The sequence below is a fragment of the Haemophilus sp. HMSC061E01 genome, from assembly GCF_001810345.1.
Lineage (GTDB): Bacteria > Pseudomonadota > Gammaproteobacteria > Enterobacterales > Pasteurellaceae > Haemophilus_D.
Map to the genome: position 1 here is coordinate 257,390 of NZ_KV801005.1, position 57,671 is coordinate 315,060.

Consider the following 57,671-nt stretch of genomic DNA (forward strand, 5'->3'; position numbering starts at 1 on the left):
AAACGCGTACGTACTTTTACATTCGGATCTAATTCAAAAGGAGGATCAATTTTCATTTTCTTAATAACCTATTCATTTACAAAAATTACCTTTATTTTACTACGACTTGCGTGAGTTCTAAATAAAAAATCTGATTTTATGCCTATTTTTGCAACAACTAGACGCTTTTTCATAAAAATATATTGACTGAAATCTCATTATACTTATAATGCCAATCCACAACATTAAGGGCGATTAGCTCAGTTGGGAGAGCACCTCCCTTACAAGGAGGGGGTCACTGGTTCGAGACCGGTATCGCCCACCACTTTTCTAAAGTGTTCTTTCCGCTCAAACTTTCCCATTATTTAAACGCTTTTCTTATGTGGGCGATTAGCTCAGTTGGGAGAGCACCTCCCTTACAAGGAGGGGGTCACTGGTTCGAGACCGGTATCGCCCACCACTTTTCTTAAAACCCTTTTTTAAATCAGTCAAATTAGCATTAGTTCTGTTTTATCTTATAAATAAAAACGGCCACAAAACGTTTCATTTTATGACCGCACTTTCATTAAATTTTTAGATTAAATCGGCTCTAAACCTAACACTTTGCGTCCATTGATACTGGCAATATCAACCATTGCATCAAGATGAGGGAAACGACAGCCCGCAGCCAGCAAGCTTAGTTCTTGCCATAAATCCCCTTCACAAAGTGGCACCATATAATCACAGATATTATCCGTACCTAACGCGACTGTAATTCCTTCCGGAATCATTTCATCTGCCGGTGTCAACGCATTATGGAAGGGCATCAAATCTTCTTTTCGGTTACTATCAATCCAGGCCATTGGGCAAGCAATCATCATCATTTTTGCCTGACGCATTTTTTCATAAAGCTTATAGCGGTATTCTTTGCTATGTGCACCAATGGAAATACCATGGATTGCCACTACTCTCCCTTCCATACCATGTTCAATGGTTTTATCACACAGCTGTTCGGTTTCTTTTTCTTTCGGAGAGTTAAATTGGTCCACGTGTACATGACACATAATGCCGCGAGATTTAGCCGCATCAAGTAAAATATCCATTGCTTCAAGGCCGCGCCCATAATCAAGCTCATCGCGATAAGGCAAGCCTCCAATCATATCCACCATATCCGAACCAATATCAAACCATTTGCGTGCTTCTGGCTCAATCACCCCTTTTAAGGTCTGATTTGCAAATTTCAAAATAATGTCATGTTTATAGACTTCGCGAGCTTTGTGCGCAGCAATGATGGCTCGGTCTTCACAAATCGGGTCAATATCTACAAAAGTACCAAATGCCGTCACCCCTTGGGAAATCATCAGCTCAATCGATTGACAGAAACGGGCGTAATAATCATCAACACTTGATGTACGTTTAACTTCGTCCACTAAATCCCATTTTTGTTGAAGATTACTATTGTGATAAATGCCAATTTTTTCGGGTGTCATTGTAAAAGCACGATCTGCGTGAGCATGGGCATTAACCCAGCCACCTTTTTTAATAATTTCGTCTCGAATAAACGTTTTAAAGCTACGAACGTGATTTCTCATAATAACTCCGCCAAAAAAGAAAGGAAAAGAGAGACGAGAAGTGTATTAATTGAAAAGCAAACCCAATAAGGATCTGATCTATTGTGAATTGTTTGCAATGTTATGAAAAATTCGCAGATTTTAATTAATAACATCTTTTCAGTCTTTCAACTGAATGCAAAGTATAAGATTTTAAGCGCAAAAAAGCTATCTATTTATTGATAAAAGAACGCTCTTGTTTGAAAACTTCCAAGAACAACCCAAGTGGTGGGCGGCTAGAAGATTGCTCCGTATAAGTGCGGTCAAATTTCTTATAGTTTCCTTTGCGATCAATGTGATACTGTGTGCCATCGGGCTGAATAATGACATTCCAACGGAAATTCGATGCCAACACCCAAGGATCGCCATTAAGCTCAAATAAATTACGGCCTTGTGCATAATCTGAAACAGGATTTTTCACTTTAAAGATTGATGACATCAATGCTGGTAATAAATCCGTATGGCTCGTTAATTTAGAGACTTCTTGCACCGGTAAATCTTTCCAGTAAACAATAAACGGCACTTGGATTTCATCACGACCGAAATAGTTTTCTTGTGCTTTTTCATCCAGTTTATTAAACGTTTTACCATGCTCTGCCGTAATAATAACAATCGTATTATCTAAGGAAACTGATGCTAAAGTGTCATCAATTTGTTGATCAATCTCCGCAAGCGATTTGGTGTAATTTTCTTCCGCTTGATCCGCAACATCTAAATCCACATAAGCAAACCAAGGTTTATCCTCTTTTAAGAGAGATAAAACGCTATTTATCGCTTCTTTTGGCGAAGAGGCTTTCACTTTAGGTAATTTCACATTACGGAACAAGGCTTGTTTAAATAAGCTGTCTTTAAATGCCGTAGACGAATAAGCAACAAATTGATATTTCTCGTCTTGTAGCTTTTTAATTAATACCGACGGTGTGTGATTACTCAAAATACTGTCCGTATAATTCGCATTCAGTCCATAGAATAAGCCTACTAAGCCGGCATTGTTCGTATTGCCGCTGCTGTAATGATTCGTAAATTGAGTAGAGCTTGTGGCAAACTCAAACAATTTAGGCATTTTCTCGCTAGTCAGCGCATCATAACGTAAGCCTGAAACGGTAATCACGAGAATATTGGGTTTGTTTTCCACTTGCTCAAACTGCAGGTCTTTTTTCGGATAATCAATTTTTAATGCATCTAAACGCCCTTCTTGCTCTAAGCGCTGAGAGTATGTTTCCGCATTAATAAATCCTTGTTTTTCCAAAAAGGTTCGAGCAGTCATTGGATAAGAAAGTGGGAAATTTGAGCGTTGCATGGTAATCGGACGATATAAAAATGCATCCGCCCAAGCGTAAATTAAATGTGTTGCAACAAAAGTAGATGTCAGCACTAATCCGACTTTCTTCAGCCATTTTTGACGTTCTAAGCTACGTAATTTTTCCCAACTCCAACGGGAGAAAAGCATTTGGATTAGCAAAATAATCGGCATCGGTGCAAAGAAAATTTGCCAATCTCGTGAAAGATCGCCCTTTTCAGGATTCACTAATAAATTCCAAACGATAGAAGAAAGGTGGATATTGAAGCGATTAAACACTTCTGTATCAAACAGCAATAAAGTGGTGCAAATCGTGGCAATAATTACCGTTAGTCCACGGAAAGTGCGGTGATTTTTGATGATAAAGCTCAGCGGAAAAATAACCAGCAAATACAGGGCAAAAACACAAAAACTGAAATGGCCTAATAAGCTAATAAAGAAATAAATTTTGCCGAGTAAGGTGTCTGGCCAGTCAATGAGAAAGGCGTAACGACTACCAATAAGAATGGCGATGATAATGTTAAAAAAAGCAAACCAATGTCCCCACGAAATTTTTCGTGAGGTTTCTTCACGGTATTCACGTCCGTTGAATTTGCTCTTTTTAAACCAAAACATTTTATTTTATTTTTACCGAATTCATTAAAGAGTTGGCAAAGGCTTGAGCTAAAGCTTCACGCTGTGCGGCTGGCACGCTAGTGGTTAATAAATTACTAGCCATATTACCTAAAGCGATAAGAGAAAGATCAACGGGTGCTTTGTGAGTTTCAAGCACGCTAATCATATCGTTAATGATGGCATTAACTTGCCCATCGGAATACTTTGAATGTTGAGCCATTTGGAATGTTTAAGCCTGTTCTAAATACAAAAAAACTTCTCATATCATACCCGATAATTTGTCCAATCTGAATAATTTCTTTTTTCTTGCTTAAAAAGTGCGGTTATAATTTAAGGTAAATTTTACGAAGGAAAAAATTATGAGCATTACGGTTAATCAAATCGTGCTACATCAATTAGTTAAGCACGCTGAAAATGAAACCACTACCATGGAAAGCGTGTTGCGTGATGAACTTCTCACCATTACGCCGGAAGTCGAACAAATGATGTTGCAATTACATCAAGGTTATCAAAATAAAGGCAAAGCATTTGGTGTCTTCCAAGAGAATTCCATTTTTGCACAAGATCTGAATCGTTTATTAGAAAATGAAATCAACTTTTTAAATTTCAGCCAACAATCCACAAAATTATTAGCGCAAGAATTGGGCAAATATAATTTTGCAGACAGTGGTACGCTTATTCTGTGCCAATATAACTTCTTAGCGACGGATTACCTATTCATTGCACTATTAGATAGCCGCATCAGTATGTTAGTTGATGAAAATCTTGAAATTCGCCGTACGGAATATTTAGATATCACACAGTTTGATATTGCGGCACGTATCAACTTAACGGATTTGCAAGTGAATGCAAACTCAAACCGCTATCTCACCTTCATTAAAGGTCGTGTTGGTCGTAAAATTAGTGACTTCTTTATGGATTTCTTAGGTGCAGAAGAAGGTTTAAATCCACAAGTTCAAAACCAATGCCTATTACAAGCAGTCAGTGACTACTGTGAACAAGGTGAATTGAACAAAGAACAAACTCAAGCGGTAAAAAAACAGGTCTTTGAATACTGTAAAGGCCAATTAGCAAGCGGTGATGAAATTGCCTTAACTGAACTTTCAGCGAATTTGCCGACTCTAAACGAGCGTCCTTTTGTCACCTTTACAGAAGAGCAAGATTACGGCTTGGAGGAAACCATTCCACCAGTACGTTCAGCCTTAAAAACATTAACGAAATTTTCGGGTTCTGGTAAAGGTGTGACATTAAGTTTTGATGCGGATTTATTAAATAACCGTATTGAATGGGATCCACTTACAGATACTTTAACAATCAAAGGGATACCACCAAATCTGAAAGATCAACTTCAAAAAGCATTAAAGTGCGATAATTAATTTGGCAAGATCATAAAGTTTCGGTATCATTCGACATAACTTTGCAGTAAAAGGTAAAAAATATGCAATTAAGAACATTTTTAGGTGCAGTTGTTTTAGCATTAAGTTTAACTTCTTGTTCAACGGTGCAAAAAGTTGTTTATCGTATTGATGTTCCACAAGGTAACTACTTAGAAGCAGCGACTGTGGCACAAGTTAAACCAGGCATGACCGCACAACAAGTACAATATTTGCTTGGCACACCAGTTTTAATCGATCCTTATAGTAACCTAACTTGGTATTACGTGTTCTTACAACAACACTCTTACCAAAAACCTGAACAACACACATTTACGGTGAAATTCGATCAGAACGGTTTAGTAAGCAGTGCAGAATTAGATAAGCCATTACCAGAAGTGGCAAAACAAGATGAAAATAATACTATTATCAGCACACCTGAAAATGCAGGTAAGAAAAGCTGGTGGAAATTCTGGTAATCATTAAAAAATAACACCTGCTTGTCATATCAAGCAGGTTCGTTGTATTACAAGGGAATGAAAATGTCAAAAATTCTATTGGTTGATGATGATATTGAACTAACAGATTTACTTGCTGAAGTTTTACGACTGACAGGTTTTGAAGTCGAGGTCGCCAATAATGGCCAAGAAGCGCTAGATAAGCTAAATGAAAGCCATCAGTTAGTGTTATTAGATATCATGATGCCTGTATTAAACGGGATTGAAACACTCAAGAAAATTCGCCAAACATCAAATGTCCCTGTAATGATGCTTACCGCACGTGGTGAAGAAATAGATCGTGTTCTTGGCTTAGAACTTGGTGCCGATGACTATTTACCAAAACCCTTTAACGATCGTGAACTGGTTGCTCGCATTAAAGCCATTTTACGTCGTGCTACGCCAGCAGAAAAAGAAAATACACAAAATTCAACCGCACTTTCATCAGAAGAAAATACATTAGAATTCTGTGGTTTAGTGCTTCATTCTGGTCTTCAACAAGCTTCTTATAACGGTCAAGATCTTGGTCTAACCGGCTCTGAATTTGCTCTACTTCATAAACTGGTACTTCGCCCAGGACAAATTGTCTCTCGCGAAGAATTAAGCATGAATGTACTTGGCAAACACCTTTCTCCTTTTGATCGCTCGATTGATATGCATATGTCAAACTTGCGCAAAAAACTCCCAGAAAGAGACAATGGCTTACCATGGCTGAAAACGCTACGTGGTCGTGGTTACTTGTTGGTTTGTGAATAATGCTTATCAAGAAATTCAGCTTAAATCAGCTCACGATACGCACATTTACTGTTTTTTGGTTGGCATTCTTTGCCATGACCGCACTTTTGGTCGCACTCCCTTATTTTGATAGCCGCTTATATTCTGACTTGAATCAAAACGAAATATCGAGCTATCAAAAGAAACTCGTTGAATCCATTCGTAACAATAGAATCACCGGTATCCTCGCTGGCGTACCAGTGCTTCCAACCGATAAATTTGACTCTGCTCGTCCTGTCATCATGACGCCGGAAAAAGAAATTTTTGGTGCTTTAGGCGAAGAAAGAATGCATATTGCTCAGTTCGCCCAAGAGTCAAGTAACTTTGCCCAACCACAACGTAAAACCTTTAAAGATATTCAAATTGCAGGCCCCTTTAAAGTCTATATTGGTGATTCCGACCAAGCCTCCGAATTATTCTTTGTGTCTAGAGCAAATGGTCAACAAGAAATTTTACGATATATGCTTGACCACCCTTGGGTCTTATTGCTCTTGACCTTAATTATTACAACCCCTTTACTTTGGTGGTTTACTCATACTATCGTCAAACCAATTACCAATTTACAAAAGGCGGCTAATAGCGTGGCGTTAGGAAACTTTAAGGTTGATAATGAATTAGTGAATCATGGTCCAGCAGAATTACGAGAAGTAGGACAAAGCTTTAACAAGATGTCGATTGCGATTGATAATCTGATTTCAAACCAACACAATCTACTTTCATCTATTTCTCATGAATTAAAAACACCGTTGACGCGTTTGCAACTTTCCACTGCTCTGGTTCGTCATCAAACAGGGGATATTGAACCAGTTAAACGCATTGAGAAAGAAATACAACGAATGGATAAAATGATCAGCGAGTTGTTACTCATTTCTCGCCAACAAATGCATTCTCAAATGGAGCATAATTTATTTCCTATTAATCAGCTTTGGGATGATGTGATCAAAGATGCCTTATTTGAAGCTGAGCAGCGCAAGATCGCCTGCGATGTCAATATTTCTATTTTACATCCTGAAAAACATATGATTTACGGCAACCTAAGCTTGCTTACCAGTGCGATTGAAAATATTATTCGAAATGCACTGAAATATACGAAAGATCGTATTTTCTTAACCATTGATTTACATAAAAATGAGCAGGATGATAATTGCCTACAAATTCGAGTAGATGATAATGGCTTAGGCCTACCACCAGAAGAGTTTGATAAAATCTTTAAGCCATTCTATCGAGTCGATGAAACTAGAACTCGAGCCACTGGCGGAACAGGATTAGGTTTAACGATTGTCTATAATGTTGTAAATGAGCACAATGGAAAAGTATGGGCTGAATCCAGCAATTTAGGCGGACTTGCCGTCACGATTCAACTTCCATTATGGAAACAACATTAATTCAAAAATAAAAGGCGATATTTTCATATCGCCTTTTTCTTATTTAATTTTCACTCGTTTTAATCGCAATGCATTGGATAACACAGAAAGCGAACTCATTGCCATGGCTGCCCCTGCCAAAACAGGACTTAAGTAGCCTAATGCCGCAAGTGGAATACCTAGCACATTATAAATCAAGGCAAAGAATAAATTTTGTTTGATATTCTTTAATGTTGCTCGGGAAATCATTAATCCATCAACTAACTGATCGACTGAATGCTGCATAAGTGTCGCCGATGCGGTTTGCTCTGCAACATCAGACCCGGATTTCATCGCAAAGCTTACATTAGCCATCGCTAACGCTGGTGCATCATTTACACCATCACCAACCATTGCTACCACTTTACCTTGCTGACGTAATGTCTCAATGTAGGCAGCTTTGTCACGTGGACTACAATTACCTTTCGCAGTTTTCACACCGACTTGTTGGGCAACATAATCAACGACAGATTGCTGATCGCCACTCATTATCACCACATCAATATTATGTTGATGTAAACGCTGAACCGCTTGCAAACTATCCTCTTTCAGACTGTCTGCTAATGCAAATGCACCGATTGGGTTGCCATCTACAGATACCGCAACAATACTCGCAATTTGCCAAATTTGAGGCATATTATCTGGTAAGGTTAATTCACAATAAGCCGGCTTACCGACTTTAACCAAACCTATTCCATCAATATGAGCAGAAATACCCTGCCCCACTTCGGAATGAACTGAAAGTGCGGTCGGAATTTCAAGTGATTTTTCCTGAGCCGTCAGGACTATTGCTTTAGCTAAAGGATGATTGGCATTTTGCTCAACGGAAGCTGCAATACGATATAAATCTTCCTCAGAATAGACCGCACTTTGTGGCTGCCAAACCTCTGCTATTTTGAGCTCTCCTTGAGTTAACGTTCCTGTTTTGTCTAATACCACCGTATCCACATGCGCCGCCTCTTCCATGGATGCCGCATCTTTAAACCAAATCCCTGCATTGACTGCTTTGCCCATTCCCACCATTATGGCAGCAGGTGTGGCAAGCCCTAACGCACAAGGACAAGCAATAACTAACACAGCAACCGAATGAATTAAGGCAGTAACCCAATCACCTTTTATCCACCAGGTTAATCCAAATGTTATCGCAGAAATTAATAACACGGCAGGTACAAATACTGCAGCGACTTTATCAGCAAAACGAGCAATCGGTGCTTTTGTACCCTGCGCCTCAGAGAGCGCTTTCATCATATCGCCCAATAGAGTTTGCTGACCGAGTTGATTGGCTCGATAAATAAGGCTACCTTGTGTCACCATAGCCCCCGCAAGCACAGGACTTTGAGACATTTTTTCTAATGGTTGAGATTCACCGGTTAAATGACTCTCATCGCACCAACCACTCCCCTGTTCAACTACGCCATCAGCTGCAATACGTTCACCTTGATTAGCCCTTAAAATATCGCCTATTTTTACTTGATCGAGAGGAATCGTTTCCCAACGATTTTCACGTTGAACACTCACTTGTTTTGGTGTGAGTTGTAACAATAGTCCTAAACTATTTAAGCTTTGTTTCTTCGTTCTTTCCTCAAGAAATTTCCCTAGGCTGACAAAACCAATTACCATCACCGATGCTTCAAAATAGACATGAGATGCGCCATCATGTCCCATTGACTGATGATAAAAAAGCATAAAGACCGAATAGAGATAAATCGCCAACGTACCAGTACTCACCAGTACATCCATATTGGCCAAACCACCTCTAATACTACCAATCGCACCTTTATAAAAAGGAATGGCTAACCAAAGTTGCACAATGCTCGCAAGAACAAATTGCCACATTGGTGGCATCATCCAAGAATGATGATTAAACATCATCCCGATCATTCCGATTAAAAAAGGAATGTTAATGAACAAAAGCAACCATAAACGCGGACTAATCTTCGTTTCATTAGGTGCGCTAGGCAGCACATTTTGCTTTAGAATGCCATTAAATCCCGCTTTTTGAATAATTGTCAAAATATCTTGTTCTGAAGCCTGAGATGAATCAAATACTACGTGCGCTTCCTCTGCCGCAAAATTCACACCCGCGTCAGAGACAAAATCATTTCGATTCAATACTTTCTCAATCCGATTAGCACAGGATTGGCAGGTCATCCCCTCGATTTGAATGGCTATTTTTTTATTCTGTTGCATCAAAACCTGCCTCTTCAATTGTTTCAATTAATTGTGCAATACTAACCGCACTTTCATCAAAGGTAATCACCGCTTTACCGTCATCAAGTGTTACAACAGCTTTTTCTACGCCATTAAGCTCTTCCAACACTCTTGTAACGCTTTTCACACAACCACCACAAGTCATCCCTGTTACATGTAATGTAATTGATTTCATATTTACTCCTTAATTATTGATATAGATTGAAATTGAGTTTACTATAAACCTTAACATAAGGTTAAGGTCAAGGATTTTTTATGAACATTAGTGAAGTAGCAAAATTAGTGGGTTTATCAAGTAAACAAATTCGGGATTATGAGAAGTCAGGCCTATTAAAGCCTGCACAGCGAAGCCTTTCTGGTTATCGCCATTATGAAGAAAAGGATTTAGAACGACTACGTTTTATTCGTCACTCTCGAGATGTTGGGTTTTCACTCCAACAAATCCACCAACTTTTGCAATTACAGGATAATCCCAATCGTAGTAGTCGGGAAGTGAAAGCACTCACGACACAACATATAAAAACATTGAATGAGCAAATTCATCACTTGCAAAAAATGGTAGAGGAATTGGAACAATGGCATAACGCTTGTCAGGGCAATGATTGCCCTGAATGCAGTATTTTGGAAGGATTAAAAGGATAAAATTAATATTCCCAGCTTTCAGGATCGATGCCTAAATCACGCATGATTTCTTTGGCATTTTCAGGAATCTCATCATGGCGTTCTTTCATTAAATCCGCATCAGTCGGTAATGGCTGACCAGTAAAAGCATGTAAGAACGCCTCACAAAGCAATTCACTATTTGTTGCATGGCGCAAACTTTTCAGCTGACGACGCGTACGCTCGTTCGTCAAAATTTCCAATACTTTAATTGGAATAGACACTGTAATTTTTTTGACTTGCTCGCTCTTTTTGCCATGCTCTGCATAAGGGCTAATATATTTGCCATCCCAGTTTGCCATAATGCACCTTAAATAACCTGATAATTTATCCGTATTTTAATGAAAAATAAGCAAAATGACAATCTAGACGGCTAAAAGTATAGCATGCTATTTCCCTTACATTCACTTACAAACATTTACAATAATTTGCAGAACTAAAAACCATTACTTTTGACTAAATGCCTGTTGCATTCGCAATACATTATTGTTATTTGAAGATAATGACATGTTTAATATGAGGTCTATTATGTCAAAAAAACTTTTTGCTGAATTCTTCGGCACATTTTGGTTAGTGTTTGGTGGTTGTGGTAGTGCAATCTTTGCCGCTTCTGTCAACCTAGGTATTGGTTATGTGGGCGTTGCATTTGCGTTTGGTTTAACCGTATTAACCATGGCTTATGCTGTAGGTCACATTTCTGGTGGTCACTTTAACCCAGCTGTAACACTTGGTTTAGTGGCAGGCGGTCGTTTCTCTGCGAAAGATGCTCTTCCATACATCGTTTCTCAAGTGGTTGGTGGCTTAGTAGCGGGTGCTGCACTTTATCTTATCGCATCAGGTAAAGCGGGCTTTGACGTGACTTCCGGTTTCGCATCTAATGGCTACGGCGAACACTCTCCTGAAGGTTATTCTTTAGAAGCGGTATTCGTAGCAGAAGTATTATTGACTGCATTCTTCTTATTAATCATCATGGGTTCAACGCATAAAAATGCAGCTGCAGGTTTTGCGCCAATTGCAATTGGTTTAGGCTTAACGTTAATCCACTTAATCAGCATTCCTGTATCAAATACCTCTGTAAACCCGGCTCGTAGTACTGCAGTTGCGGTATTCCAAGGTTCTTGGGCAATCGACCAATTATGGTTATTCTGGGTTGCGCCGATTATCGGTGGTATTTTAGGTGGTATTATCTACCGCACTTTATTAGCGAAAAATAACTAAGATTTCGTTTCATAGAAAAAGAAGAAGGCATCACCACGATGCCTTCTTTTTTATCTTTTATATTGTGTAATCCAAATATATAAATAAAAACCACCTTTCGGTGGTTTCACTCAATTATAAGGTTTTTGCAAGATCTTTTAGGAAAGCTTTAAACTCTTTACCTAATTTATCATGACGAAGACCATATTCTACAAAAGCTTCCATATAGCCAATCTTGTCACCACAGTCAAAGCTTCTGCCTGTCATATGGAATGCTTCAACAGTCTCTTTCTCAATAAGCATATCGATTGCATCCGTTAATTGGATTTCATCGCCCACGCCAACAGGTGTTCTTTCTAATAAATCCCAAATTTCAGCAGAGAACACATAACGGCCAACAACAGCAAGATTTGATGGTGCCTCTTCCACAGATGGTTTTTCAACAATGCTGTTAATTTTAACACTATCACCGCCTTTTAACTCTACGCCACCACAATCCGCGATACCATAGCTACTCACTTCATCCGCGGCAACAGGCGCTACCATAATTTGGCTTGCTTGTGTTTCTTTAAAACGTTTAATCATTGCTGAAAGATTTTCTTTCTTTTGATTTGCCGTAAAATCTGCTAAAAGCACATCAGGTAACACCACTGCAAACGGCTCGTTTCCAACGACAGAACGACCACATAGCACAGCATGACCTAAACCTTTCGCATTGCCTTGACGAACGTGCATGATGGTTACATCTTTAGGACAAATAGAACGAACCTCTTCTAAAAGTTGACGTTTAACACGTTTCTCAAGCATGGTTTCCAACTCAAAAGACGTATCAAAGTGGTTTTCAATCGCATTTTTAGAAGAATGTGTGACTAACACGATTTCTTTGATACCAGCTGCGACACATTCATTCACAACATATTGAATCAGTGGTTTATCCACAAGTGTCAACATTTCTTTTGGAATCGCTTTTGTTGCTGGCAACATACGGGTGCCTAGACCGGCTACGGGAATAATTGCTTTCATTGATTTTCCTTTTTGTTTTAATATGGAATGACCACACTTCTATACTAAAAGTGCGGTCATTATTTATTAAATTTTGATAGATTTAAGTTGGAAAAGTTCCTTCTCTACCTTTATAACTCAAATTTCCGTTATTTTAAAATCTTGCAAACCAATGGGTTTAATTTTTTGAAAAACGTTAATTAAATTATAAATAGAATGTAAAACATTCATAAAACTCGTTGGTCTAAGATGCCCCATCTATATGTTCATCTTTTGACTGCAGAATTCGTTGGTAAATTTCCTCTCGGTGAACGGATACTTCTTTAGGCGCTTGCACACCGAGTTTGACTTGGTTTCCACGTACACTCAAAACCGAGATAGAAATATCGTCTCCAATGAGAACACTTTCGCCAACTTTTCGAGTTAAGATTAACATCTTTTATCTCCTTAGTTTGCATTTATTAGATATCCCTATCAATCAAGTAAAGATCGGCATCCCACCGACCTGCTTGTACTACAGATTATTGCTTAACCAGTTTTGTGCGACAGTTAATGCTAGATTCACATTTTCTGGTTGGGAGCCTCCTGCCATTGCCATATCAGGGCGACCACCGCCTTTCCCACCAACTTGCTGAGCCATTAAATTCACTAGCTCACCAGCCTTCACTTTAGTAGTTAAATCGCTTGTTACGCCAACGACGAGGTTGACTTTATCATCTAAAATAGATGCAAATACAATTACGCCTGAACCAAGTTGATTTTTTAAATCATCAACCATCACACGTAACGATTTAGTTTCAATTCCGTCTAGTTGATGTACGATTACAGAAACATCATTAATTTTAACCGCACTTTTCACTAAATCGGAACCCGCTTGCATTGCGGCTTTTTCTTTTAATCCTTGTAATTCTTTTTCTGCTTTCTTCGCTTTATCTTGAAGTTGCTGAATTTTCTCAACAAGGGTATTAACGTCAGATTTAAACAAATCTGCACTTTGAGTGAGAATACGTTGTTGGTTATGTAACCAATTAATTGCATTTTCACCCGTTACCGCTTCAATACGACGAACACCTGCTGCAACTGCAGTTTCCGCCACAATTTTAAATAAACCGATATCACCGGTACGTTTAGCATGAATGCCACCACAAAGTTCAACGGAGAAATCTCCCATTGTTAAAACGCGTACCACATCAGCATATTTTTCACCGAATAACGCCATTGCACCTTTCGCTTTTGCCGCTTCGATATCCATTATGTCCGTTTGAACTACAAAATTCTCACGCACTTTTTGGTTCACCAACGTTTCAATTTCATTAAGCTGTGCTTTGGTAATCGCTTCCGGATGAGCAAAGTCAAAACGTAATGCGGTATCAGATACTAACGATCCTTTTTGCACTACATGGTGACCTAAAACTTGACGCAATGCGGCATGTAATAAGTGTGTAGCTGAATGGTTAAGTGACGTTTGATGACGTCTTGCTGCATCTACAACCGCATTGACTGTTTGTCCGACTTTTAAAGTACCTTGCTCTAACTCACCAATATGACCAAATACTTGACCATATTTTTGAGTATCTTTTACATTAAACTGAATACCTTGAGAGGTTAAATAACCACTGTCACCAATTTGACCACCTGATTCCGCATAGAATGGAGTGTTTTCTAAAATCACCACGGCACTTTGGCCTGCAGTAATACTCTCTACTGATTTACCATCATGGAAAAGTGCGGTCACTTTGGCTAAAGATTCTGATTCAGTATAGCCTTCAAATTTTGTTTCACCTTCTACACGAATAACACTGTTGTAATCCATGCCGAATTGGCTTGCAGATTGTGCGCGTAAGCGTTGTGCTTCCATTTCACGCTCAAAACCTGCTTCATCAATTGCAATATCACGCTCGCGACATACGTCCGCTGTTAAATCAAGTGGGAAGCCATAAGTATCATAAAGTTTAAAGGCGACTTCACCTGACAACACACCATCTTTCACTTGAGCAAGCGCATCGTCTAATAAGCTTAATCCGCGCTCTAATGTACGAGCAAATTGTTCTTCTTCTAAACGAAGTAATTTTTCGACATTCGCTTGTTTTTCCTTAACTTCTTTGCCGGCTTCCGCCATGACTTCAATTAAGGTTGGCACAAGTTTGTAGAAGAATGCTTCTTTAGCACCTAACAAGTGACCATGACGTACCGCTCGACGGATAATACGACGTAATACATAACCGCGACCTTCGTTTGATGGAATTACGCCATCTGCAATTAAATAGGCACAAGAACGAATGTGGTCTGCAATTACGCGTAATGATTTATTGGTTAAATCTGTTGTTCCGACGATTTCAGCTGTTTTCGCAATTAATTTTTGGAAAATATCGATCTCATAGTTAGAGTTTACGTGCTGTAATACAGCAGAAATACGCTCTAACCCCATCCCAGTATCAACAGATGGACGTGGTAATTTTTCCATTGTGCCGTCTGCTTGACGGTTAAATTGCATGAATACCACGTTCCAAATTTCGATATAACGGTCACCATCTTCTTCAGGTGAACCTGGAGGTCCCCCCCAAATGTGCTCACCGTGATCGTAGAAAATTTCGGTACATGGGCCACAAGGACCGGTATCACCCATTGCCCAGAAGTTATCTGATGCATAAGGCGCACCTTTGTTATCACCGATACGAATAATACGCTCTGCTGGCACACCAACTTCTTTATGCCAAATATCATAAGCTTCATTATCAGTTTCATACACGGTTACCCATAATTTTTCTTTTGGTAACCCGAGCCATTGTGGAGAGGTTAAGAACTCCCACGCAAAATTAATCGCATCATGTTTGAAATAGTCGCCAAAGCTGAAGTTGCCTAGCATTTCAAAGAAAGTATGGTGACGCGCCGTATAACCGACGTTTTCTAAGTCATTATGCTTACCACCTGCGCGTACACAACGTTGTGCTGTTGTCGCACGTGTGTAAGGACGTTTGTCCATACCAAGGAACACGTCTTTAAATTGGTTCATACCGGCATTAGTGAAAAGCAATGTCGGATCATTTTCAGGCACAAGCGAACTACTTGCGACGACCTGATGCCCCTTGCTATGGAAAAAATCAAGGAATGACTGTCTAATTTCTGCTGTTGTTTTCATTGATAAAACCTTGTGTCTCTATCTCGATCACGATTTATAAAAAAGCTCACTATTCTTGCATATTTTGACCTAGAGAAAAAGGCTTTTTCACTGATCTTAAAAAAGAAAACCGCACTCTACTGCATTAATTGAGAAGTGCGGTTAAAATTTACGTTATTTTAATAGGGCTAAAAATAATTTTTGATCACTATTCGTCGCGAAGTGGCACAACCAACATATCAATTTTAATCGTATTCATCACTTGACGTGTTGAAGACATTAATTTACTCCAGAAATCTTGGTGATGACCTGTCACTAATAGATCTACATCATACTGATCAATAGCGTCTGTCAAAACTTGACCTAAATCACCGCTACCGCTCAATTTTTCTTTTATTGGATAACCCGCATGTTCCGCTAAATTAATTAGCGCTTTTTGGGTTTCGCTCGAGATTCTATCTTGCATAGATGACATATTGACATCAATTAAACCAGTATAGAGATCCGAGAAGTTTACATCTACATGGATGATGGAAAGTTGCGCATCATTACGTTTTGCAATTCCCACAGCTTTTTTGAGTAGAAATTCACTTTCATCAGAAAGATCTACCGCAACTAAAACGTGTTTGTACATAATCGACTCCTTACTGATTTGATTGGTCTTTTTTATCTGACAGTATATTAGCAGCTTAACTGGACAAAAAACTTGCACTAGATCACATTTTTGAGAATTCTTCTCAATTTTTCATTAAATTTTCAATGTCATCGATTTCTTTTGGTGCCGCCGCGGTCAGATTTTTATTGCCATATTCTGTCATGAGCAAGTTATCCTCGATACGCACGCCAATGCCTTTATATTGAGCAGGCACATCCGCCTCTTCTGAAATATAAATACCTGGCTCAACTGTGATGATCATCCCTACTTCAAGTGTACGGCTACGTTCATCATCATAACGGCCAACATCGTGCACATCCAAGCCAAGCCAATGGCCTAAACCATGCATATAAAATTGACGATAAGCTTTTTCTTCAATCAGCTTATCGACATCCCCTTTCAGAATGCCTAAATCCACCAAGCCTTGAGTTTTAATACGGATCACTTCATCATTAGCCAGTTTAATTGAATTACCAGGCACTAATAACTCAATCGCGCGTTTTTGTGCTTTTAACACTAATTCATAAATCTCACGTTGAGGCTGAGTAAATTTACCATTCACCGGAAATGTACGTGTGATATCACCTGCATACATAGCAAATTCACAACCAGCATCAATTAACACAAGATCGCCATCTTTCAATGGTTGATCATTTTCAGTGTAGTGCAAAATACAGGCATTATCACCACCAGCAACAATGGAGTTATAAGATGGAAATCTTGCTCCATGACGATTAAATTCATGCAGAATTTCGCTTTCTATTTCATATTCAAAACGATTTGGGCGAGTCACTTGCATCGCTTTAATATGTCCGAACGCAGTAATCTGTCCCGCTTGCTGCATTAAGCGAATTTCGTTTGGAGATTTGATTAAGCGCATTTCACTTAACATCGGCTGCCAATCAAAAACAGCATAAAATTTCACCGCAGTTTCAGCTAATAATTTATCCCCCCAAGGATGACGATCGGCCACATGATAAAGTGCGGTCAATTTTTCCGTTAATTTTGGAAATTCTGTTTTAAAATCATCGATAGAATATGCTTCATCGACATTGAGTTTTTGCGGTGCTCGCTCAACGCCTAATCGGCGACCATTCCAGGTTTCAAGCAAAGGATCTCGCGGACGCAGAAATACAATCGCCTTTTCAGCCTCTTCCGTCTTTATCAATAACAACGCTGCATTTGGCTCATTAAATCCCGTTAAATACCAAAAGTAACTGTCTTGACGGAAAGGAAAATCGCAGTCGTTATTACGACGCTTTTCAATTTCGGAAAATAGCAATAAAGCAGAATTTAGCTGCATTTGTGCGAATACTTTTTGACGACGTTCTGTAAATTCCTCTTGCGGTAATGCCGCCATGTATGCGAGATCCATGTTTCGCTCCTTTTAATGTAATATCGGTTTTATTTCTTGTGCATCATCGTTGAAATGGGTGTAAAACAACATCGCAATGGTGCGAACATATTCAATAATTTCTTCTAATGCTTCAGCAAGCTCTTCTTCATCATCTTCTTCATCATAACCAAGTTGACAAATATCTTGTAAATCATCTACCGCTTCGCCAATTTCGCCTTTTTCTTTACCCAATTCAGTCTGAACAAGCCCTAAACCCAGTAAAAATTGGTTTGCCCAGTCTGATAGACTGTCTGCACGTGCAAACACGCTCTCATCTTCGGTTAAGCCTAATTCAAAATCAAATCCTTCTACATCCCCTAAGGTTTTACCAATCTGTTCATAGATTTCGGTAATCGGCTGAATTAATGCGGTTGGATAGGCGTGGTTATCGTTACTGAATTGATATAAAAGCGGTAACCAGCTTTGATCTTTCAGTCCACCACAAATTAAGCCGCTCAAAAAGCCATGTAATTCAGTTGCATTAATACCAATACCGGCAGATTTGAGTTGTTGATTAAGTTCAGTTTGGGAAATTGTCATTGTTATACCTATAAAATCATCGAAAACCATTAAAGTGTAGCACCACACATATAAAAATGCGATCGCATTTCTATAAAGAAAAACGATCGCACTTTCTTTTGCAAAGGGGAATTACATCATTCCGCCCATGCCTCCCATACCGCCCATGCCGGCAGCACCTAAATCGGCTTTATCATCTTTTGGAAGATCGGTCACCATACATTCTGTGGTAATCATTAAGCCTGCTACAGAAGCCGCGAATTGTAATGCAGAACGAGTGACTTTAGTTGGATCTAGAATACCCATTTCGATCATATCGCCGTACTGTTCGGTACCTGCGTTATAACCAAAGTTTCCTTCACCATTTTTAACCGCACTTGCCACAACAGATGCTTCTTCACCTGCGTTAGTGACGATTTGACGAAGTGGCGCTTCCATTGCACGTAATGCAAGTTTGATACCTACATCTTGTTCTTCGTTATCACCTTTTAAGGTTGCCGCGACTTTGGTTGCAGCACGAACTAATGCAACACCACCACCCGCAACGATACCTTCTTCAACTGCGGCACGAGTTGCGTGTAATGCATCATCCACACGATCTTTTTTCTCTTTCATTTCAACTTCAGTTGCTGCACCTACTTTGATTACAGCCACACCGCCGGCAAGTTTAGCTACGCGTTCTTGAAGTTTTTCTTTGTCATAATCAGACGTTGATTCTTCGATTTGCTGACGAATTTGCGCTACGCGACCTTTGATTTGAGCTTCATCACCCACACCATCGATAATCGTGGTGTTGTCTTTATTGATGACAACACGTTTTGCTTGACCTAAATCTTCTAATGTCGCTTTTTCAAGTTCCATACCGATTTCTTCAGAAATCACGGTACCAGCAGTTAAGATCGCAATATCTTGTAACATTGCTTTACGACGATCACCAAAACCAGGTGCTTTCACTGCAGCTACTTTTACGATACCGCGCATGGTGTTCACTACTAAAGTTGCAAGTGCTTCACCTTCGATATCTTCAGCAATAATTAATAATGGTTTGCCCGCTTTCGCGACACCTTCTAATACTGGAAGTAATTCGCGAATGTTTGATACTTTTTTATCTACTAAAAGAATGTACGGATTATCTAATTCAACAGTCGCCGTTTCTGGTTTGTTGATGAAATAAGGTGATAAGTAACCACGATCGAATTGCATCCCTTCCACAACCGCTAATTCATCATCAAGACCTGTACCATCTTCTACAGTAATCACGCCTTCTTTACCTACTTTTTCCATTGCTTGAGCAATTAATTGACCCACAATGCTGTCAGAGTTTGCAGAAATTGTTCCCACTTGCTCAATTTCTTTAGAGGTTTCGCAAGGTTTAGATAAATTTTTAAGCTCAGAAACAACCGCACTTACCGCTTTATCGATACCACGTTTTAAATCCATTGGATTCATACCCGCAGCCACAGCCTTTAAGCCTTCATTTACGATAGCTTGAGCAAGAACTGTTGCTGTCGTTGTACCGTCACCTGCTGCATCATTGGCTTTAGAGGCAACCTCTTTCACCATTTGTGCACCCATGTTTTCAAATTTATCTTCTAGTTCAATTTCACGTGCGACAGATACACCATCTTTAGTGATGGTTGGTGCGCCAAATGATTTATCTAAAATGACATTACGACCTTTAGGGCCAAGGGTCACTTTTACTGCATCGGCTAATACATTCACGCCTTTAAGCATTTTTACGCGTGCATCGTTACCAAATTTTACGTCTTTTGCTGCCATTTTCTTTTTTCCTTAATTTAAATTATTCAACAATCGCCAAAATGTCGTTTTCAGAAATGATTAACACTTCTTCACCATCGATTTTTTCACTTTTCACGCCATAACCATCATTGAAAATGACTGTATCGCCAACTTTTACATCTAAAGGTTGAACGGTACCATTTTCCAAAATACGACCTTTACCCACTGCCAATACTTTCGCACGGGTTGATTTAGTCGCCGCTGAACCGGTTAATACAATACCGCCAGCTGAACGAGTTTCTACTTCTTCACGTTTAATGATTACACGATCGTGTAAAGGACGAATATTCATGATTAATTTCCTTCTTATTAAAATAAAGTGTTTTAAATGTGGGGATAACTTTTTCGGTTTCAAGGGGATAAATAAAAAAATTTCACCCTAAAAAAATTTATGCGAGAAATGAAAATATCTCTTATACGTCTTATTTGAAATGTGATCCATGTCAAATTTATTTTCTATGTAAATTCCTATAATTACCTCAAATTAATTAACAACCAAAAAAGGTGATTAAAATGACTCAATACAGAAAAGAAGTGGATTTATTAGGTGAACGTGATGTGCCAGCTGATGCATACTGGGGTATCCATACCTTAAGAGCAGTTGAAAACTTCAATATTTCTAATGTAACCATTTCTGATGTACCGGAATTTGTTCGCGGCATGGTAATGGTTAAAAAAGCGACTGCCCTAGCGAATGGTGAATTAGGTGCTATTCCAAGTGATATTGCAAAAGCGATTGTGGCGGCTTGTGATGAAATTCTTACCACGGGGAAATGCTTAGATCAATTCCCATCTGACGTGTATCAAGGTGGTGCCGGTACTTCTGTGAATATGAATACCAACGAAGTAGTTGCTAACCTCGCGCTTGAAAAAATTGGTCATAAAAAAGGTGAATATGATGTTATTAACCCAATGGACCACGTGAACGCTAGCCAATCTACCAACGATGCATATCCTACCGGTTTCCGTATTGCAGTATATAACAGCATTTTGAAACTTATCGACAAAATCCAATACTTACATGATGGTTTCGATAATAAAGCAAAAGAATTTGCTAAAATTTTAAAAATGGGTCGTACCCAATTACAAGATGCGGTACCGATGACAGTTGGTCAAGAGTTTAAAGCGTTTGCCGTATTACTTGAAGAAGAAGTACGTAATTTAAAACGTACCGCTGGATTACTCCTTGAAGTCAACCTTGGTGCAACCGCAATCGGTACTGGTTTAAACACACCACAAGGTTATACAGAATTAGTAGTAAAACACCTTGCCGAGGTAACTGGATTACCTTGCGTACCCGCTGAAAACTTAATCGAAGCAACATCTGACTGTGGTGCTTATGTCATGGTTCATGGTGCATTAAAACGTACCGCAGTAAAACTATCTAAAGTATGTAACGACTTACGTTTACTCTCTTCTGGTCCACGTGCAGGTATTAAAGAAATTAACTTACCTGAATTACAAGCGGGTTCTTCTATCATGCCTGCAAAAGTAAACCCTGTTATTCCAGAAGTGGTAAACCAAGTTTGCTTTAAAGTAATTGGTAACGATACTACCGTTACTTTCGCATCTGAAGCGGGTCAATTACAATTAAACGTAATGGAACCAGTGATTGGGCAAGCAATGTTTGAATCTATCGACATCTTAACCAATGCTTGCGTGAACTTACGCGATAAATGTGTAGACGGTATTACTGTAAACAAAGAAATTTGTGAAAACTACGTATTTAACTCAATCGGTATCGTGACTTACTTAAATCCATTTATCGGTCACCATAATGGCGACTTAGTGGGTAAAATCTGTGCTCAAACCGGTAAAGGCGTACGTGAAGTTGTATTAGAAAAAGGTTTATTAACAGCAGAACAATTAGATGATATCCTTTCTGTAGAAAACTTAATGAACCCAACTTATAAAGCGAAATTAAATAAATAATCTCGCTGAGGTATAAAAAGAGCGGTCAATTTTGACCGCTCTTTTGTTTAATCTAAAACTATTATTCATATCCATAGAGTCGAGCAAAATTATCTACACTAGGATCTTTTTGCCAATGATATTCGGTGTGGTTAGCAATGTCTTGAGCTAAGTCATTGCCGTAATAATCAGCAATAAACCCAAGCACCATATCCATACCAGCAGAAACACCTGATGAAGTGTAAAACTTCCCCTCTTTCACCCATCTTGCAACAGCTTGCCATTTTACAGCTGGGCGACATTGTTTTACCCATTCAAAAGATTTTTTATTAGAAGTCGCTTTTAGGCTATCTAATAGCCCCGTACAAGCTAATAATGCTGAACCTGTACAAACACTGAGACAAATCTCTGACTCATCAATCCATTCACCAAGCTGATTAATAAATTGTTCATCTTTTACTAACTGACGGGTTCCCTGTCCCCCAACAACCAATAACACACTATGAGGTAATAAATGTTTTAGCTTTTCTGTTTCAATATAAAATCCTTGCTTACTTCGAATTAATCCACCAATTTGAGATACATAGTGAAGCTTAACATTAGGGACTCTTGCTAAAAACTCAATAGGCCCCATTAGATCTAACGTTTCATAGTCATCAAAGACAAGGCAATAAATGTCCATTTTATATCCTTCAATCTTAGAACCTTCAAGCTCACTACTCTTCTATGCCTAGGGCTTTCTTCACTGGAGAAAAACTTCGACGATACTCTGGTAAAGGGCCCAGTTCCGCTAATTTTTCCAAGTGTAATTTGGTTGGATACCCTTTATGTTGAGCAAAAGCATATTCAGGATACTTTTTATCTAATTCTTCCATTTCCTGATCGCGTGCGACTTTTGCCAAAATAGAGGCGGCACTAATTTCCGCCACAAGTGAATCCCCTTTCACTACCGCTTGAGCTGGTAAACCAAGGTTAGGCGGAATACGATTGCCATCCACCAATACAAAGTGCGGTTGAATTTCTAAGGCTTTTACGGCTCGCTCCATGGCTAACATAGAGGCATGAAGAATATTCAATTCATCAATCTCAGCTGGCTCTGCTCGACCCATTGCCCAAGCTAAGGCTTTCTCTTTAATTTCTGCCGCGAGTGCAAGACGTCTTTTCTCGCTGAGCTTTTTAGAGTCTGCTAAACCAGCAATCGGGTTATTCGGATCTAAGATCACTGCAGCCGTGACAACTGCACCAACTAAAGGGCCTCGGCCTACTTCATCCACCCCAGCAAATAGTTGATAACCTTCAGGATAAACAAAATCAGTCATGGTTTTGCTCCAATAAATCAATCACAGCTTGTGCGGCTTGACTGTCCGCATCACATTGAATTAATTTATGTAATTCAGTAAAACGTTGAATTAAAACACTGCGAGATTTGACCGCACTTTCATCATCGCCCAAATATTGAGAAAGTTGTTCTGCTAATTTTTTCGGTTCGCAATCTTCTTGAATCATTTCTGGTACAAGCATTTCATCCGCTAATAAATTAGGTAATGAAATATATTTTGTTTTGACTAATCGTTTTGCCAAGAAATACGTGAACGGTTTCATTCGATAGCCCACCACCATTGGTGATTTACATAGCATCGCTTCAAGTGCAGCAGTACCTGAAGCTAGTAAAGTTGCTTCTGCAGCTATCATCACTTGGCGTGATTTACCATCAATTAAATGCATATCAAGATCAGGAGCAATCTGAGCCTTTATTTCCTCAAATTGCTGGCGACGTTTTTCATTCACCAAAGGGACTAAAAACTGCAAGTCTGGATATTTTTCTTTTAATAACAAAGCAGTTTTTAAAAATGGCTCTGTAAGGAAGCCCACTTCACTACCACGGCTCCCCACTAAAATGGCAAGATAACGTCCTTTTTCATCAATATCTAAGGTCTGGCAAGCTTCTGTACGATTTGGTTTTAATGGAATCGCATCTGCCATAGTATGGCCAATAAAACGGCAAGGCACATTAAAACGATCATAAAAGGCTTTTTCAAAAGGAAGAAAAGCCAATACTTGATGGGTCGCTTTGGCAATTTTATAGATACGATTTTGACGCCAAGCCCATACAGATGGGCTCACGTAATGAATGGTTTTAATCCCTTTTTCTTTTAATTTAAGTTCAACGGTAAGATTAAAATCCGGTGCATCAATACCGATAAATACATCCGGTTTAATAGCAGAAAGTTGTTCGATGACACTTCGACGAATTTTAAGCAATCGAGGTAAATGTTTAAGTACTTCTACTAGCCCCATGACAGAGAGCTCTTCCATATCAAAAAAGCTTTCAAAACCTTGAGCAATCATTCGCTCACCACCAATCCCGACAAATTTAGCTTGTGGATAGTGGCGTTTGAGCGCTTGAATGAGACCTGTACCAAGAATATCACCAGACACTTCACCGGCAATAATTGCAATAGTCGGATTTTCTTTTATCATTAAATTTATCCTAAAAAACGACCGCACTTTGAACAAATCATAGTGCGGTCTCTTTGTTATTCATCATTTTCTCTTAACGAGAAAAGAAACGTTAATTAACGAATAATGCCACGAGTAGAACGTTTGAAGAATTCCACAAAGAAACTAATTGCAGATTCTGTTTGCGCAATTTGTTCAATTTCAGGCAACACTTCTTCAAGGGTTTTACCACTGCGGTAAATCATTTTATAGACGTTACGAATCGCGTGCATGGTTGGTTTATCAAAACCACGACGTTTTAATCCTTCAAGGTTAACACCAAAAGGCTGTGCATGGTTACCCTGCGCCATCACATAAGGCGGCACATCTTGGCTAACCATAGAGCCACCACCTAGCATTACGTGCGCACCGACGACCACAAATTGGTGAATCGCAGACATACCACCTACAATAACAAAATCATCTAATTCAACGTGACCTGCAAGGGTTGCATTGTTTGCCAAAATACAATTATTTTTGATTTGGCAATCGTGAGCAACGTGGACGTTGATCATCAATAAGTTGTTGTTACCAATACGTGTTACACCACCACCTTGGATTGTGCCGCGGTGAATCGTCACATGTTCTCGAATAAGGTTGCCATTACCAATAATGGTTTTCGTTGCTTCGCCCTTATATTTTAAATCTTGATTGACTTCACCAATGCTAGCAAATTGATAAATCTGGTTATCTTCGCCAATCACGGTGTCTCCTTTCACGACAATATGAGAATTTAAAACGGTACGCGCTTTAATCTCAACGCTCCCTTCAATAATACAGAAAGGACCGATAACAACGTCTTCGCCAATAACTGCACCATCAGCAACAAGCGCGGTTGGATGAATTTTTGCACTTGGGTGGATCATACTTACCCCTTAATTTTCTTTAATTATCGACGAGCACACATTAATTTGGCTTCACAAGCAACTTCACCGTTTACGGTTGCAATACCCGTGAATGCTGTAATACCACGACGTTCTTTAATCACTTGAACGTTCAATTCCATTTGATCTCCAGGTAATACTGGGCGTTTGAAACGCGCTTCATCAATACCTGCGAAATAGAATAATTCGCCACCTTTTAATTCATGGGTTTTAAATGCAAGGATCCCCATTGATTGCGCCAAAGCTTCAAGAATTAACACACCTGGTAAAATTGGCTCTCCAGGGAAATGACCGGTAAAACAAGGTTCGTTTACGCTGATATTTTTAATTGCTTTTAACCATTCACCTTCTTTGTAGTCTAACACACGATCCACTAATAAAAATGGATAACGATGTGGCAATAAGGTCATAATTTCTTTTGCTTCAATTACTTTACTTGCTTGATTCTCTGACACGTCTAATACCTTTAAAATAAATAACAATAAAACACTGGAATTATACGATATTTCTGTATAAAAATAAAACGCACCCTAGGGTACGTTTTAAAATCTTAGCCAAGTTTTTTCTCTAGGGCTTTCAATCGTTTATTCATACCATCAATTCCCAAGGTAAGTGCAGCTGTTTTTCGCCACTCTTTATTGGTTTGTAATGGGATACCCGATGAGTAAACGCCTGGTTCAGTAATTGGACGCATTACCATCCCCATGCCAGTCACAGTTACTTTATCGCAGATTTCCATGTGGCCATTGATCACACTTGCTCCGCCAATTAAACAATAACGCCCCACTTTTAGACTACCCGCCATAATGACACCGCCAGCTACTGCTGTACCCGTGCCGATATGAACGTTATGCGCAATTTGACAAAGGTTATCAATGATGACGTTATCTTCAATGACTGTCGCATCTAAGGCTCCACGGTCAATACAGGTACAAGCACCGATTTCGACATTATTACCAATAATCACTTGTCCTACTTGTGGAATTTTCACCCAGCGACCACGATCATTCGCATAGCCAAAGCCATCACTACCAATCACAGCACCTGATTGAATTAAGCAATTTTGTCCAATTTCTACTTCATGATAAACGCTTACGTTTGCCCAAAGCTGTGTACCTGCACCAATTTTGGTGAATTTACCTACAAAACAACCGGCGCCAATAATTACGTTATCGCCTAATACAACACCTTCTTCAATAACAGCATTTGCACCAATTGATACATTTTCACCCATTGAAGCTTTTTCAGAAATAACCGCACTTGGGTGGATATTTTGAGCTGCTTTCGGGGTAGTATCCATATATTGCGCTAATACTGCATAAGCAACATAAGGATCTTTAACGATAAGTAAATTACTTTCAGGTGAGCAAAATTCCACATCCGCTTCTGACACCACAAGAATACCTGCTTTAGATTCAGCTAATAAAGGGCGAAATTTTGCATTAGAAATGAACGTAAGCTGATTTGTATCTGCTTTTGAAAGAGCAGCAATACTATTAACGACAACATCGGCGTTACCGCGAAAGGTACCGCCGACTTTTGTTGCTAATTCCTGTAAAGAATAGGATTTTTGCATTATGAGAACCTATTATTTTTTCTCTTCAGTTTTTGCTGGAGCGGCTTTCTCAGTTGCAGGAATAGATTTTAATACTTCTTCAGTAATATCTTTACCATCTACCGCAAATACGACAGAGTTTGCATCTAAAACATAAGTATAACCTTTAGCTTTAGCTAAATTATTCGTTGCAACTTGAATGCTTTCCAATAATTTACCACGCTCTTCAGTTTGACGTTTTTCGTTTAACTCTTGGAACTCTGCCACTTTTTTATCTTGCTCTTCCATTAATTTACTTAATGCAGCTTCTTCATCTGAACCGAATTTAGTAATTTCGTCTTGGCGTTTTTGAATTTCAGCTTGACGTAAACGAGGTGCATCTTTTTGTAACGCTGCAATTTTTGCTTCTACTTTTTTACGAGATGCCACGATTTTATCATCAATTTCTTTTTTGCTTGCAGCAAGTTTATCTGCCATTGGTTTAAATTCAGCATCTAATTTATCAGCTACAGCTTGGCGATCTGGGTGATTTTGGAATAAATAACCCGCATTGATGAATGCGATATTTTCATCTGCAGCAGCAAAACCTGATGCAAGTGCAAGACCTAAAGAAAGTGCGGTAACTTTTAGTACGTTTTTCATATTTGAATTTCCTTAAATTAGTTGAGTAAATTTTTCTGTGTCAGCTAACTCACTGACACAGAACAAAGATTTTGACTTAAATAGAATATAAAAGTTCAATTTATTAGAAAGAACCACCAATACTAAATTGGAATTGTTCTACATCATCATTTTCATATTTTTTGATTGGTTTCGCGTAAGAGAATACCAATGGTCCAATTGGTGATTGCCATTGGAAAGCAACACCAGTTGAAGCACGAACTCTACCTGCTTTACTGTAATCAGGTAATGTTGCATAAATCGGAGATGATTTTAAGCCTTCTTTATCTGATTTCCATTTTGTATTCCAAACGCTAGCTGCATCAACGAAAAATGAGGTTCTTACGCTATTTTGACTTTTATCTCCAACAAATGGAGTTGGCACAATAAGTTCCACGCTTGCTGTAGCCATCGCGTTACCACCAACGACATCAGTGCTTTGATACCATTGACCATATTTGTCTTGATAAATCGCATTAGGACCTACCGCACCGTAAGCAAAGCCACGTAATGAACCGATACCACCAGCCGTATAAAGTTGATAAAACGGAACACGTTTACCACCTAAGCCATTTGCATAAGAGGCGGTTGCTTTTCCTGATAACACCCAACGGTGATCACGATCTAATGGGTAGAAACCTTGAAGCTCAGCGCTTAATTTATAATATTTATTGTCAGATCCTGGAATGGTTACGCGACCACCTAGATTTGCTTTCACCCCTTTAGTTGGGAAATAGCCACGATTTAGACTGTTGTAGTTCCAACCAAATGAGAAATCAAAATCATTAGTTTTGATTGAGTTTCCAGTCAAATTCATTGACTTCATGTATAAATCACGATTGTACTCATACGCGAAGTTGCTAATTTTATTGTAAGTATAACCTAATCCCACGTAATATGAGTTATTCTCATTAACTGGGAATCCTAATGTGACATTACCGCCATAAGTCGTACGCTTATAGGTTGATGAAGTATCACTTTTCGAGTTGTCATAAGTTTCATAGAATACGTTTCCACCTAAACTTACGCCATCTTTAGTAAAGTATGGTTCTGTATAACCTAAGTTTACACTTGTACCGTAGTCATTACGTGTACCGGCTAAACTTACCGCTGCACCTGTTCCCAAGAAATTGTCTTGTTTCACACTTGCTTGATAGCTGATACCACTTTCTGTACCATAACCGATACCAAAGTTAATACTACCGGTATTACGTTCTCTTACTTTATATACGACATCGACTTCATCATTAGAACCTTGAATTGGTTCAACACGATTTTCTACACTCTCAAAGAAACCCGTTCTATCTAAACGTACTTTACCTAACTCAACTAATTGAGAGTTATACCAAGTACCTTCTTGCTGGCGCATTTCTTGACGCAATGTGCTATCTGCAGAAACCGTATTACCTTCAAAGCGAACTTGACGAACAGATAAACGACGTCCCGCATCAACCACAAAGGTTAATGCTAATGTTTTATTCGCATCATCGAAAGTTGGTACAGTATTCACTGTTGCACTACCGTAACCACGTTCACCTAATTTATCTTTAATTAAGCTTTCAACATTTTGCACATCCGCACGACTGAATGTATCATTTAAGTGAAGTTCACCTAATAATGGTTGTAATTCATCAGCCATACCACCTAAGTTACCGACGATACGAGCAGAACTTAAATTGTATTTTTCACCTTCACTTACATCAATAGTGACATCTGCTTTTGTATGTTCTTCATTCAACTGAACATCTGTTTTTGTCACTCTTGCTTTTGCATAACCATTATTTTGGTAATAGTCTTGGATAGCTTGAATATCTTTATCAAATTGAGAACCATCAAACTTATTACCCCAAAGTTTCCACCAAGAATCAGGTTGAAGTTCCATTTGTTCTTGTAACTTACTGCTAGAAATCGCTTCATTTCCATTAAAAGTAACAGAACGAAGTTTTGCCGTATCATCTTCATCAATTTGAAGTGTAATTTCTGCACGGTTATTCGGTAAAGTTGTCACTATCGGATCAACTTTCGCATTATAACGACCTATACTCTTATAATGTTCTCTTAAGGTTTTCGCAAACTCTTCTAATTTCGCACGATTTAAGACATCACCACTTTTGAAACCATTTGCATCAAGGTTTTGTTTTAATGCTTCTGTTGGAATAACTGAGTTACCTTTAATATTCACTTCAGAAATAATTGGTTTCGCAATAACGCTCACAACTAATGCGTCGCCATCTTGGAAAGCTTTAACATCATCAAACTGTCCACTTACGAATAATGAACGTACAATATTGGCTACATCTTTATCCGTTACACGCTGACCACTACGAACAGGAAGACTTGCTAGAATTTGCTGTTCTAAGTCTCCTTGAGCACCGTCAACACGAATGTCTTTTGCTACAAATGGTGCCGCAAATACACTCGTTGTAGTACCGAATAATAAACTTGCGATTAGAAGTTTTTTCATCGACTTTATCCTATAAAAAACAATAGTTATAAACGTAAGAAATCATTAAAAAGCACAAAAATTGTTTGAATTAACAAAATTGTGAGCCCTATACGATAACTTAAATTTTGTACCCGTTCTGAAACAGGTTTTCCTTTGATAGCTTCCGCCGCCAAAAATACGAGATGTCCACCATCTAAAACTGGCAACGGAAATAAATTCATTATGCCTAAATTAACACTAATCAACGCGAGAAAACTTAAGAAATAAATCCCCCCCGCGTTAGAAGATGCACCTGCACCTTGGGCAATTGAAATTGGCCCCGCCAAACTGGAAAATGAAAGCTCTCCACTAAACAATTTCCCGATTGCCTTCACAATAAACCAAGAAATTTGGCCTGTCTTTTCCACACCTTTTTGTAAGGCATCAAGAATACCATATTTTAATTCAGTTCGATACTGTTCGCCAACTTTTAAGAACGTCGGACTTAACCCAACAAACCATTTACCCTCTCGATTCTTCTCAGGTTGCAAGGTTTTGTCAAAAATTTCTTGATTACGTTCGATCTTGATTGTAAAAGGCTGACCTTGTTGTACCAGTGCGACAAAAGCTTTCCAATCAAGTGCGGTCGAATTTTCTGCCAAAATTTTATCGCCAACCAACAAGCCTGCTTTTTCAGCCGGTGAGTTCTCCACCACTTTTGATAATGTCATCTCCACTTTACTTGAAACGGGATTGATCCCTAGTGTTTCAAATGCTGTTTCTTTATCTGGCTCAAATGTCCAATTTTGCAGATTAATGGTTCGTTGATAAGGTTGGTCTTCACCAAAAGGCGTTAATGTGAGTTCAACAGAATCATAACCTAACTTATCAGTGAGCAATAAATTAATGGTTTCCCAATCGGGTGTATTCTTTCCATCAATTGCTAAAATCTGGCTATTCGGTTCAACTTGAGCCATTGCAGCCGGAGAATTGGGTGTTATGTTTTCAATAACCGGTTTAACACTCGGAATTCCAACGGCATAAATGACCCAATATGCCAAAATCGCAAAAATAAAATTAGCCAAAGGGCCTGCAGCAATCACAAAAGCACGTTGAGCAACAGATTTACTTTCAAATGCCTGCGATTTTAATTCTACGGGAACTTCTTCATTTCGCCCGTCAAGCATTTTGACATATCCGCCAAGCGGAATAGCTGAAATAGCAAACTCTGTGCCTAATTTATCTGTACGTCGCCAAATCACTTTACCAAAGCCAATCGAAAAACGATGAACTTTAATACCGCACTTTCTTGCTGCCCAAAAGTGACCGTATTCATGTACAGCAACCAGTACGGCAATTGCAACAATAAATGAGCCAAGCGACCACAAAAACGACATGTTCGATCCTATAACACAAAGAAATAGAAGTATGTGAAAAATGGTACTGCTGCCGTTAAGCTATCAATTCGATCTAAAATACCGCCATGGCCTGGAATTAATTGACTACTGTCTTTAATCCCTGATTCACGTTTAAACATACTTTCGGCTAAGTCACCCAATACAGAAATAGCCACTGTTGCCACAGAAAGCACAATAAAACCACTCATTGCACGACTACCTAATAAGGTTTCACCTGAGAAATGGATAAATACAAAAGCCAATACAGCTGCAGTGATCATACCACCAAATACGCCTTGCCATGTTTTCCCAGGTGATACTTTCGGTGCAAGTTTGTGCTTACCAAAAGCTCGTCCCGCAAAATAGGCACCTGAGTCAGCTGCCCATACCAATACAAACACATAAAGCAATAAGAATAAACCATGATGTGGATCTGCAGTATAATTATCTAAGCGTAAACGTAAGACTGCTGCCACAAAAGGAATCAACGTAGAAAAAGCAAACAGGAGTTGTAAAGGAATATTTTTTCCCCAAAACTTCGCTGAGCTTGGATAAGTCACCACTAATACTAATGCAAGTGCCCACCAACCGACAGAGTTTAGCAATAACAACGGCAAATAGTTTTCAAACACTCGACCCGCATCTAAATAATTTCCTTCGTTATAAAGCCAAAGGAAGATAAATGCGCCTAAAAATGCAGCGATACAAAGGCGCGCCAAAGGATTTTTAAAACGAGCAAATTGAGCCCACTCCCAAATACCAAGCGTCGCCACAAAGCCTAAGGCTAGGGCAAAATAAAATGGGGTAAATAAGAACAAGGCACATAATACCAAAGCAATCAACACAATGGCTGATAATACACGTTCTTTAAGCATAAGTTCTCCGCTTATTCTGTCCCGCCAAAACGGCGATGACGTTGTTGATAGCAGGCAATTGCCTGATTAAAATCTTTTTCACTAAAATCCGGCCAAAGCACATCTAAAAAACACAATTCCGCATACGCAATTTGCCAAAGTAAGAAATTACTAATGCGTTGCTCACCGCTAGTCCGAATTAACAAATCAACCGGCGGCTCATCTTGTGTGACTAAATGTTGCTGGAAAAGTGATTCATTAATATCAGTCACCGAAATCTCATTATTTTTTACTTTTTCAGCTAACTGTTGAGTCGCTTGAACAATATCCCAACAACCACCATAATTCGCTGCAATATTTAAAGTCAGTGCGGTATTATTTCCCGTTAAATTTTCTGCTTTTGCGATCTTCTCTTGCAATTTTTCACTAAAACGAGAAACATCACCGATAATCTTTAAACGAATATTATTTTTATGTAATTTTTTAACTTCTCGATCAAGCGCTTGCATAAAGAGCGTCATTAAAGCGCTCACTTCTTGCTCGGGACGATTCCAGTTTTCGCTGCTAAATGCATATAACGTCAAAAATTTAACACCCATTTGTCGTGCATAACTCACCGCACGGCGAACAGCCGCCACCCCATTTGTATGGCCAAAAATACGCAGCTTATTTTGTTGTTTCGCCCAGCGCCCATTACCATCCATTATGATGGCAACGTGTTCGGGAATATTATTGTTATCAAGTTCTTTCATTCTAAAATATTCGGATTTTATGACCGCACTTTGGTGTATTCTACATTAACTTTTTAATCAGTGAAGCGGCTAATTCACGTGCTTGCTTATCTACGGATAATACATCATCAATGCTTGAAATTATAGAAGATGGCATTTGCTCAACCGCTGCTTGGTTAATTTTCGCAATATCCGTAAATTTAATATAGCCATCTAAAAAGGCTTGTACTGCAATTTCATTTGCTGCATTCATAGCAGTTGTCGCATACTGCCCTTCTGCAAAAGCCTCGATCGCTAATTTTAAATTTGGATAACGATTAAAATCAGGTTCGATAAATGTCAATTCTTTGATTTTAAAGAAGTCTAATGGTTCCACACCACTGACTGTACGATTTGGATAAGCCATGGTTTCCGCAATGGGCGTGCGCATATCTGGATTGCCCATTTGAGCAATGACCGAACCATCTACATAACGCACCATTGAATGAATAATAGATTGAGGATGAATAATCACCTCCATTTCATCAGCCGATGCATTGAAGAGCCAGCGGGCTTCAATGTACTCTAACCCTTTATTCATCATCGTGGCAGAATCCACGGAGATTTTTTTACCCATTGACCAGTTTGGATGAGCGACGGCTTGTGCGGGAGTAATATGTTCAAACTCGTTTAATGGCGTATAACGGAAAGGGCCACCAGAACCCGTTAAGACAATTTTACTGACGCCCAATTCTTTCAAAGGACAGAACCCAACCTTTTCTTGTGCTTCAGGCGGTAAAGATTGAAAAATCGCGTTATGCTCGCTATCAACAGGCAATAATTTTGCTTTTGACTGCTTCACTGCATCAATAAAGATCTGGCCACAAGTCACTAACGATTCTTTATTCGCAAGCAAGACTCTCTTACTTGCTTTTACCGAAGAAAGGGTCGGCAATAATCCCGCCGCACCAACAATCGCCGCCATAACTTGATAAGCGTCTGGATGTGCTGCCAACTCACAAATGGCTTTCTGTCCAGCTAAGACTTCCGTTTTAATGTGATGTGAAGCTAATTTTTCTCGCAATACCTTTGCTGCATTTTCATCATCTAGTGCGGAAAAGTGCGGTTGAAATTTCACGCATTGTTCAAACATTGTCTCAACATTTTTACCCCCCACTAACGCAAAGGCATGGTATTTGTCGGGGTTATGTTCGATAACTGAAAGGGTGCTATGACCAATAGAACCCGTTGATCCTAAAATAACAAGATTTTGTTTTTGCATAAAATTTCGACCGCACTTTGTGCTTTTATTTCTTCATCAGAATAGAACAAGGGCAGACACTTGGTCTGCCCCAAAACATGGTTCGACAATTAGAAATCCATTAATTCTTTTTCTTTATCAGCTAAGATCTCATCCACTTTTTTGATATAACTATCAGTCACTTTTTGAATGATTTCTTCTGCTTTGTGTTGATCGTTTTCACTGATTTCTCTGTCTTTTAATAATGCTTTGATTTTATCATTTGCATCACGACGTACGTTACGAATCGCGACTTTACCTTGTTCACCTTCGCTTTTTACGATTTTGATTAAATCACGACGACGTTCTTCAGTTAATGGAGGAAGAGGCACGCGAATTGTTGTACCTGCTGAAGATGGGTTTAAACCTAAATCAGACGTTAAAATTGCTTTTTCTACTGCGCTGATTAAAGAACGGTCAAATACTGTTACCGCTAAAGTACGCGCATCTTCCGCAACCACGTTAGCTAATTGACGAAGTGGGGTCGCTGCACCATAGTATTCCACTTGGATCGCATCTAATAAGCTAGGTTGAGCACGACCTGTACGGATTTTTGCAATATGTCCACGCAACGCTTCGAGGCTTTTTTCCATACGAGCTTCAGCATCTTGTTTAATTTCGTTAATCATTCATCTGTCCTTTTAAATAAATAAAGATAAAACACAGTGATTCTACTGGATTTTTAGGGAGTTTTGAATAAATTTATTCATAAAAAAGGCGAGATAGTCTCTCGCCATTTTATTCTTTAAAAAATTAACTAATCGTTGTGCCTTCTTCTGTACCAAGTACGACTTTACGTAACACACCTGGTTTACACATATTAAATACACGAATTGGCATACCGTGGTCACGCGCAAGTGTGAATGCGGCTAAATCCATTACTTTTAATTCTTTATCAATCACTTCGGCATAAGATAATTTATGATATAGCTTCGCATTAGGATTTTTTGCTGGATCGCAATCATACACACCATCAACTTTAGTCGCTTTTAAAACGATATCCGCCTCAATTTCGATACCGCGTAAGCATGCCGCAGAATCTGTAGTAAAGAACGGGCTCCCCGTACCTGCAGAGAAAATTACGACACGTTTTTCACGCAACATTTTAATCGCTTCAGACCAGTTATAGGTATCGCAAATACCATTTAATTGGAATGCAGACATTAATTTTGCATTCACATCTGCACGGTGAAGCGCATCACGCATTGCCAAGCCATTCATCACAGTTGCAAGCATCCCCATGTGGTCGCCCACTACACGATTCATGCCAGCTTTAGCTAATTTTGCGCCACGGAATAAGTTACCACCACCGAGCACAACACCAACTTCCACGCCCATTTCAATTAATTCTTTAATCTCTAACGCCATACGATCAAGAATTGAAGGATCAATACCGAAGCCCTCATCCCCTTGTAATGCTTCACCACTTAATTTCAATAAAATACGTTTGTAAATTGGTTGGCTCATTTGTCTTTTCCTTTGTCGGTTACAAAATTTGGCCTATTCTAGCAAAAGAGCGAAAAAGTTAAAAATGGAAATTGGTCAGGAAAGTGCGATAAAATATCGCCGTTTTGATTTTATAGGTAAACTTTATGAAGATTTCAAAAACCTCACAAATTTTAACCGCACTTTTTTCTTTGGCTTGTGCCATTGCTGCCGGTTATTTGATTTTACGTGGTTCAGGGATGTTTCCTGAGCCGTCTATTAGTCTGATTTTACTCACGGCTATTTTCATTATTTTATTAAGTAGCAGCCGAAAATCTTTCTATTTTATTTTATTACCCTTAGTTTGCTTACACGCAATTTATACGCCGACAGGCTTAAATTTTGGTGCGCCAAGCTACCAATATATTGCATCGGTTCTCGCGACAGATATGTTAGAGACCAAAGAGTTTCTCATGCAAATCCCTGTGAGCAGCTATTTAGCAGCATTAGCTATTCCAGTTTTAGTCTTTTTACATTACAAAAGTGCGGTCAAATTTGGGGTGAAATTTTATCGCAATAAAACATTCATTGCCCTCGCCACCCTGTTGATTGGCTATAACTTACCGATTGCTGCGCCATTAAAAGAAACGATAGATTCGAGTGTACAAATTGTTAATGAATGGCAAAAATTAAAAAAAATGTCACAGGAAAGCAGCTGGGGACAATCCACATTAGAAAATTCTAAATACCAAGATTATGTGATTATTTTGGGTGAAAGTGCGCGAAAAGACTACTTACATGCTTATGGCTATCCTGTTAATGACACGCCATTCATGTCATCAACAAATGGCACACTTATTGATGGGATGACATCTGCCGGAACCAACACTGTCGCCTCATTGCGCTTAATGTTAACTTTACCTGACAAAGAAAAATGGGAACCTAACTATGATTTAAGCTTAGTGGATCTGATTAAGTCCGCGGGCGTAAAAACCTACTGGCTTTCTAATCAAGGTTTCTTAGGTGAATATGACACGCCAGTTGCTTCGCTTGCATCAAAATCTGATGAAACCATTTTCCTGAAAAAAGGCGGTAGCTTTAATTCTACAAACTACAGCGATTTTGATTTAATTCCTAAATTTGCCCAAGTTTTAGAAGATCCAACGCAAGGTAAACGCTTTATTGTGTTACACATTTATGGTTCACATCCTCTTGCTTGCGATCGCGTTGAAGATTATCCGAAAATTTTCAATGATAATGACATTGAGAAAAAGAACGAGTACTTAAATTGCTATGTTTCATCCATTAAGAAAACCGATGATTTTATTAAGAAAGTGTATGAAACCCTCAAAGAAAACGAGCAAAAAACACACCGCACTTTCTCAATGATTTATTTTTCAGATCATGGTTTATGTCATCAGGAAGATGATAAACATGGCGTCACCTTGTTTAACCAAAACTGTCACAGTCAATTACATCATAATATTCCGCTCTTTAAGATTTCATCTGATGATACGGCACGTAAAGAATACAAAGCCTTTAAATCTGGTTTGAATTTCTTAGAAGGTATTGCTAATTGGATAGGGATTAAAAATCCGAAGCTCACATTAGAAGAAGATTTATTCTCTGAACAAGCTGACAAAGATGACTATGGACTGAAAAAAATGATTGAAGAAAAATATCGTAAAGATGCAGACCCTGCAATCGATATTAGTCCAAAGAAATAAAGCATCTCAAATTTAAGACAACAAAAAAGCCGATATTGAATATCGGCTTTTTTTATACCTCAATGGAGAAAATTAAGCGTTACCGCCAGTGATTTTTGCAACTTCAGCTGCAAAATCTTCTTCTTTTTTCTCGATACCTTCACCCACTTCTAAACGGATGAAGTTAGACACTGAAGTGTTTACTGATTTTAAGAAGTCACCTACAGATACAGAAGGATCCATGACGAATGGTTGACCTGTTAATGAAACTTCACCAGTGAATTTCTTCATACGACCTTCAACCATTTTCTCTGCGATTTCTTTTGGTTTACCAGAGTTAACTGCGATATCAATTTGGATTTGACGTTCGTGTTCAACTACTTCTGCAGGTACATCTTCTGGGTTCACGAATTCTGGTTTAGATGCCGCTACGTGCATTGCCACTTTTTTAAGTTCATCAGCTGAACCTTCACCCGCAACTAACACACCGATTTTAGCACCGTGTAAGTATTGAGCAATAACTTGACCCTCTAAGTAAGCAACACGACGGATGTTCATGTTCTCACCGATTTTAGCCACTAATGCAGCACGTTTTTCTTCAAATTGTGCTTGTAACGCTTCGATAGTGGTACCTTTGTGTGCTGCTGCGAAATCAGCTACTTCGTTTGCTAAACCTAAGAAGCCAGCATCTTTTGCTACGAAGTCAGTTTCACAGTTCATTTCAACTAATACACCGAAACCATTTTCTACACGAGCAAGGATAACACCTTCAGCTGCAACACGGCCTGCTTTTTTAGCTGCTTTAGCTTGACCAGATTTACGCATATTGTCGATTGCTAACTCGATATCACCGTTTGCTTCAACTAATGCTTTTTTACATTCCATCATACCGGCACCGGTACGTTCACGAAGTTCTTTTACTAATGATGCTGTGATTTCAGCCATTTTAAAAATCCTCTGTCGAAAATGCGATTTATTTTGACCGCACTTTTAGATAAAAATATAGGGGCTAAATTTTAGCCCCTATGCCAATTAATCGTTTGATTATTAAGGGCTTCGCCTTATTGCAAAACTTAAATTATTCTGCGTCAGCTGCTAATTCTTCAGCAACTTGAGCTTCGTTACCACGACCTTCTTTAACCGCTGCTGCAGCTGCAGAAACGTAAAGTTGGATAGCACGAGTCGCATCATCGTTACCTGGGATAACGAAATCTACGCCAGCTGGAGTTGAGTTAGTATCAACGATAGCAAATACAGGAATACCTAGGTTGTTTGCTTCTTTAACCGCGATATGTTCGTGGTCTGCACCGATAACGAATAACGCATCTGGTAAGCCGCCCATATCTTTGATACCGCCAAGGCTTAATTCAAGTTTTTCCATCTCACGGGTACGCATTAACGCTTCTTTTTTGGTTAATTTGTCAAAAGTACCGTCTTGAGATTGAGTTTCTAAATCTTTTAAACGTTTAATTGATTGACGAACAGTTTTCCAGTTAGTCAACATACCACCTAACCAACGGTGGTTTACGTAATATTGTTGACAGTCTAATGCTGCAGCTTGTACTGCTTCTTGAGCCGCGCGTTTAGTACCAACGAATAATACTTTACCGTTGTTGCTAGCGATACGGGTTAATTCCGCTAAAGCTTCATTGAATAAAGGTAAAGTTTTTTCTAAGTTGATGATGTGAACACCATTACGAGCACCAAAAATGAAAGGTTTCATTTGTGGATTCCAGTAACGAGTTTGGTGTCCGAAGTGTACGCCTGCGTTGATCATGTCGCGCATTGAAACTTGTGCCATAATATTTTCCTTTTGTTGGGGTTGAGCCTCCACATATCAGCTAATCGACCGTTTGGCACCCCGATTAAGCCTTAATGATATGTGTGTGTTGTTAATAATTAAAAACGCTGCTTTTGAAACCCAAAAACAGCGGTGCGATTTATACCATAAAGTGCGGTCAAAAACCAGTTTATTTTGTTAAATTCATCACTTTTCTTGCTTTAATAAACAATAAAGGGGGACGATGCAGCAAATCTTTAAATTCATCATGCCATTGTGGCTGCTCGGCTAACATTGGTTCAGCCATTTGTTCAATTTGAAAACCTGCGGCAATTAAATCATTAATAATCGTTGCCGTCGTGCGGTGATACGTTTTAAAAGGTTGTTGAAACCAATTTCGCTCTCTCAATCCTTCATCACGGTAATGATTTAAACGATAAGCGACTTGCTGTTTTTGCTCATTTTTTTCCCAGCGTTCCCCTTCTTTATGGCAAGTCGTAATCGGATGCTCTTGGGAAAAAACTAATGTGCCGTTAGGCTTAAGCTTATTGGCTATCATCGCTAATAAAGCGGGAAAATTCTCAATATAATGAAAAGCAAAAGAGCTGGTAATGACATCAAAATCACTTTCTGGCAATTCCGTTAATTTTTCCATCGGTAACTGATATAACGAAAAACGTCCAGAAAATTGACCGCGCTTTTGCAGATCTTGTTCAGCTTGCTCTAGCATTTTAGCTGAAAGATCTGTTCCTACTACTCTCTCCGCATTGCGTTCTAAATAGAGTTGCAAATGTCCGCCAGTTCCACAACCTAGATCGAGCAATTTTTTTCCTTGTAAATCAGGTAACAGGGAAAGCATAGTCGGCTTTTCCACTATTTCATTGAGACTGATTGGGTTAGATCGAAGTTTTTGATAAAGCGCAAAGAAGTTTTCTTTATCATAAACGCTCGTTTGGTTACTCATCTCGTTTCCTATGTAAAATTAAAAAGGGCGTATTCGATACGCCCCTACAATATTAACGCGAAAACTTATCCTGCGAAACTTGCAAACCATCCTAAGTTTGCGCCTACTTGTGCCACAATATTTAACACACCGAATAAGATCACAAAGCCAATCATAAAATTACCTCCATACACTTTATAAGTCGCATTTGGGAATTTTTGGCGACTTGCTTTAGCAAGCAGTGCTGGCACGATTGCAGCCCAAATAGTTGCAGCTAATCCAGCATAACCAATGGCAATCACGAAACCATAAGGGAATTGTAAACTTAACAATAGTGGAGGTAAGAATGTTACCAATGTGGTTTTTGTTCTGCCTAATAAGCTGTCATCAAATTTAAATAAATCGGCAATATAATCAAATAAACCTAACGTTACCCCTAAGAATGAGGTTGCAATAGCCATATAAGCAAAGAAATTCAATACAACCGCAATGTATTCCACTTCAATATATTTGTGTAATGCTTCTAATAATGCTGATACATCGCCGCCTTTTTCAATCACGGGGGCAAATTCTGTACGTGGTAAATTACCTTGCACCGCAAGCTGCCATAAGATGTAAATCACTAAGGCTAAGCCTGTACCAATAAAGATCGATTTCATTACACGACTACCATCGCGATCGTAATATTTGACGAGACTCGGTACATTTCCATGGAAACCAAAAGACACTAAGCAAACAGGAAGTGCGGTCAATAAATAAGGTAAATAAGTTTGATCACCTTCTGCAATAGTATTGAATAACACTTCTGTTTTTACAGAGCTCAATAAACCTGCGGTAGAAAGGAAGAAAGCGACTACCATCCCAACAATCAATATAGTGGTGAAACGATCCACAGCTTTAGTGGAAAGCCACACGAAAGCCGCAAGAATAAAACAGAAAATTAAGGATCCAGAAGTACGTCCAATATCGACCGCACTTTCAGCAGAACCAAAAGCTTGGTTAAGCAAGTTTTGTGTAATACCACCGCCTGAAGTGATGTAGGCATAAGTCAAAATATACAAAACAAAAGCAACTGAAAGACCATTGATAATATTCCAGCCTTTACCTAACAAATCTTTTACGATGGTGTCAAAGCTTGAGCCGGTAGGATAATGTAAGTTGGCTTCTAAGATCATCAAACCTGATGTGGTCATACAGAACCAAGTGTAAACCAAAGCAAGAATAGAGCCGATAAACCATACGCCAGCCGTTGAGGTTGGGTTTGCAAGCATACCTGCACCAATTGCGGTACCTGCAATAATCATGGCGCCGCCTAATAAAGAAGGAGATTTTTTTATTGTCATAGTAAAGTCCTAGAATATAATTTTGCACTATTATAGTAGTACAAATTTAAAAGACAATCTTTTTGTATCGACAAAACGCAATAAATTCATATAATCAGCCATCTCAACAAAAGGATAATTTATGAAAAAACAACTCAAAAGTTTTGCTTTTGCTGTATTAGCAGGGGCGGTTATCACGTCTTGTGCGGATTCTGCCTCAATCAATCAAGAAGCAGCAAGCAGCTATACACAAGAAATGGGGAAAATTCGCTCACAAGGTGCGATTGATACTACATCAAGTACCGCAAGACGTATTCATCATGTCTTTAATAAAATGGTGCCTTATGCTAACCAAGAGAATGAGACAGGCTTAGAGTTTAACTGGCAAATTAATGTCATTAAATCTAAAGAGCTCAATGCTTGGGCTATGCCTGGCGGGAAAATGGCTTTCTATACAGGTTTAGTGGATACCTTACAACTAAACGATAATGAAATCGCCGTTGTAATGGGACATGAAATGGCACACGCCTTAAAAGAACACGGTAAAGCTAAAGCCAACTTTGGCACCATGAGTGCCATTGCTGGTGCTATTGGTGGGACAGCACTCTCTGTTGTCGTTGGGGCTGATGTGACTGATTTAGTGACACTCACGAAAGACTTTGCTTTAGATAAACCTTACTCTCGTAGTGCAGAAACTGAAGCAGATGAAGTGGGTCTCATGTTAATGGCTCGCTCAGGTTACAATCCTCAAGTCGCGCCTGGCTTATGGCAAAAAATGGCTAAAGCCTCTGGTGGTTCTAAAGGTGCGCTTGACGTGTTAGCTTCTACTCACCCAAGTGATGAATCCCGTCAAGAAAACTTACAACGCTTATTACCGGAAGCGATGGAACTTTATAAAGCGACAAAAAATAAAAACGGTTAATAAAAACGGTTAATAAAAACGGTTAAAAAGTTGACCGCACTTTCATAAATAAAAAGCGAACATCATGTTCGCTTTTTTAATCTCTAAAAGAAAACCGCACTTGAAAAATCAAAGTGCGGTTTGTTTTTATCGTATTTTCAATTAATGTTGTTCGTTAATGTGACCTTCAATTGGTTTTACATTTTCATCAAACACTGGTAACGGTTTGTGTTCGCTTGCAATGTAAGAATAAATCACTGGCAACACGAACAAGGTAAACAATGTACCGATTGCCAAACCTGCCACGATAACGATACCAATACTGAAACGAGATACCGCACCCGCACCTGTTGCATAAAGCAACGGTACAAGACCTGCAATCATCGCTGCGGTTGTCATCAGAATTGGACGTAAACGTACTTTAGCCGCTTCGGTAATCGCTTCAACACGCGTTTTACCATGATTTAACTGCTCTTCTTTCGCTACTTCACACATTAAAATACCGTGTTTTGTGATAAGACCAACTAAGGTAATCAAACCAACCTGTGAGTAGATATTTAGCGTTGTCCCTGCAATACCAATAAATCCGAAAGCATTTAAGGCTAACAATGCGCCACTCACGGCTAACGGCACAGAAATCATAATCACGATTGGATCGCGAATTGATTCAAACTGAATCGCCAAGACTAAGAAAATAATCACTACCGCAAGTAAGAACGTTACAGCAAGTGCATTACCTTCTTGTACTAACTGACGCGCTTCACTTTTAAAGTCATAGTTATAACCCTGTGGTAACGTATTTTTCGCATTGTCCTGTAACCATTGGATCGCATCACCAATTGAAGTACCTGGCATCGGTACAGCACTAATCACCGCAGAGTTTAACTGACTGAAACGAGGCAATGTACTTGGTTGCGGTTCCAATGTAGCCGTCACCAAGCTGCTTAATGGCACAGAAGTACCATTTGCTGCGGTGATGTAATACTTATTAAAACTTTCTGGCGATAAACGATTGTCACGTTTTACTTGAGAAATAATTTTGTAAGCTCGACCATCAATATCCACACGTTCAATGGTTGCGGCAGATAAGAAACTCCCTAATGTACGGCTGATTTGTTGCATCGTAATGCCGTAAGTCCCCGCTTTTTCACGGTCAATCTTAATACGCATTTGAGCAGTATCAAATTTAAGATCAAGATTGGTATAAACGAACTTACTGGATTTTTGCATATCTTCTAAGAATTTACCCGCCACATTTGCTAAATCACCATAGTCTTGTGATGTGCTGATCACAAAACCAATTGGAGGACCTTGCTCCCCTGTATCAATTTCTGGGAACGCAAAGCCTTGTACAGACACTTCAGGAATGGATTTCGCTTTTTCATTCAACTCATTCATGATAGCTGTTTGGCTTTTTGAGCGTTCTTTCCAATCTTTTAAAGTCACAACGTTTAAAGATTGGTTAGAAGTTGGTGCGCCTGAAATCGTCATGGCAAACTGCACTTCTGGCGTATTTTTTAAAATCTCTTGATAAGGTGTCATCGCATTTTGCACATAATCCACGTTTACGTTAGACGGTGCAGAACCGATTGCCAAAAATGCGCCTTTGTCTTCCGTTGGTGTTAATTCACTTGAAAGTGATTTAAACAACACTGGTAAGGTTGCAAAAATGATTGCCGCAAACATCAACATACATTTACGGTTTACCATCACCAAATCAAGTACATACGCATAAGCTGCATTCACTTTACTAAGGGTATGCTCTACTCGTTGTTCCAATTTACTTGGAGCCTCGTTGGATTTCAGCAATTTACTGGTCATCATTGGTGAAAGCGTTAATGCTACGATACCGGAAATAAATACTGCTCCAGCAAGGGTTAAAGCAAACTCTTTAAACAACGTACCCGTAATACCGCCCATTAACGCCATTGGAGAATATACCGCAATCAAGGCTATAGTCATGGAAATAACCGGAACGGCAATTTCACGCGTACCAATAATCGCCGCACGGAATGGTGTTTCACCTAACTTAATGTGGCGGTCTACGTTTTCCAATACCACAATCGCATCATCCACCACCAAACCAATGGCTAGAACCAATGCCAGCAAAGTCATCAAGTTAATAGAGAAATCAAATGATTGAAGCAACATAATTACCCCGATTAATGAAATCGGAATGGTGATAACCGGGATTAAAATCGCACGGAATGAACCAATAAACATGGTAATCACCACCAACACGATCAGCGTTGCCTCAACAATCGTTTTGATTACTTCATTAATGGAGTTATTAATCGCAATTGTACGGTCATATAAGATGTCAGATTCAATAGCATCCGGCAGATTATTTTTAATACTGTCATATAGCGGACGCACTTTCGCAGCTACCGTTAATGGGTTTGCTGACGAAGTTGGATTAATCGCTAATACAACGGAATCTGCGCCATTCGCTACCGCACGTGAGCTATCGCTTGATTTATTTAATTCAATATCAGCGATATCGCGTAAACGTACTAACTTATCACCGTTTGATGTCACAATTAAGTTGCTTAATTCTTCAACCGATTTTGTCGTAGTTTCTACTTTGTTTTTATAGGTCACAAAATAGCCATTATCATTACCTGCTGCCGTTTGCACGTTATTCGCCGCTAATGCTGACATCACAGTTGTAGCCGAAAGGTTTTGAGCCGCCATTTTTTCAGGATCTAACCAAATACGCAGTGCATACTCAGATGCACCAAAAACATCAACACTCGCGACCCCTTCAACAGTAAAGAACTGAGGTTTGACTACGCGTTGAATATAGTCAGTCACTTGGCTTGCATCAAGTTTGTTAGAACGGAAACTAATATACATAATTCCCGAACCACCTGTAGAGGAAGAAACCGTTGGATCTTCAATACCACTTGGCAATTCAGAACGAACCGAGTTAACTTTGGCTAACACATCTGCCAAGGCTGCATTCGGATCGGTATTTAATTTCATTTTTACGGTGACTGTTGAAGTGCTTGGGCTAGAGCTTGAAGACATATAGTCCACATTGTCTGCTTGTGCTACCGCTTCTTCAATTTTCGAGGTCACAAATGCCTGAATTAAGTTTGCATCTGCACCTGGATATGCGGTGGTCACCGTAATTACCGTTGTGGTCATTTTCGGATATTCGCGCACAGCCAATTTCGAGATCGCTTGTAATCCTAAAATAATGATTAACAAGCTAATCGAAACCGCCAAAACAGGACGACGAATAAATATATCGGTAAATTTCATTCGCTTTTCCTAATTAAAGATTCGTTTTATTCGCAGGTTGTTCAGTACCTACGCCCGCTTTATCTGCAACAGAGACTAATGCACCGTTACTTAAGTTTTGCTGACCGCCGGTCACAATTTTATCGCCGACTTTCACTTCATCGCCTTTTAATTGTGCATAAATACCTTGACGATCTTTCGTAAATACAGTGATTGATTTTGCACGGTACATATTCGCCGCTTTTTCTGCGCCGCCTAATTTCTCAATATCTTCATCGGAAAGTGCGGTCAAAATATAAAGCGATTCGCCATACATGTTGTAGCTCACTGCCACTTGTGGCACAACGATTTGGTTATGTTCAGTTGGTAAAGCCACATTTAAGCGAGTAAACATTCCGGATAATAATTTTGCACCATCTTCTGGTTCAAACGTTGCTTGAACATCGACTAAACCCGTTGAAGAATTAATTGCAGGCTCAATTGCGGTAACCTTTGCTGCAAAGGTTTCACCTTTACGTGCGTCTGCCGTAGCCGTTACTTTTTGACCAATATGCAATTTATCTAATAGGTTTTGAGCAATCGCAAAATCGACTTTCATTGAAGAACGATCTTCCACACGCACAATTTCAGTACCGTTTGAAACATACTGACCAACATTCACTTTCACGATACCCGCTTTACCATCAAATGGCGCGACGATTTGGCGACGCTCAATGGTTGCTTTTAATGACTCAATATTTGCCGCTTGTGCTTCATAAGCTGATTTTGCGTTATCTAATTCTTGACGAGAAACGGCACCGCTGCCTGCAAGGTTTGCATAACGTTGATAAGTTTGACGTAATGACACCACTTGAGCTTGAGCCGCTTGTAAGCTTGCACGCTCAACGGAACTATCTAACTCAACTAACAAATCACCCTTTTTCACGCTTTGGCCATTTTGCACGAGCACTTTAGACACCGTTCCTGCACTTTGAGCGCTTAACATTGCCCCTTGATTCGGACGAACAAGACCTGTCGTTTCAATGATTGGCGTCCATTCTGAAGCCTTAACTGTCATTGCAGTCACAGGAGAGGCTGTTTCTGGTTTATTTGCTAAGAAATCAGCAATGCCTTTTGCCTTCATTTGATTAAGGAAAATCATTGCTGCAAAAATTAACACAAATACGCCTAACGCTAATTTCAAAAAGAAAACGTGTGAACGCTTTGGTTTATCAGTTTGAGTTATACTCATTTGGAAAACTCCATTAAGACAATAAAATGACTATTTCTGAATTGCACGCCAAGAGCGTTCAATGACAGATTCTAACACAACATCGGTAACCGCTATACCGAGAAATTTGTTATCTGAGGCTAAAACTATTGCAGTATCTAGACTCAGCAAAAATAAAATTCGAGGTTCTAAATTAGCTAACACATTTGCTGCTTGTCCATTGAGACAAAACTGATCCCAGCACGAATGCTCCATTTCTTTGCAGGTTTCAATAAACTCCAGCAAAGATTTATACTGGTTCATATTTGACAAAACCGTTGGATTTTCTTGAAGAAAATGCCAAATATTCCACCACATTTTTCTGTATTGTTCGAAAAAAGGTTGATTTTCATCAAAACCTTCTTCAATCGCCATAACAAACTTATTGAACACTCGACGAGCAAATTGTGCTAATAACTCGTCTTTACTCTTAAAATAAAGATAAATCGTGCCCGCTGCGATGCCTGCTTCCTTGGCTAACTTATGCATAGAAAGATGATGTAATCCTTCTTTTGCCATAAGACGATCTGTTGCATCAAAGATCTGCTCGCTGACATCAAGCTTCGTTTTAGAGGCTTTTACTTGTCGCATAATAAAAAATTAAATTCTTAGGGTTATATATGAGAAAGGTCATTTAAGATGAATATCAAAAATGAATAAACGTTCATTTTATTGATTTTTCGTTTTTTGGCAAGTGAAAATATAAAAAAAGTGCGGTTATTTTTAACCGCACTTTTAAATTCTGAATTACATTCCAATCACTACGCAACTCGCCACTGATTTTGCTTTATCTTGTGCTGCTGTTGCGGCATCTCGACTACCAAATGGTCCCACTCGTACGCGGTTCCATTCTTCACTTGTCGCAATTTGTGCATTTACGCCAGCCATCGCTAGACGACCTTGTAAGCTTTCTGCTTGTGCACGATTTTTAAATGCTCCACATTGTAAACCGAATTTTTTGCCGCCAGCCTGTACTTGTTGTTCAGCGGGTTTCGGTTCTACTTTTTTCGGTTGCTCAGTTTTAGCAGGTTCCGTTTTTGCGGGTTCAGCTTTCACCACTTCTACTTTTTTCGGCGGTTCAGGCTTTTTAACTGGCTCTGTTTTTTTAACTGGCTCAGGCTTTTTCGCTTCTGGGTTTGCTGTTTGCTGAGCTAGCTGAGTTTGAGCTGTCTGTGCTGGTTGAGCTTGCTGTGCTTGAGCCGCGGCTTTTTCTGCATTCGCCGCTTCTTGCTCTTTACGTTGAGCTTCTAATTTTTTCGCTTCTTCTGCCGCTTTTTGCTCCTTTTCCATTTGAATCAGCACTTGACGCTGCTCTTCCGTCAAACGCATATTTTTTTCAACAGAAGAAGGATTATTATCCACCGGCACCGTACGGGTTTCTAATTCTTTAATATAGTGCCATACTTCTTCTGGACGATTTGGTAACACACTTTTCGGTTGCGGTTTTTCCGGCTGAACATTTGTCGTCACTACTGGTGCTGGTGTTTTACTTTTTAAGAAGTAAAGCCCTAACCCAAAACCTAATACCGCCACCAACGCAAAAACAATTAAGGTATTACGATTAAAACTTTTCTTTGCTTTCTTTTTATTATTTTTTGAGCCGCTTCGACCGGCAAAATCTCGATGAGCCACGATAAAATCCTAAAATATTCGATAAATTAAACTTAGAGTATAAAAAACGCTTAATTCTACTGAAAAACAGTGCATTTTTCTAGGGAATTTTTGCTAACTCAAATCCAATGGATCCACGTCTAAAATTAACCGCACTTGAGAAGACTTTATCAGCTCTGGTGAATATCGACTCAATGCCGCCTGTAATTGTTTCCGAGAAGCGTGCTGTAATAATAACTGCCAACGATACTGCCCTGCTTTTTTGCTGAACGGTGCGGGAATCGGCCCCAACACTTGCAAGCCTTCTATTTTTTGTTCATAGAAGAAAGAGGCTAATTGCGACAATGCATTTTCCGCCTCTTCAGAATGACGACATTGTGCTTTAAACAACGCTTGGAAACTAAACGGAGGCAAGCCCATATTATGCCGCAACTTCAAGGTTTCTTCTGCAAAGGCTTGATAGCCCTTTTCAAGTAAGGTAGTTAATAACGGGTGATCCGGATAATGCGTCTGCAAAACCACTTCGCCTTGTTTTTCGGCTCTGCCTGAGCGTCCTGCAACTTGTACATAAAGCTGCGCTAAACGTTCTTCGGCTCTGAAATCAAGGGAAAATAAGGCATTATCTACATTCACTAAAGCAACCAAAGTGACATTCGGAAAATGGTGTCCTTTGGCTAACATTTGGGTGCCAATTAAAATCTGACTTTTACCTTGCTGAATATCCTCTAAATAACCTTCAAGCTTGCCTTTTCGTGCTGTGCTATCACGATCGATACGAGCAATATTATATTGTGGGAAACGTACTTTTAAGGTTTCCTCCAGTTGTTCAGTGCCTAACCCCGTTGTGACTAAATGCGTTGAACCACAATGACCACATTGCATCGGCACTGTTTTTTGTGCGCCACAATGATGGCAGCGTAAAACACGCTGGTGTTGGTGATAAGTATAAGGTTTTTCGCAATGATGACACTCATCAATCCAACCACATTCATGACATAACAACACAGGCGCAAATCCACGTCGATTAAGGAATAACAACACTTGGTTACCTTTTTCTAAGTGTTCTTGCATACGTTTCAATAACGGTTCGGATAAGCCGTTTTGAATTCGTTGATGTTTTAAATCAATCACAAACTGGCGAAGTGCGGTCGCATTTCCGGCCCTTTTTGATAGCACCAAATGATGATATTTACCATTTTGTACGTTATTCACACTTTCCAAACTTGGGGTCGCAGAACCTAACAAAATAGGAATATTGAGTTTTTGCGCTAAAACAATGCCTAAATCTCTCGCATGATAACGCCAGCCATCTTGCTGTTTAAACGAGCCGTCATGCTCTTCATCTAAAATGATTAAGCCGAGATCTGAAAACTGGGTGAAGAGCGCCGATCTTGTACCAATCACGATTGCACTCTGTCCTGTTCTTGCTCGCTCCCAAACATTTAAACGCTGCGTATCATTCAGGTTGGAATGCAATACATCAATTTCTACATTAAAGCGAGCTTGGAACCGTCTCACGGTCTGAGGGGTAAGCCCAATTTCAGGAACAAGCACTAAAACCTGTTTGCCTTTCTTTAAGACTTCTTCAATGTATTGCAGGTAAATTTCAGTTTTACCTGAACCAGTCACGCCCTCTAACAACCACACATTAAAGCCTTCTTGGAAAAGCAATTGGCTAAATGCAAGGGCTTGTTGCTTGTTTAAGGTCAATCGGTTATCAAGATTAACTAAAGGATTATCCCCTAGCGCTTGCTGCCAACTTTTTTGTTCAGTAGGCACAATAATCTCTTCCACATAATCTTTGCCTTTAAGGGCTGACCAAATTGCGGAACTGATTTCATTGTTACCTTTTTCTAGATCTTGCGTTAGCAACAAATTTAAGGCTTCAATTTGTTTTTTAGCGCGTTTTAATGCACCCAATTCTAACGCTTGTTTTCCAAGGTCCGTAATACGCCAAAAAGTGCGGTCATTTTTAACCGCACTTTCTCCATTACGAAGTTTGACTGGCAAGGCTTGAAACAACACATCGCCTAATGCTGCACGATAATAATTAGCGGACCAAGCCAACCAATCCCAAGTTGTCGAATTAAAGAGTGATTCAGCATCAAGTACATCAATAATCGGTTTTAACTTTTCTTTTGCTACATCCGAAGAAGCTGGCAAATCTACCACGATCCCGACTCGTTTTTGCGAACCAAAAGGCACCAATACTCGTCCACCAACGATTGGCGTCAAGTCGGGCGAATAGAGATAATCAAAAAATCGGGGAAGCGGTACGGCTAATGCAACTCGGACAATATTCATAACAAAAAAACAATTAAAAATTTTCGCTATTATACGGGAATTAGGTGGAAAAATCCCACAACCTTGCCTTTTAGTGTATAATCGCCGCCAATTTTAATTAAGCAAATAAAAACCATGACAGAAGAGCAAAAAACCTTTGCTGATCAAAAACGTAAAACCGTTGAAACGGCTGAATTTACAGAAGATGGTCGTTATAAACGTAAAGTTCGTAGCTTTGTATTGCGGACCGGTCGCTTAAGTGATTTTCAAAAAAACATGATGAACGATCACTGGCCTGATCTTGGATTAGATTATCAAAACGCTCCTTTTGATTTTGCCGCGATTTATGGCAATACAAATCCCATTATATTAGAAATTGGCTTCGGAATGGGGAAATCTTTAGTGGATATGGCTGAAGCGAATCCTGATAAAAATTATCTCGGTATTGAAGTGCACACGCCTGGTGTGGGTGCCTGTATTGCTTATGCGGTAGAAAAAGGCGTGAAAAACCTTCGCGTGATTTGCCATGATGCCACTGAAATTTTACGTGATTGTGTGAAAGACGGCGAATTAGGCGGTTTACAACTTTTCTTCCCTGATCCTTGGCACAAAGCGAAACATCATAAACGCCGTATTGTTCAACCGCACTTTGTAGAGCAAGTCGTCCAAAAATTGCAACCAAATGGCTTTATTCATATGGCAACGGACTGGGAAAACTATGCAGAACAAATGCTCGAAGTGCTTTCAGCCAATGAAAATTTAGTCAATACTGCCGAACAAGATTATATTCCACGTCCTGATTTCCGCCCTCTTACAAAATTTGAGGCGCGCGGTCATCGTTTAGGTCACGGTGTGTGGGATTTATACTTTAAGAAAAAATAATCATCGAGATGATGACTATACCCATTACCTTAATATAGGAGAAAATCGAAAATGAAAACTCGTAATCAACGTCAACGTAAAAAACTTCACTTAGCTGAATTCCAAGAATTAGGCTTTTTAGTGAATTGGCAATTTGCTGAAGGAACCAGCATCGAAACTATCGATGAAACCGTTGATCGTTTTATTGCTGAAGTGATTCAACCAAACGGCTTAGCTTATGAAGGTAGCGGCTATTTGCATTGGGAAGGCTTAGTTTGCTTAGAGAAAATCGGTAAATGTGATGAAAGCCATCGCCAATTAGTACAAAAATGGTTAGAAGAGAATAAATTGCAACAAATCGAAATCAGCGAATTATTCGATATTTGGTGGGATTACCCAACAAAAAACGCATAATATTTTAAGCACACTCAGGGCGGATCATCCGCCCTATTTAATAATCATTTTCACTTATTTTTTAACAATTTATTTACACTTCTAATTTCTTTTCAAAATATCCTTGATCTACCTCAAGAAAAGTGTATATTTCTTAAAAATTACTCCTTTTAGGTAGTTACTATTTTGTTATTGGAGCTCGATAATGCTCCCCTTGAAAACACCGAACTTTAAAGAAAAATATGGCGATTGAAAATCCTTCTCGCAGACAATTATTACGTGGGCAATTTTTACAATCGTTACATTCTGAAAACGCTAAAATTCAAGGTATAAATGCTATCCGTCCACCTTGGTCGGTAAACGAAGCAGACTTTACAGATAAATGTACTCGATGCGGTGATTGCATACTGGTATGTGAAACCCAAATTATCGTAAAAGGTGATGGCGGCTTTCCTAAAATACAATTTGACAAAGGTGAGTGCACTTTCTGTCAAAAATGTGTTTTAGTCTGCGAACAACCGATTTTTCGCTCATTAGAAGAAGAGCCTTGGGCACATAAAGTTGAGATTACAACGCAGTGCCTCACAGAAAATCGAGTGGAATGTCGAAGTTGCCAAGATAGCTGTCCGATGAATGCCATCCGTTTTCAATTACAGCTTGGTGGTGTGGCAAAACCCATTTTAGATTTAGAAAGCTGTAATGGTTGTGGCGCTTGCCTAAGTGTTTGCCCAACAAAAGCAATAAAAATTTTTAATATTGAAACAAATATCGATGAGTCAATTTAGCGAAAATGAGAACTGGTATGTATGCAGCATTGTTGTGCAAGCCAGACCAGAAAAACTTAACCAAGTCAAAGAAGCCATTTTAGCGATTCCAACCGCTGAGATTCATGGCGAAAAATCTGATGAAGGCAAATTGGTGGTCACCCTTGAAAGTAACCGTCAATTAGCATTAGCGGATCTTATGGATGAAATTAAAGATATCCCAGGAGTAATTGTCGTTTCTTTAATTTCTAATTACTTAGATGAAAAATAAATAATTTAGGAATACATACTCTTTTGTATATTCTAAAAAATTCAACAACGAGTGGGGAAAACTATGGAACTTAATCGTAGAGATTTTATGAAAGCCAATGCTGCACTTGCAGCGGCAGCGGCTGCCGGTATGACCATCCCTGTTAAACAGGTTAATGCGACCGAAGATATGGGCATCAAATGGGATAAAGCCCCATGCCGTTTCTGTGGTACAGGATGTAGCGTATTGGTAGGAACCAAAGATGGTCGAGTTGTCGCAACTCAAGGTGACCCAGATGCAGAAGTAAACCGCGGTTTAAACTGTATCAAAGGTTACTTCCTTTCTAAAATCATGTACGGTGCAGACCGTGTACAAACTCCGTTACTACGTATGAAAGATGGCAAATTCCATAAAGAAGGTGACTTTACACCGGTTTCTTGGGATCAAGCTTTCACTATCATGGCGGAAAAAATCAAAGACATCTTGAAGAAAAAAGAACCAAATGCTGTAGGGATGTTCTCTTCTGGTCAAACGACTATTTATGAAGGCTATGCAAAAGTAAAACTTTGGAAAGCTGGTCTTCGTTCAAATACTATCGATCCTAATGCTCGTCACTGTATGGCGTCTGCAGCGGTTGCGTTTATGCGTACATTCGGTATGGATGAACCAATGGGTTGCTATAACGATATCGAGAAAACCGATGCATTTGTGCTTTGGGGTTCAAACATGGCGGAAATGCACCCAATTTTATGGTCTCGTATTTCTGACCGTCGTCTTTCTTCTGATAACGTGAAAGTTGTAGTTATGTCAACATTCGAACACCGTTCGTTTGAATTAGCTGATGTGCCTATCGTATTTAATCCACATGCAGACCTTGCAATCCTTAACTACATTGCAAACTACATTATCCAAAACGATAAAGTAAACTGGGACTTCGTTAATAAACATACTAAATTCAAACGTGGTGAAACTGATATCGGTTATGGTCTACGTCCAGAACACCCACTTGAAGTTGCAGCGAAAAACCGTAAAACTGCAGGTAAAATGTATGACTCTGACTTCGAAGAATTCAAGAAAATCGTTGCACCTTATACATTAGACGAAGCACACCGTATTTCTGGTGTACCAAAAGATCAGCTTGAAACCCTCGCGAAAATGTACGCGGATCCAGAACAGAACTTAGTATCTTACTGGACAATGGGCGCTAACCAACACACTCGTGCTGTATGGGTTAACCATATGATCTATAACGTACACTTATTAACCGGTAAAATTTCTAAACCAGGTTGTGGTCCGTTCTCATTAACGGGTCAACCTTCAGCTTGTGGTACAGCGCGTGAAGTGGGTACTTTCGTTCACCGTTTACCAGCGGACATGGTGGTAACCAATCCTAAACACGTTGAAATCACTGAGAAAAAATGGAAATTACCAAAAGGTACCATTCCAACTGTTCCTGGATACGCAGCTGTGCAACAAAGTCGTGCATTAAAAGATGGTAAATTAAACTTCTTATGGCAACTTTGTACCAATAACATGCAAGGTGGTCCGAATATTAACGAGGAAATTTTCCCTGGTTGGCGTAACCCTGAAAACTTCATTGTTGTTTCAGACCCTTACCCATCCGTTTCTGCGGTTGCCGCTGACTTAATTCTTCCAACTTGTATGTGGGTAGAAAAAGAAGGGGGCTACGGTAATGCAGAACGTCGCACTCAGTTATGGCGTCAACAAGTGAAAGGTCCAGGTGAGTCTCGCTCTGACTTATGGCAAATTGTTGAATTTGCTAAATATTTCAAAACGGATGAAGTATGGGGCGAAGAATTATTAGCTCAAATGCCAGAATACCGTGGCAAAACCTTATACGAAGTGCTTTACGAAAATGGTGAAGTAAACAAATTTAAAGTACCAACAGATGTTCCGGGATACATCAATGATGAAGCCGATCACTTTGGTTACTACCTACAAAAAGGTTTATTCGAAGAATACGCTGACTTCGGACGTGGTCATGGTCATGACTTAGCACCATTTGATACTTACCACCAAGTACGTGGTTTACGTTGGCCGGTTGTTGACGGTAAAGAAACCTTATGGCGTTACCGTGAAGGCTTTGACCCGTACGTTAAAGCAGGCGAAGATGTTGCGTTCTACGGTTATCCGGATAAAAAAGCAATTATCTTAGGTGTGCCTTATGAAGACCCTGCAGAATCACCGGATGAAGAATATCCATTATGGTTATGTACTGGTCGTGTACTTGAACACTGGCATACCGGTACCATGACTCGTCGTGTACCTGAACTACACCGTGCGTTCCCGAATAACTTAGTTTGGATGCACCCAGCGGATGCGAAAAAATATGGCTTACGTCATGGGGATAAAGTGAAATTAATTACACGTCGTGGTGAAATGGTTTCTTACTTAGATACCCGTGGTCGTAACAAATGTCCTCAGGGCTTAATTTACACCACCTTCTTTGATGCGGGTCAGCTTGCTAACAAATTAACATTGGATGCAACCGATCCAATTTCAGGCGAAACCGACTTCAAAAAATGTGCTGTAAAAGTGGAAAAAGCGTAGGATTTTCCTTTCGTTTCTAGTCACTCCTCTCTTTAAAGAGAAGGGAATTTAAAATAAGAGCGGTCAAATTTTGCAACATTTTCACAAAATCGGGCCGCTTATAAAAGGAAACGCAGATGAGACTTGATCCTAACCGTCGTCAGTTTTTAAAAAATATGACAAGAACGGCTGCCGGAGTGTGTGGGGTTGGTATTATTCTTGGCTTACAGCAACAACAAGCTAAAGCTAAAGAAGGAATCGCCTTACGCCCACCTGGTGCTTTACCGGAAAAGGATTTCTTGGCAGCTTGTACCCGCTGCGGACAATGCGTCCAAGCGTGTCCATATGATATGTTGCATTTAGCTTCGCTGATTTCACCAATGGAAGCGGGCACGCCTTATTTTATCGCTCGGGATAAACCTTGCGAAATGTGTCCGGATATTCCATGTATGAATGCTTGTCCAAGTGGCGCATTAAGTGAGGAACTTAAAGACATCAATGATGCGAGAATGGGGTTAGCCGTATTGCTAGACCATGAAACTTGTCTTAACTGGCAGGGGTTGCGTTGTGATGTGTGTTATCGCGTTTGTCCATTAGTAGATAAAGCGATTACACTTGAACGTATCCACAATGATCGTACAGGGATTCATGCAAAGCTTATTCCAACTGTTCACTCTGATGCTTGCACCGGATGCGGTAAATGCGAACAAGCTTGTGTGTTAGAAGAAGCGGCAATTAAAGTCTTACCGATGGATATCGCCAAAGGATTACTCGGTCGCCACTATCGCTTAGGCTGGAAAGAAAAACAAAATGCCGGAAAATCCTTAATTGAGGAACAACATCCGGATGGCTTGCGTCCAGCAATGGATGCTCGTATGCCGGAAGGCTTACATGAACCGGTTTATCAACCAATGCAGGTTCAACCAAATCAAAAAGTGGCAACACCGAATCGTGCAACAATGGATTATGTACCGAATCCAACGACAGTTCCAGAAGCTGAGCAATTCCCAAATCTGGACTTAAACATTAAGGGGGTAAAATAATGGCTGAAAAATATACCCCGAATAAGCCCAAAGATGCTGGCTTAGAAGCTCGTAAAAAACTCGGTTGGTGGCATGCTTACCGCTTTTTAATTCTACGTCGAATCAGTCAATTAAGTATTATTTTGATGTTCTTAAGTGGCCCGATTTGGCAAGTTTGGATTTTAAAAGGCAACTACAGCTCAAGCATGCTTTTGGATACTGTGCCATTGACAGATCCATTGATTACCGCTGAAAGTTTAGCGACAGGTTACCTACCTGAAATCACAACGATTATTGGCGCCTTGGTTATTGTTATATTCTACGCCATCGTAGCGAGCAAAGCCTTTTGTAGTTGGGTTTGCCCAATGAATATGGTGACCGATGCTGCAGCTTGGTTACGTAGAAAATTAGGTATTCGACAATCATTAAAAATTTCACGTCAACTGCGCTATGTGATTTTAGCCGTGATTTTAGTTGGTAGTGCAATAACGGGGACGCTCTTATGGGAGTGGATAAACCCTGTCGCAGCACTTGGACGCATCTTTGTTTTTGGTACAGGTGCAACCCTTTGGTTAGTTGCGGTCATCTTTTTATTTGACTTACTTGTTGCCGAACATGGTTGGTGCGGTCACCTTTGTCCGATTGGTGCGATTTATGGTGTCATTGGCAGTAAAAGTTTAATAAAAGTTAATGTAATCGATCGTGATCGCTGTGACCGTTGTATGGATTGTTATAATGTTTGCCCAGAGCCGCAAGTATTAAGACTTCCTTTACACGGTGGACCGGAAGATAGCCAAATTGTATTGGCAAAAGATTGTATTACTTGTGGACGCTGTATTGACGTGTGCGCAGAAAATGTATTTACATTTGGCTCTCGCTTTGAGAAACAAATAAAAATTAAAAATATTTAATTATTTAATGGAGTGGATTTCATGAAAAAATCATTTATTTTCATGCTGGCTTTATGTAGTGGATTGGCATTTGCTGATGCACCACAAGTTGCAAACAGCATCGATAAAACAGCAGAAAGTCTTGCACCTGCATTTAATAATCCTTATAAAGATGTAGGCAATATTCCTGTT

General features: G+C 39.4%; 54 protein-coding genes and 2 tRNA genes (1 of these 56 cut by a window edge). 19 read left to right on the forward strand and 37 right to left on the reverse strand.

The features are described 5' to 3' along the window. Window positions 1-228 precede the first annotated feature (228 nt). Window positions 229-304: transfer RNA gene (locus HMPREF2732_RS04730), tRNA-Val, on the forward strand. Between the two features lie 59 nt (window positions 305-363). Next, window positions 364-439 (forward strand) — tRNA-Val (locus tag HMPREF2732_RS04735). Between the two features lie 118 nt (window positions 440-557). On the opposite strand, the gene HMPREF2732_RS04740 is transcribed toward HMPREF2732_RS04735, so the two are convergent. From HMPREF2732_RS04740 to HMPREF2732_RS04750, 3 genes are all read right to left on the reverse strand, one after another. Continuing rightward, window positions 558-1,550, reverse strand: coding sequence for an amidohydrolase family protein (locus HMPREF2732_RS04740; protein ID WP_070591571.1), 993 nt, complete (start codon window positions 1,548-1,550; stop codon window positions 558-560). Window positions 1,551-1,740: 190 nt separating this feature from the next. Beyond that, on the reverse strand, window positions 1,741-3,483 hold the full coding sequence (locus HMPREF2732_RS04745) for a DUF3413 domain-containing protein (protein ID WP_070591573.1): 1,743 nt from the start codon (window positions 3,481-3,483) through the stop codon (window positions 1,741-1,743). A gap of 1 nt (window position 3,484) precedes the next feature. Next, entirely contained in the window at window positions 3,485-3,703 is a 219-nt protein-coding gene (locus HMPREF2732_RS04750) for a YejL family protein (protein ID WP_005698664.1), read from the reverse strand. 139 nt (window positions 3,704-3,842) lie between these two features. Here HMPREF2732_RS04750 and yejK point away from each other — a divergent pair, with 139 nt between their 5' ends. The 4 genes from yejK to cpxA all read left to right on the forward strand — a co-directional run bounded on the left by yejK (window position 3,843) and on the right by cpxA (window position 7,512). Further along, window positions 3,843-4,859, forward strand: a complete 1,017-nt coding sequence (gene yejK, locus HMPREF2732_RS04755; RefSeq protein WP_049374949.1) for a nucleoid-associated protein YejK — start codon at window positions 3,843-3,845, stop codon at window positions 4,857-4,859. A gap of 62 nt (window positions 4,860-4,921) precedes the next feature. Beyond that, on the forward strand, window positions 4,922-5,335 hold the full coding sequence (gene bamE, locus HMPREF2732_RS04760; RefSeq protein ID WP_049365683.1) for an outer membrane protein assembly factor BamE: 414 nt from the start codon (window positions 4,922-4,924) through the stop codon (window positions 5,333-5,335). Window positions 5,336-5,398: 63 nt separating this feature from the next. Beyond that, the gene (locus tag HMPREF2732_RS04765) at window positions 5,399-6,109 is read left to right on the forward strand and encodes a response regulator (protein ID WP_070591575.1); all 711 of its coding nucleotides are present in this window, start codon (window positions 5,399-5,401) and stop codon (window positions 6,107-6,109) included. Next, window positions 6,109-7,512 (forward strand): envelope stress sensor histidine kinase CpxA, encoded by a 1,404-nt coding sequence (gene cpxA / locus HMPREF2732_RS04770; RefSeq protein WP_070591579.1) that lies wholly within the window; start codon window positions 6,109-6,111, stop codon window positions 7,510-7,512. The genes HMPREF2732_RS04765 and cpxA overlap by 1 nt, the downstream gene beginning before the upstream one ends. Window positions 7,513-7,551: 39 nt before the next feature. Here cpxA and HMPREF2732_RS04775 read toward each other — a convergent pair whose 3' ends face one another. Continuing rightward, on the reverse strand, window positions 7,552-9,720 hold the full coding sequence (locus HMPREF2732_RS04775; protein ID WP_070591580.1) for a heavy metal translocating P-type ATPase: 2,169 nt from the start codon (window positions 9,718-9,720) through the stop codon (window positions 7,552-7,554). Further along, on the reverse strand, window positions 9,707-9,916 hold the full coding sequence (locus HMPREF2732_RS04780) for a heavy-metal-associated domain-containing protein (protein ID WP_049356372.1): 210 nt from the start codon (window positions 9,914-9,916) through the stop codon (window positions 9,707-9,709). The genes HMPREF2732_RS04775 and HMPREF2732_RS04780 overlap by 14 nt, the downstream gene beginning before the upstream one ends. Window positions 9,917-9,996: 80 nt before the next feature. Here HMPREF2732_RS04780 and cueR point away from each other — a divergent pair, with 80 nt between their 5' ends. Then, window positions 9,997-10,383 carry a Cu(I)-responsive transcriptional regulator gene (gene cueR, locus HMPREF2732_RS04785; RefSeq protein WP_070591582.1) on the forward strand — a complete coding sequence of 129 codons (387 nt, stop codon included), beginning with the start codon at window positions 9,997-9,999 and terminating at the stop codon, window positions 10,381-10,383. A gap of 2 nt (window positions 10,384-10,385) precedes the next feature. On the opposite strand, the gene metJ is transcribed toward cueR, so the two are convergent. Beyond that, window positions 10,386-10,703 (reverse strand): met regulon transcriptional regulator MetJ, encoded by a 318-nt coding sequence (metJ, locus tag HMPREF2732_RS04790; protein ID WP_005696757.1) that lies wholly within the window; start codon window positions 10,701-10,703, stop codon window positions 10,386-10,388. A gap of 226 nt (window positions 10,704-10,929) precedes the next feature. On the opposite strand from metJ, the gene aqpZ reads away from it, so the two are divergent. Beyond that, window positions 10,930-11,619, forward strand: coding sequence for an aquaporin Z (gene aqpZ, locus HMPREF2732_RS04795; RefSeq protein ID WP_070591584.1), 690 nt, complete (start codon window positions 10,930-10,932; stop codon window positions 11,617-11,619). A 114-nt stretch (window positions 11,620-11,733) separates the two neighbouring features. On the opposite strand, the gene galU is transcribed toward aqpZ, so the two are convergent. The 8 genes from galU to HMPREF2732_RS04835 all read right to left on the reverse strand — a co-directional run bounded on the left by galU (window position 11,734) and on the right by HMPREF2732_RS04835 (window position 20,380). Further along, on the reverse strand, window positions 11,734-12,621 hold the full coding sequence (gene galU / locus HMPREF2732_RS04800; RefSeq protein WP_070591586.1) for a UTP--glucose-1-phosphate uridylyltransferase GalU: 888 nt from the start codon (window positions 12,619-12,621) through the stop codon (window positions 11,734-11,736). A 223-nt stretch (window positions 12,622-12,844) separates the two neighbouring features. After that, on the reverse strand, window positions 12,845-13,036 hold the full coding sequence (gene csrA / locus HMPREF2732_RS04805) for a carbon storage regulator CsrA (protein ID WP_070591591.1): 192 nt from the start codon (window positions 13,034-13,036) through the stop codon (window positions 12,845-12,847). Window positions 13,037-13,114: 78 nt separating this feature from the next. Further along, window positions 13,115-15,739 (reverse strand): alanine--tRNA ligase, encoded by a 2,625-nt coding sequence (gene alaS / locus HMPREF2732_RS04810; RefSeq protein WP_070591595.1) that lies wholly within the window; start codon window positions 15,737-15,739, stop codon window positions 13,115-13,117. Window positions 15,740-15,926: 187 nt separating this feature from the next. Further along, window positions 15,927-16,352 carry a universal stress protein UspA gene (uspA, locus tag HMPREF2732_RS04815; RefSeq protein WP_005698692.1) on the reverse strand — a complete coding sequence of 142 codons (426 nt, stop codon included), beginning with the start codon at window positions 16,350-16,352 and terminating at the stop codon, window positions 15,927-15,929. Window positions 16,353-16,455: 103 nt separating this feature from the next. Further along, a complete protein-coding gene (gene pepP / locus HMPREF2732_RS04820) occupies window positions 16,456-17,748 on the reverse strand; it encodes a Xaa-Pro aminopeptidase (RefSeq protein ID WP_070591598.1) in 1,293 nt (430 codons plus the stop codon). 12 nt (window positions 17,749-17,760) lie between these two features. Continuing rightward, window positions 17,761-18,309, reverse strand: a complete 549-nt coding sequence (locus tag HMPREF2732_RS04825; protein ID WP_049356358.1) for a YecA/YgfB family protein — start codon at window positions 18,307-18,309, stop codon at window positions 17,761-17,763. A 111-nt stretch (window positions 18,310-18,420) separates the two neighbouring features. Continuing rightward, a complete protein-coding gene (groL, locus tag HMPREF2732_RS04830; protein WP_005696764.1) occupies window positions 18,421-20,067 on the reverse strand; it encodes a chaperonin GroEL in 1,647 nt (548 codons plus the stop codon). 22 nt (window positions 20,068-20,089) lie between these two features. Continuing rightward, window positions 20,090-20,380 (reverse strand): co-chaperone GroES, encoded by a 291-nt coding sequence (locus tag HMPREF2732_RS04835; protein WP_005629492.1) that lies wholly within the window; start codon window positions 20,378-20,380, stop codon window positions 20,090-20,092. Between the two features lie 221 nt (window positions 20,381-20,601). Between HMPREF2732_RS04835 and aspA the strand changes: the two genes are divergently transcribed. After that, complete coding sequence (aspA, locus tag HMPREF2732_RS04840; protein WP_070591602.1) at window positions 20,602-22,020, forward strand: aspartate ammonia-lyase; 1,419 nt, start codon at window positions 20,602-20,604, stop codon at window positions 22,018-22,020. Window positions 22,021-22,081: 61 nt separating this feature from the next. On the opposite strand, the gene HMPREF2732_RS04845 is transcribed toward aspA, so the two are convergent. From HMPREF2732_RS04845 to pyrH, 14 genes are all read right to left on the reverse strand, one after another. After that, complete coding sequence (locus tag HMPREF2732_RS04845; protein WP_070591604.1) at window positions 22,082-22,681, reverse strand: DJ-1/PfpI family protein; 600 nt, start codon at window positions 22,679-22,681, stop codon at window positions 22,082-22,084. Window positions 22,682-22,715: 34 nt separating this feature from the next. After that, complete coding sequence (gene rnhB / locus HMPREF2732_RS04850; RefSeq protein ID WP_070591606.1) at window positions 22,716-23,318, reverse strand: ribonuclease HII; 603 nt, start codon at window positions 23,316-23,318, stop codon at window positions 22,716-22,718. Continuing rightward, window positions 23,311-24,480, reverse strand: coding sequence for a lipid-A-disaccharide synthase (lpxB, locus tag HMPREF2732_RS04855; protein ID WP_070591609.1), 1,170 nt, complete (start codon window positions 24,478-24,480; stop codon window positions 23,311-23,313). The genes rnhB and lpxB overlap by 8 nt, the downstream gene beginning before the upstream one ends. Before the next feature lie 95 nt (window positions 24,481-24,575). After that, window positions 24,576-25,364, reverse strand: coding sequence for an acyl-ACP--UDP-N-acetylglucosamine O-acyltransferase (gene lpxA / locus HMPREF2732_RS04860; protein ID WP_070591613.1), 789 nt, complete (start codon window positions 25,362-25,364; stop codon window positions 24,576-24,578). Window positions 25,365-25,387: 23 nt separating this feature from the next. After that, window positions 25,388-25,837 carry a 3-hydroxyacyl-ACP dehydratase FabZ gene (gene fabZ / locus HMPREF2732_RS04865; RefSeq protein ID WP_005696774.1) on the reverse strand — a complete coding sequence of 150 codons (450 nt, stop codon included), beginning with the start codon at window positions 25,835-25,837 and terminating at the stop codon, window positions 25,388-25,390. Between the two features lie 95 nt (window positions 25,838-25,932). Beyond that, complete coding sequence (gene lpxD, locus HMPREF2732_RS04870; RefSeq protein ID WP_070591616.1) at window positions 25,933-26,958, reverse strand: UDP-3-O-(3-hydroxymyristoyl)glucosamine N-acyltransferase; 1,026 nt, start codon at window positions 26,956-26,958, stop codon at window positions 25,933-25,935. Between the two features lie 12 nt (window positions 26,959-26,970). Beyond that, window positions 26,971-27,579, reverse strand: coding sequence for an OmpH/Skp family outer membrane protein (locus HMPREF2732_RS04875; RefSeq protein WP_070591619.1), 609 nt, complete (start codon window positions 27,577-27,579; stop codon window positions 26,971-26,973). Between the two features lie 103 nt (window positions 27,580-27,682). After that, window positions 27,683-30,061: an outer membrane protein assembly factor BamA gene (gene bamA, locus HMPREF2732_RS04880; protein WP_070591623.1), complete on the reverse strand. Its 2,379-nt coding sequence runs from the start codon at window positions 30,059-30,061 to the stop codon at window positions 27,683-27,685. Between the two features lie 26 nt (window positions 30,062-30,087). Continuing rightward, entirely contained in the window at window positions 30,088-31,419 is a 1,332-nt protein-coding gene (gene rseP / locus HMPREF2732_RS04885) for a sigma E protease regulator RseP (RefSeq protein ID WP_070591626.1), read from the reverse strand. Between the two features lie 8 nt (window positions 31,420-31,427). Next, the gene (locus tag HMPREF2732_RS04890) at window positions 31,428-32,294 is read right to left on the reverse strand and encodes a phosphatidate cytidylyltransferase (protein ID WP_070591628.1); all 867 of its coding nucleotides are present in this window, start codon (window positions 32,292-32,294) and stop codon (window positions 31,428-31,430) included. An 11-nt stretch (window positions 32,295-32,305) separates the two neighbouring features. Beyond that, a complete protein-coding gene (gene uppS / locus HMPREF2732_RS04895) occupies window positions 32,306-33,025 on the reverse strand; it encodes a polyprenyl diphosphate synthase (RefSeq protein ID WP_070591633.1) in 720 nt (239 codons plus the stop codon). Window positions 33,026-33,065: 40 nt separating this feature from the next. Continuing rightward, the gene (ispC, locus tag HMPREF2732_RS04900; protein ID WP_070591635.1) at window positions 33,066-34,265 is read right to left on the reverse strand and encodes a 1-deoxy-D-xylulose-5-phosphate reductoisomerase; all 1,200 of its coding nucleotides are present in this window, start codon (window positions 34,263-34,265) and stop codon (window positions 33,066-33,068) included. An 89-nt stretch (window positions 34,266-34,354) separates the two neighbouring features. Next, on the reverse strand, window positions 34,355-34,912 hold the full coding sequence (gene frr / locus HMPREF2732_RS04905; RefSeq protein WP_070591637.1) for a ribosome recycling factor: 558 nt from the start codon (window positions 34,910-34,912) through the stop codon (window positions 34,355-34,357). A gap of 124 nt (window positions 34,913-35,036) precedes the next feature. Further along, window positions 35,037-35,750: a UMP kinase gene (pyrH, locus tag HMPREF2732_RS04910; protein WP_070591641.1), complete on the reverse strand. Its 714-nt coding sequence runs from the start codon at window positions 35,748-35,750 to the stop codon at window positions 35,037-35,039. Window positions 35,751-35,875: 125 nt separating this feature from the next. On the opposite strand from pyrH, the gene HMPREF2732_RS04915 reads away from it, so the two are divergent. Then, entirely contained in the window at window positions 35,876-37,435 is a 1,560-nt protein-coding gene (locus HMPREF2732_RS04915; protein ID WP_070591643.1) for a phosphoethanolamine transferase, read from the forward strand. A gap of 72 nt (window positions 37,436-37,507) precedes the next feature. Here the strand turns inward: HMPREF2732_RS04915 and tsf are convergent, their stop codons facing one another. From tsf to mtr, 4 genes are all read right to left on the reverse strand, one after another. Then, window positions 37,508-38,359, reverse strand: coding sequence for a translation elongation factor Ts (tsf, locus tag HMPREF2732_RS04920; protein WP_049373168.1), 852 nt, complete (start codon window positions 38,357-38,359; stop codon window positions 37,508-37,510). Window positions 38,360-38,492: 133 nt separating this feature from the next. Next, window positions 38,493-39,215, reverse strand: coding sequence for a 30S ribosomal protein S2 (gene rpsB, locus HMPREF2732_RS04925; protein WP_005698638.1), 723 nt, complete (start codon window positions 39,213-39,215; stop codon window positions 38,493-38,495). 169 nt (window positions 39,216-39,384) lie between these two features. Beyond that, the gene (locus HMPREF2732_RS04930) at window positions 39,385-40,158 is read right to left on the reverse strand and encodes a class I SAM-dependent methyltransferase (RefSeq protein WP_070591645.1); all 774 of its coding nucleotides are present in this window, start codon (window positions 40,156-40,158) and stop codon (window positions 39,385-39,387) included. Between the two features lie 65 nt (window positions 40,159-40,223). Then, window positions 40,224-41,480: a tryptophan permease gene (gene mtr, locus HMPREF2732_RS04935; RefSeq protein ID WP_049368915.1), complete on the reverse strand. Its 1,257-nt coding sequence runs from the start codon at window positions 41,478-41,480 to the stop codon at window positions 40,224-40,226. 121 nt (window positions 41,481-41,601) lie between these two features. Here mtr and HMPREF2732_RS04940 point away from each other — a divergent pair, with 121 nt between their 5' ends. Continuing rightward, the gene (locus HMPREF2732_RS04940) at window positions 41,602-42,381 is read left to right on the forward strand and encodes a M48 family metallopeptidase (RefSeq protein WP_070591648.1); all 780 of its coding nucleotides are present in this window, start codon (window positions 41,602-41,604) and stop codon (window positions 42,379-42,381) included. Between the two features lie 141 nt (window positions 42,382-42,522). Here the strand turns inward: HMPREF2732_RS04940 and HMPREF2732_RS04945 are convergent, their stop codons facing one another. From HMPREF2732_RS04945 to priA, 5 genes are all read right to left on the reverse strand, one after another. Next, complete coding sequence (locus tag HMPREF2732_RS04945; protein WP_070591652.1) at window positions 42,523-45,627, reverse strand: multidrug efflux RND transporter permease subunit AcrB; 3,105 nt, start codon at window positions 45,625-45,627, stop codon at window positions 42,523-42,525. A 13-nt stretch (window positions 45,628-45,640) separates the two neighbouring features. Then, window positions 45,641-46,837 carry a multidrug efflux RND transporter periplasmic adaptor subunit AcrA gene (locus tag HMPREF2732_RS04950; protein WP_049363237.1) on the reverse strand — a complete coding sequence of 399 codons (1,197 nt, stop codon included), beginning with the start codon at window positions 46,835-46,837 and terminating at the stop codon, window positions 45,641-45,643. A gap of 30 nt (window positions 46,838-46,867) precedes the next feature. Then, complete coding sequence (locus tag HMPREF2732_RS04955; RefSeq protein WP_049363238.1) at window positions 46,868-47,446, reverse strand: TetR/AcrR family transcriptional regulator; 579 nt, start codon at window positions 47,444-47,446, stop codon at window positions 46,868-46,870. 156 nt (window positions 47,447-47,602) lie between these two features. Then, window positions 47,603-48,487: a cell division protein FtsN gene (ftsN, locus tag HMPREF2732_RS04960; RefSeq protein ID WP_070591656.1), complete on the reverse strand. Its 885-nt coding sequence runs from the start codon at window positions 48,485-48,487 to the stop codon at window positions 47,603-47,605. A 93-nt stretch (window positions 48,488-48,580) separates the two neighbouring features. Next, a complete protein-coding gene (gene priA / locus HMPREF2732_RS04965; protein WP_070591661.1) occupies window positions 48,581-50,770 on the reverse strand; it encodes a primosomal protein N' in 2,190 nt (729 codons plus the stop codon). A 114-nt stretch (window positions 50,771-50,884) separates the two neighbouring features. Between priA and trmB the strand changes: the two genes are divergently transcribed. From trmB to HMPREF2732_RS05005, 8 genes are all read left to right on the forward strand, one after another. Continuing rightward, window positions 50,885-51,631: a tRNA (guanosine(46)-N7)-methyltransferase TrmB gene (gene trmB / locus HMPREF2732_RS04970; RefSeq protein WP_049363243.1), complete on the forward strand. Its 747-nt coding sequence runs from the start codon at window positions 50,885-50,887 to the stop codon at window positions 51,629-51,631. Window positions 51,632-51,682: 51 nt separating this feature from the next. Beyond that, on the forward strand, window positions 51,683-52,024 hold the full coding sequence (locus HMPREF2732_RS04975; protein ID WP_005696799.1) for a YggL family protein: 342 nt from the start codon (window positions 51,683-51,685) through the stop codon (window positions 52,022-52,024). A gap of 221 nt (window positions 52,025-52,245) precedes the next feature. Beyond that, on the forward strand, window positions 52,246-52,788 hold the full coding sequence (gene napF / locus HMPREF2732_RS04980) for a ferredoxin-type protein NapF (protein WP_070591664.1): 543 nt from the start codon (window positions 52,246-52,248) through the stop codon (window positions 52,786-52,788). Beyond that, entirely contained in the window at window positions 52,775-53,038 is a 264-nt protein-coding gene (locus tag HMPREF2732_RS04985) for a chaperone NapD (RefSeq protein WP_049367905.1), read from the forward strand. Before napF ends, HMPREF2732_RS04985 begins: the two co-directional genes overlap by 14 nt. Before the next feature lie 63 nt (window positions 53,039-53,101). Next, window positions 53,102-55,588: a nitrate reductase catalytic subunit NapA gene (gene napA / locus HMPREF2732_RS04990; protein WP_070591667.1), complete on the forward strand. Its 2,487-nt coding sequence runs from the start codon at window positions 53,102-53,104 to the stop codon at window positions 55,586-55,588. 116 nt (window positions 55,589-55,704) lie between these two features. Continuing rightward, on the forward strand, window positions 55,705-56,610 hold the full coding sequence (gene napG, locus HMPREF2732_RS04995) for a ferredoxin-type protein NapG (protein ID WP_070591670.1): 906 nt from the start codon (window positions 55,705-55,707) through the stop codon (window positions 56,608-56,610). Further along, window positions 56,610-57,500, forward strand: coding sequence for a quinol dehydrogenase ferredoxin subunit NapH (napH, locus tag HMPREF2732_RS05000; protein ID WP_070591672.1), 891 nt, complete (start codon window positions 56,610-56,612; stop codon window positions 57,498-57,500). Before napG ends, napH begins: the two co-directional genes overlap by 1 nt. Before the next feature lie 21 nt (window positions 57,501-57,521). Then, window positions 57,522-57,671, forward strand: partial view of a nitrate reductase cytochrome c-type subunit gene (locus HMPREF2732_RS05005; protein ID WP_049365639.1) — the start only. The gene runs 279 nt beyond the window's last position; only the first 150 of its 429 coding nucleotides appear in the window; the start codon lies at window positions 57,522-57,524; the stop codon falls past the right edge of the window.

Coding starts and splice junctions, on each gene's coding strand:
- lpxB (WP_070591609.1), bottom strand. CDS start 24,480: ATGATAAAAGAAAATCCGACTATTGCAATTATTGCCGGTGAAGTGTCT.
- pyrH (WP_070591641.1), bottom strand. CDS start 35,750: ATGAGCCAACCAATTTACAAACGTATTTTATTGAAATTAAGTGGTGAA.
- tsf (WP_049373168.1), bottom strand. CDS start 38,359: ATGGCTGAAATCACAGCATCATTAGTAAAAGAACTTCGTGAACGTACC.
- mtr (WP_049368915.1), bottom strand. CDS start 41,480: ATGACAATAAAAAAATCTCCTTCTTTATTAGGCGGCGCCATGATTATT.
- uppS (WP_070591633.1), bottom strand. CDS start 33,025: ATGAAAGAACTTGATAACAATAATATTCCCGAACACGTTGCCATCATA.
- aspA (WP_070591602.1), top strand. CDS start 20,602: ATGACTCAATACAGAAAAGAAGTGGATTTATTAGGTGAACGTGATGTG.
- HMPREF2732_RS04835 (WP_005629492.1), bottom strand. CDS start 20,380: ATGAATATTCGTCCTTTACACGATCGTGTAATCATTAAACGTGAAGAA.
- HMPREF2732_RS04950 (WP_049363237.1), bottom strand. CDS start 46,837: ATGAGTATAACTCAAACTGATAAACCAAAGCGTTCACACGTTTTCTTT.
- csrA (WP_070591591.1), bottom strand. CDS start 13,036: ATGTTAATCTTAACTCGAAAAGTTGGCGAAAGTGTTCTCATTGGAGAC.
- bamA (WP_070591623.1), bottom strand. CDS start 30,061: ATGAAAAAACTTCTAATCGCAAGTTTATTATTCGGTACTACAACGAGT.
- cueR (WP_070591582.1), top strand. CDS start 9,997: ATGAACATTAGTGAAGTAGCAAAATTAGTGGGTTTATCAAGTAAACAA.
- HMPREF2732_RS04745 (WP_070591573.1), bottom strand. CDS start 3,483: ATGTTTTGGTTTAAAAAGAGCAAATTCAACGGACGTGAATACCGTGAA.
- HMPREF2732_RS04780 (WP_049356372.1), bottom strand. CDS start 9,916: ATGAAATCAATTACATTACATGTAACAGGGATGACTTGTGGTGGTTGT.
- bamE (WP_049365683.1), top strand. CDS start 4,922: ATGCAATTAAGAACATTTTTAGGTGCAGTTGTTTTAGCATTAAGTTTA.
- HMPREF2732_RS04985 (WP_049367905.1), top strand. CDS start 52,775: ATGAGTCAATTTAGCGAAAATGAGAACTGGTATGTATGCAGCATTGTT.
- napH (WP_070591672.1), top strand. CDS start 56,610: ATGGCTGAAAAATATACCCCGAATAAGCCCAAAGATGCTGGCTTAGAA.
- uspA (WP_005698692.1), bottom strand. CDS start 16,352: ATGTACAAACACGTTTTAGTTGCGGTAGATCTTTCTGATGAAAGTGAA.
- HMPREF2732_RS04740 (WP_070591571.1), bottom strand. CDS start 1,550: ATGAGAAATCACGTTCGTAGCTTTAAAACGTTTATTCGAGACGAAATT.
- rpsB (WP_005698638.1), bottom strand. CDS start 39,215: ATGGCACAAGTTTCAATGCGCGACATGATCAACGCAGGCGTACACTTC.
- rseP (WP_070591626.1), bottom strand. CDS start 31,419: ATGTCGTTTTTGTGGTCGCTTGGCTCATTTATTGTTGCAATTGCCGTA.
- galU (WP_070591586.1), bottom strand. CDS start 12,621: ATGAAAGCAATTATTCCCGTAGCCGGTCTAGGCACCCGTATGTTGCCA.
- napA (WP_070591667.1), top strand. CDS start 53,102: ATGGAACTTAATCGTAGAGATTTTATGAAAGCCAATGCTGCACTTGCA.
- trmB (WP_049363243.1), top strand. CDS start 50,885: ATGACAGAAGAGCAAAAAACCTTTGCTGATCAAAAACGTAAAACCGTT.
- ispC (WP_070591635.1), bottom strand. CDS start 34,265: ATGCAAAAACAAAATCTTGTTATTTTAGGATCAACGGGTTCTATTGGT.
- HMPREF2732_RS04945 (WP_070591652.1), bottom strand. CDS start 45,627: ATGAAATTTACCGATATATTTATTCGTCGTCCTGTTTTGGCGGTTTCG.
- lpxA (WP_070591613.1), bottom strand. CDS start 25,364: ATGATCCACCCAAGTGCAAAAATTCATCCAACCGCGCTTGTTGCTGAT.
- rnhB (WP_070591606.1), bottom strand. CDS start 23,318: ATGACTGATTTTGTTTATCCTGAAGGTTATCAACTATTTGCTGGGGTG.
- HMPREF2732_RS04930 (WP_070591645.1), bottom strand. CDS start 40,158: ATGAGTAACCAAACGAGCGTTTATGATAAAGAAAACTTCTTTGCGCTT.
- napF (WP_070591664.1), top strand. CDS start 52,246: ATGGCGATTGAAAATCCTTCTCGCAGACAATTATTACGTGGGCAATTT.
- lpxD (WP_070591616.1), bottom strand. CDS start 26,958: ATGCAAAAATCCTATTCTTTACAGGAATTAGCAACAAAAGTCGGCGGT.
- HMPREF2732_RS04975 (WP_005696799.1), top strand. CDS start 51,683: ATGAAAACTCGTAATCAACGTCAACGTAAAAAACTTCACTTAGCTGAA.
- napG (WP_070591670.1), top strand. CDS start 55,705: ATGAGACTTGATCCTAACCGTCGTCAGTTTTTAAAAAATATGACAAGA.
- HMPREF2732_RS04845 (WP_070591604.1), bottom strand. CDS start 22,681: ATGGACATTTATTGCCTTGTCTTTGATGACTATGAAACGTTAGATCTA.
- HMPREF2732_RS04955 (WP_049363238.1), bottom strand. CDS start 47,446: ATGCGACAAGTAAAAGCCTCTAAAACGAAGCTTGATGTCAGCGAGCAG.
- alaS (WP_070591595.1), bottom strand. CDS start 15,739: ATGAAAACAACAGCAGAAATTAGACAGTCATTCCTTGATTTTTTCCAT.
- pepP (WP_070591598.1), bottom strand. CDS start 17,748: ATGGATCTCGCATACATGGCGGCATTACCGCAAGAGGAATTTACAGAA.
- metJ (WP_005696757.1), bottom strand. CDS start 10,703: ATGGCAAACTGGGATGGCAAATATATTAGCCCTTATGCAGAGCATGGC.
- yejK (WP_049374949.1), top strand. CDS start 3,843: ATGAGCATTACGGTTAATCAAATCGTGCTACATCAATTAGTTAAGCAC.
- priA (WP_070591661.1), bottom strand. CDS start 50,770: ATGAATATTGTCCGAGTTGCATTAGCCGTACCGCTTCCCCGATTTTTT.
- HMPREF2732_RS04765 (WP_070591575.1), top strand. CDS start 5,399: ATGTCAAAAATTCTATTGGTTGATGATGATATTGAACTAACAGATTTA.
- HMPREF2732_RS04915 (WP_070591643.1), top strand. CDS start 35,876: ATGAAGATTTCAAAAACCTCACAAATTTTAACCGCACTTTTTTCTTTG.
- HMPREF2732_RS04875 (WP_070591619.1), bottom strand. CDS start 27,579: ATGAAAAACGTACTAAAAGTTACCGCACTTTCTTTAGGTCTTGCACTT.
- frr (WP_070591637.1), bottom strand. CDS start 34,912: ATGATTAACGAAATTAAACAAGATGCTGAAGCTCGTATGGAAAAAAGC.
- groL (WP_005696764.1), bottom strand. CDS start 20,067: ATGGCAGCAAAAGACGTAAAATTTGGTAACGATGCACGCGTAAAAATG.
- HMPREF2732_RS04750 (WP_005698664.1), bottom strand. CDS start 3,703: ATGGCTCAACATTCAAAGTATTCCGATGGGCAAGTTAATGCCATCATT.
- aqpZ (WP_070591584.1), top strand. CDS start 10,930: ATGTCAAAAAAACTTTTTGCTGAATTCTTCGGCACATTTTGGTTAGTG.
- HMPREF2732_RS04890 (WP_070591628.1), bottom strand. CDS start 32,294: ATGCTTAAAGAACGTGTATTATCAGCCATTGTGTTGATTGCTTTGGTA.
- HMPREF2732_RS04825 (WP_049356358.1), bottom strand. CDS start 18,309: ATGACAATTTCCCAAACTGAACTTAATCAACAACTCAAATCTGCCGGT.
- HMPREF2732_RS04775 (WP_070591580.1), bottom strand. CDS start 9,720: ATGCAACAGAATAAAAAAATAGCCATTCAAATCGAGGGGATGACCTGC.
- cpxA (WP_070591579.1), top strand. CDS start 6,109: ATGCTTATCAAGAAATTCAGCTTAAATCAGCTCACGATACGCACATTT.
- HMPREF2732_RS04940 (WP_070591648.1), top strand. CDS start 41,602: ATGAAAAAACAACTCAAAAGTTTTGCTTTTGCTGTATTAGCAGGGGCG.